General features: G+C 68.5%; 54 protein-coding genes and 2 tRNA genes (2 of these 56 running past the window's edge). 29 read left to right on the top strand and 27 right to left on the bottom strand.

Annotation, left to right across the window (positions count from 1 at the left end; all coding sequences use genetic code 11):
- The 4 genes from LI336_RS03080 to LI336_RS03065 all read left to right on the top strand — a co-directional run.
- On the top strand, positions 1–840 hold the end of the coding sequence (locus LI336_RS03080; RefSeq protein ID WP_368408338.1) for a type II/IV secretion system ATPase subunit. It extends 891 nt beyond the left edge of the window; only the last 840 of its 1731 coding nucleotides appear in the window; its start codon lies off the left edge, out of view; it ends in the stop codon at positions 838–840.
- A gap of 3 nt (positions 841–843) precedes the next feature.
- Entirely contained in the window at positions 844–2967 is a 2124-nt protein-coding gene (locus tag LI336_RS03075) for a type II secretion system F family protein (RefSeq protein WP_227131155.1), read from the top strand.
- A gap of 61 nt (positions 2968–3028) precedes the next feature.
- Positions 3029–3697, top strand: coding sequence for a class I SAM-dependent methyltransferase (locus LI336_RS03070; RefSeq protein ID WP_227131154.1), 669 nt, complete (start codon positions 3029–3031; stop codon positions 3695–3697).
- A 208-nt stretch (positions 3698–3905) separates the two neighbouring features.
- Positions 3906–3976: transfer RNA gene (locus LI336_RS03065), tRNA-Gly, on the top strand.
- 262 nt (positions 3977–4238) lie between these two features.
- Here LI336_RS03065 and LI336_RS03060 read toward each other — a convergent pair.
- The 5 genes from LI336_RS03060 to LI336_RS03040 form a co-directional block, all read right to left on the bottom strand.
- Positions 4239–4598, bottom strand: coding sequence for a hypothetical protein (locus tag LI336_RS03060; protein WP_227131153.1), 360 nt, complete (start codon positions 4596–4598; stop codon positions 4239–4241).
- An 83-nt stretch (positions 4599–4681) separates the two neighbouring features.
- Positions 4682–5494, bottom strand: a complete 813-nt coding sequence (locus LI336_RS03055) for an alpha/beta fold hydrolase (protein ID WP_227131150.1) — start codon at positions 5492–5494, stop codon at positions 4682–4684.
- A 237-nt stretch (positions 5495–5731) separates the two neighbouring features.
- Positions 5732–6481 carry a class I SAM-dependent methyltransferase gene (locus LI336_RS03050; RefSeq protein WP_227131149.1) on the bottom strand — a complete coding sequence of 250 codons (750 nt, stop codon included), beginning with the start codon at positions 6479–6481 and terminating at the stop codon, positions 5732–5734.
- A gap of 243 nt (positions 6482–6724) precedes the next feature.
- Entirely contained in the window at positions 6725–7840 is a 1116-nt protein-coding gene (locus tag LI336_RS03045) for a DNA-methyltransferase (RefSeq protein WP_227131148.1), read from the bottom strand.
- Positions 7841–7931: 91 nt separating this feature from the next.
- Positions 7932–8513, bottom strand: a complete 582-nt coding sequence (locus LI336_RS03040; protein ID WP_227131147.1) for a GNAT family N-acetyltransferase — start codon at positions 8511–8513, stop codon at positions 7932–7934.
- Positions 8514–8622: 109 nt separating this feature from the next.
- Between LI336_RS03040 and LI336_RS03035 the strand changes: the two genes are divergently transcribed.
- The gene (locus tag LI336_RS03035; RefSeq protein WP_227131146.1) at positions 8623–9270 is read left to right on the top strand and encodes a GNAT family N-acetyltransferase; all 648 of its coding nucleotides are present in this window, start codon (positions 8623–8625) and stop codon (positions 9268–9270) included.
- Positions 9271–9304: 34 nt separating this feature from the next.
- Here LI336_RS03035 and LI336_RS03030 read toward each other — a convergent pair whose 3' ends face one another.
- From LI336_RS03030 to LI336_RS03015, 4 genes are all read right to left on the bottom strand, one after another.
- Entirely contained in the window at positions 9305–10816 is a 1512-nt protein-coding gene (locus LI336_RS03030) for an RtcB family protein (protein ID WP_227131145.1), read from the bottom strand.
- A 38-nt stretch (positions 10817–10854) separates the two neighbouring features.
- Positions 10855–11949, bottom strand: coding sequence for a DoxX family membrane protein (locus tag LI336_RS03025; protein WP_227131144.1), 1095 nt, complete (start codon positions 11947–11949; stop codon positions 10855–10857).
- Positions 11950–12011: 62 nt separating this feature from the next.
- Complete coding sequence (locus LI336_RS03020) at positions 12012–12512, bottom strand: archease (protein WP_227131143.1); 501 nt, start codon at positions 12510–12512, stop codon at positions 12012–12014.
- Positions 12509–13807: a DUF502 domain-containing protein gene (locus LI336_RS03015; protein WP_227131142.1), complete on the bottom strand. Its 1299-nt coding sequence runs from the start codon at positions 13805–13807 to the stop codon at positions 12509–12511. The genes LI336_RS03020 and LI336_RS03015 overlap by 4 nt, the downstream gene beginning before the upstream one ends.
- Before the next feature lie 116 nt (positions 13808–13923).
- Between LI336_RS03015 and LI336_RS03010 the strand changes: the two genes are divergently transcribed.
- From LI336_RS03010 to LI336_RS02985, 6 genes are all read left to right on the top strand, one after another.
- A complete protein-coding gene (locus LI336_RS03010) occupies positions 13924–14859 on the top strand; it encodes an ABC transporter ATP-binding protein (protein ID WP_227131141.1) in 936 nt (311 codons plus the stop codon).
- Positions 14859–15677 (top strand): ABC transporter permease, encoded by an 819-nt coding sequence (locus LI336_RS03005; RefSeq protein ID WP_227131140.1) that lies wholly within the window; start codon positions 14859–14861, stop codon positions 15675–15677. Before LI336_RS03010 ends, LI336_RS03005 begins: the two co-directional genes overlap by 1 nt.
- Positions 15678–15753: 76 nt before the next feature.
- Positions 15754–16575, top strand: coding sequence for an ABC transporter permease (locus LI336_RS03000; RefSeq protein ID WP_227131139.1), 822 nt, complete (start codon positions 15754–15756; stop codon positions 16573–16575).
- Between the two features lie 267 nt (positions 16576–16842).
- Positions 16843–17328 (top strand): GNAT family N-acetyltransferase, encoded by a 486-nt coding sequence (locus LI336_RS02995; RefSeq protein WP_227131138.1) that lies wholly within the window; start codon positions 16843–16845, stop codon positions 17326–17328.
- A 55-nt stretch (positions 17329–17383) separates the two neighbouring features.
- Positions 17384–17872 carry a hypothetical protein gene (locus LI336_RS02990; protein WP_227131137.1) on the top strand — a complete coding sequence of 163 codons (489 nt, stop codon included), beginning with the start codon at positions 17384–17386 and terminating at the stop codon, positions 17870–17872.
- Between the two features lie 82 nt (positions 17873–17954).
- On the top strand, positions 17955–19181 hold the full coding sequence (locus LI336_RS02985; protein WP_227131136.1) for an acyl-CoA dehydrogenase family protein: 1227 nt from the start codon (positions 17955–17957) through the stop codon (positions 19179–19181).
- A 46-nt stretch (positions 19182–19227) separates the two neighbouring features.
- Here LI336_RS02985 and LI336_RS02980 read toward each other — a convergent pair whose 3' ends face one another.
- Both LI336_RS02980 and LI336_RS02975 read right to left on the bottom strand, forming a co-directional pair.
- Positions 19228–21105 carry a hybrid sensor histidine kinase/response regulator gene (locus LI336_RS02980; RefSeq protein WP_227131135.1) on the bottom strand — a complete coding sequence of 626 codons (1878 nt, stop codon included), beginning with the start codon at positions 21103–21105 and terminating at the stop codon, positions 19228–19230.
- Between the two features lie 162 nt (positions 21106–21267).
- Positions 21268–23190, bottom strand: a complete 1923-nt coding sequence (locus LI336_RS02975; RefSeq protein WP_227131134.1) for an ABC transporter ATP-binding protein — start codon at positions 23188–23190, stop codon at positions 21268–21270.
- Positions 23191–23361: 171 nt separating this feature from the next.
- Between LI336_RS02975 and LI336_RS02970 the strand changes: the two genes are divergently transcribed.
- The 3 genes from LI336_RS02970 to LI336_RS02960 all read left to right on the top strand — a co-directional run bounded on the left by LI336_RS02970 (position 23362) and on the right by LI336_RS02960 (position 27131).
- Entirely contained in the window at positions 23362–24138 is a 777-nt protein-coding gene (locus LI336_RS02970; RefSeq protein ID WP_227131133.1) for an SDR family NAD(P)-dependent oxidoreductase, read from the top strand.
- A gap of 12 nt (positions 24139–24150) precedes the next feature.
- Entirely contained in the window at positions 24151–25152 is a 1002-nt protein-coding gene (locus tag LI336_RS02965; RefSeq protein ID WP_227131132.1) for a TIGR04024 family LLM class F420-dependent oxidoreductase, read from the top strand.
- A gap of 221 nt (positions 25153–25373) precedes the next feature.
- Entirely contained in the window at positions 25374–27131 is a 1758-nt protein-coding gene (locus tag LI336_RS02960) for a sensor histidine kinase (RefSeq protein ID WP_227131131.1), read from the top strand.
- A gap of 36 nt (positions 27132–27167) precedes the next feature.
- On the opposite strand, the gene LI336_RS02955 is transcribed toward LI336_RS02960, so the two are convergent.
- Positions 27168–27545 (bottom strand): hypothetical protein, encoded by a 378-nt coding sequence (locus LI336_RS02955; protein WP_227131130.1) that lies wholly within the window; start codon positions 27543–27545, stop codon positions 27168–27170.
- A 138-nt stretch (positions 27546–27683) separates the two neighbouring features.
- On the opposite strand from LI336_RS02955, the gene LI336_RS02950 reads away from it, so the two are divergent.
- Positions 27684–29384: a thiamine pyrophosphate-binding protein gene (locus LI336_RS02950; protein WP_227131129.1), complete on the top strand. Its 1701-nt coding sequence runs from the start codon at positions 27684–27686 to the stop codon at positions 29382–29384.
- A 102-nt stretch (positions 29385–29486) separates the two neighbouring features.
- Here LI336_RS02950 and LI336_RS02945 read toward each other — a convergent pair whose 3' ends face one another.
- Together LI336_RS02945 and LI336_RS02940 are read right to left on the bottom strand one after the other, a co-directional pair.
- Positions 29487–30578, bottom strand: a complete 1092-nt coding sequence (locus LI336_RS02945) for a spondin domain-containing protein (protein ID WP_227131128.1) — start codon at positions 30576–30578, stop codon at positions 29487–29489.
- A 346-nt stretch (positions 30579–30924) separates the two neighbouring features.
- Positions 30925–32097 (bottom strand): tubulin/FtsZ family protein, encoded by a 1173-nt coding sequence (locus LI336_RS02940; protein WP_227131127.1) that lies wholly within the window; start codon positions 32095–32097, stop codon positions 30925–30927.
- 291 nt (positions 32098–32388) lie between these two features.
- On the opposite strand from LI336_RS02940, the gene LI336_RS02935 reads away from it, so the two are divergent.
- Positions 32389–32877, top strand: coding sequence for an SHOCT domain-containing protein (locus LI336_RS02935; protein ID WP_227131126.1), 489 nt, complete (start codon positions 32389–32391; stop codon positions 32875–32877).
- A gap of 32 nt (positions 32878–32909) precedes the next feature.
- Here the strand turns inward: LI336_RS02935 and LI336_RS02930 are convergent, their stop codons facing one another.
- The 3 genes from LI336_RS02930 to folP all read right to left on the bottom strand — a co-directional run bounded on the left by LI336_RS02930 (position 32910) and on the right by folP (position 36570).
- The gene (locus LI336_RS02930) at positions 32910–34295 is read right to left on the bottom strand and encodes an FAD-binding oxidoreductase (protein ID WP_227131125.1); all 1386 of its coding nucleotides are present in this window, start codon (positions 34293–34295) and stop codon (positions 32910–32912) included.
- A 208-nt stretch (positions 34296–34503) separates the two neighbouring features.
- Positions 34504–35235, bottom strand: coding sequence for a 6-hydroxymethylpterin diphosphokinase MptE-like protein (locus tag LI336_RS02925; protein WP_227131124.1), 732 nt, complete (start codon positions 35233–35235; stop codon positions 34504–34506).
- A 132-nt stretch (positions 35236–35367) separates the two neighbouring features.
- Positions 35368–36570 carry a dihydropteroate synthase gene (folP, locus tag LI336_RS02920; protein ID WP_227131123.1) on the bottom strand — a complete coding sequence of 401 codons (1203 nt, stop codon included), beginning with the start codon at positions 36568–36570 and terminating at the stop codon, positions 35368–35370.
- 127 nt (positions 36571–36697) lie between these two features.
- Between folP and LI336_RS02915 the strand changes: the two genes are divergently transcribed.
- The 3 genes from LI336_RS02915 (at position 36698) to LI336_RS02905 (ending at position 39998) form a co-directional block, all read left to right on the top strand.
- Entirely contained in the window at positions 36698–37315 is a 618-nt protein-coding gene (locus tag LI336_RS02915) for a DUF8114 family protein (RefSeq protein WP_368408337.1), read from the top strand.
- Position 37316: 1 nt separating this feature from the next.
- Positions 37317–38111 carry an RNA methyltransferase gene (locus LI336_RS02910; protein WP_227131122.1) on the top strand — a complete coding sequence of 265 codons (795 nt, stop codon included), beginning with the start codon at positions 37317–37319 and terminating at the stop codon, positions 38109–38111.
- A gap of 138 nt (positions 38112–38249) precedes the next feature.
- Complete coding sequence (locus tag LI336_RS02905; protein ID WP_227131121.1) at positions 38250–39998, top strand: PAS domain-containing protein; 1749 nt, start codon at positions 38250–38252, stop codon at positions 39996–39998.
- A gap of 34 nt (positions 39999–40032) precedes the next feature.
- Here LI336_RS02905 and gatE read toward each other — a convergent pair whose 3' ends face one another.
- The 4 genes from gatE to LI336_RS02885 all read right to left on the bottom strand — a co-directional run bounded on the left by gatE (position 40033) and on the right by LI336_RS02885 (position 44777).
- Positions 40033–41904 carry a Glu-tRNA(Gln) amidotransferase subunit GatE gene (gene gatE, locus LI336_RS02900; RefSeq protein WP_227131119.1) on the bottom strand — a complete coding sequence of 624 codons (1872 nt, stop codon included), beginning with the start codon at positions 41902–41904 and terminating at the stop codon, positions 40033–40035.
- Between the two features lie 438 nt (positions 41905–42342).
- Complete coding sequence (locus LI336_RS02895) at positions 42343–42576, bottom strand: transcriptional regulator (RefSeq protein WP_227131118.1); 234 nt, start codon at positions 42574–42576, stop codon at positions 42343–42345.
- 161 nt (positions 42577–42737) lie between these two features.
- A complete protein-coding gene (locus LI336_RS02890) occupies positions 42738–44150 on the bottom strand; it encodes a class II fumarate hydratase (RefSeq protein ID WP_227131117.1) in 1413 nt (470 codons plus the stop codon).
- A 138-nt stretch (positions 44151–44288) separates the two neighbouring features.
- Complete coding sequence (locus LI336_RS02885; RefSeq protein WP_227131116.1) at positions 44289–44777, bottom strand: pyridoxamine 5'-phosphate oxidase family protein; 489 nt, start codon at positions 44775–44777, stop codon at positions 44289–44291.
- 163 nt (positions 44778–44940) lie between these two features.
- Between LI336_RS02885 and LI336_RS02880 the strand changes: the two genes are divergently transcribed.
- From LI336_RS02880 to LI336_RS02870, 3 genes are all read left to right on the top strand, one after another.
- On the top strand, positions 44941–45996 hold the full coding sequence (locus LI336_RS02880) for an Mrp/NBP35 family ATP-binding protein (RefSeq protein ID WP_227131115.1): 1056 nt from the start codon (positions 44941–44943) through the stop codon (positions 45994–45996).
- A 3-nt stretch (positions 45997–45999) separates the two neighbouring features.
- Entirely contained in the window at positions 46000–46272 is a 273-nt protein-coding gene (locus LI336_RS02875; RefSeq protein ID WP_227131114.1) for a DUF7976 family protein, read from the top strand.
- A gap of 73 nt (positions 46273–46345) precedes the next feature.
- Positions 46346–46978 carry a uracil-DNA glycosylase gene (locus LI336_RS02870; RefSeq protein WP_227131113.1) on the top strand — a complete coding sequence of 211 codons (633 nt, stop codon included), beginning with the start codon at positions 46346–46348 and terminating at the stop codon, positions 46976–46978.
- A 90-nt stretch (positions 46979–47068) separates the two neighbouring features.
- Here the strand turns inward: LI336_RS02870 and LI336_RS02865 are convergent, their stop codons facing one another.
- Positions 47069–47275, bottom strand: coding sequence for a hypothetical protein (locus LI336_RS02865; protein WP_227131112.1), 207 nt, complete (start codon positions 47273–47275; stop codon positions 47069–47071).
- 68 nt (positions 47276–47343) lie between these two features.
- On the opposite strand from LI336_RS02865, the gene LI336_RS02860 reads away from it, so the two are divergent.
- Positions 47344–48105, top strand: coding sequence for a hypothetical protein (locus LI336_RS02860; RefSeq protein ID WP_227131111.1), 762 nt, complete (start codon positions 47344–47346; stop codon positions 48103–48105).
- Positions 48106–48166: 61 nt separating this feature from the next.
- Here the strand turns inward: LI336_RS02860 and LI336_RS02855 are convergent, their stop codons facing one another.
- On the bottom strand, positions 48167–49276 hold the full coding sequence (locus LI336_RS02855; RefSeq protein ID WP_227131110.1) for an NAD(P)/FAD-dependent oxidoreductase: 1110 nt from the start codon (positions 49274–49276) through the stop codon (positions 48167–48169).
- A 388-nt stretch (positions 49277–49664) separates the two neighbouring features.
- Between LI336_RS02855 and LI336_RS02850 the strand changes: the two genes are divergently transcribed.
- A tRNA-Ser gene (locus LI336_RS02850) sits at positions 49665–49748 on the top strand.
- Positions 49749–50014: 266 nt separating this feature from the next.
- On the opposite strand, the gene LI336_RS02845 is transcribed toward LI336_RS02850, so the two are convergent.
- Complete coding sequence (locus tag LI336_RS02845; protein ID WP_227131109.1) at positions 50015–50422, bottom strand: hypothetical protein; 408 nt, start codon at positions 50420–50422, stop codon at positions 50015–50017.
- Positions 50419–51024 carry a DUF7344 domain-containing protein gene (locus LI336_RS02840; RefSeq protein WP_227131108.1) on the bottom strand — a complete coding sequence of 202 codons (606 nt, stop codon included), beginning with the start codon at positions 51022–51024 and terminating at the stop codon, positions 50419–50421. The genes LI336_RS02845 and LI336_RS02840 overlap by 4 nt, the downstream gene beginning before the upstream one ends.
- A 508-nt stretch (positions 51025–51532) precedes the next feature.
- Here LI336_RS02840 and LI336_RS02835 point away from each other — a divergent pair.
- The 3 genes from LI336_RS02835 to LI336_RS02825 all read left to right on the top strand — a co-directional run bounded on the left by LI336_RS02835 (position 51533) and on the right by LI336_RS02825 (position 54679).
- A complete protein-coding gene (locus LI336_RS02835) occupies positions 51533–52114 on the top strand; it encodes a hypothetical protein (protein ID WP_227131107.1) in 582 nt (193 codons plus the stop codon).
- Between the two features lie 135 nt (positions 52115–52249).
- Positions 52250–53410, top strand: a complete 1161-nt coding sequence (locus LI336_RS02830) for a signal peptidase I (protein ID WP_227131106.1) — start codon at positions 52250–52252, stop codon at positions 53408–53410.
- A gap of 48 nt (positions 53411–53458) precedes the next feature.
- Positions 53459–54679, top strand: a complete 1221-nt coding sequence (locus tag LI336_RS02825) for a DUF5305 domain-containing protein (protein ID WP_227131105.1) — start codon at positions 53459–53461, stop codon at positions 54677–54679.
- Here the strand turns inward: LI336_RS02825 and LI336_RS02820 are convergent, their stop codons facing one another.
- A complete protein-coding gene (locus LI336_RS02820) occupies positions 54680–55321 on the bottom strand; it encodes a ribulose-1-phosphate aldolase (protein WP_227131104.1) in 642 nt (213 codons plus the stop codon). It abuts the gene before it with no gap.
- On the bottom strand, positions 55318–56022 hold the full coding sequence (locus LI336_RS02815) for a ribulose-1,5-bisphosphate 5-phosphatase (RefSeq protein ID WP_227131103.1): 705 nt from the start codon (positions 56020–56022) through the stop codon (positions 55318–55320). Before LI336_RS02815 ends, LI336_RS02820 begins: the two co-directional genes overlap by 4 nt.
- Before the next feature lie 185 nt (positions 56023–56207).
- Between LI336_RS02815 and LI336_RS02810 the strand changes: the two genes are divergently transcribed.
- Together LI336_RS02810 and LI336_RS02805 are read left to right on the top strand one after the other, a co-directional pair.
- Complete coding sequence (locus LI336_RS02810) at positions 56208–56783, top strand: response regulator transcription factor (protein ID WP_227131102.1); 576 nt, start codon at positions 56208–56210, stop codon at positions 56781–56783.
- Between the two features lie 41 nt (positions 56784–56824).
- Positions 56825–56907: the 5' end (the start) of a DUF5788 family protein gene (locus tag LI336_RS02805; RefSeq protein ID WP_227131101.1), read on the top strand. The gene runs 340 nt beyond the window's last position; the window shows 83 of its 423 coding nt (coding positions 1–83); the start codon lies at positions 56825–56827; its stop codon lies beyond the right edge, outside the window.

The following is a 56907-nucleotide window of genomic DNA, read 5'->3' as shown; positions in this document are numbered from 1 at the left end:
GCCATCGAGCACAACAAGAGCCTCATCTTCGCCGGCGGGACCGCGTCCGGGAAGACGACGTCGATGAACGCCATCTCGATGTTCATCCCACCGCGATCGAAGGTCCTCAGCATCGAGGACACGCGCGAACTCTCCTTGTACCACGACAACTGGCTGTCGAGCATCACCAGAGAGCGCCTCCACGAAGGCACGGACGTCACGATGTACGACCTCCTGCGCTCCGCGCTCCGGCATCGCCCCGAGTACATCATCGTCGGCGAGGTCCGCGGGGAGGAAGCCATCACGCTCTTCCAGGCGATGAACACCGGGCACACGACGTACTCGACGATGCACGCCGACTCCGTCCGCACCGTCATCAATCGCCTGGAGAACGAACCGATCAACGTCCCGCGGTCGATGGTCCAATCGCTCGACATCCTCTGCGTGCAGACGCTCACGCGGATGGACGACGAGCGCGTCCGCCGGAACAAGACCATCGCGGAGATAGAAGGCATCGACCAGCGGACGGGCGAGCTCGACTACTCGACGGCGTTCACGTGGTCGCCCGACGACGACCAGTTCTCGTCGTCGGGGAGCTCGCTCCTGGACGAGATCCGCGAGGACCGCGGCTGGAACCAGGAGGAACTCCTCACCGAACTCCGGAACCGCCGGCGGTTCCTCGAGTACCTCTGGGAGCGCGACATCACGGACTACCGGCGGTTCACCGCGCTCATCAACGAGTACTACGCCGACCCCGAGCGCGCGCTCGACCGCATCGAGGACGTCGTCGGGTCGACGGACGCCGCGGACGAGGAGGACAGTGACGACGGACTGGACGTGACCCTCGCCGAGGGCGACTGACGCATGTCGTGGGCGAACTGGCTCCCGCTCGCGCTCGCCATCGCGCTCGCGCTCCCCGTCGCGCTCGCGCCGTACTCGGCGTACGCGAACCGCATCGTCAGTCGCTTCGCGCTCGTCGGGTTCGGGACGTACGTCGAACGCATCGACCGGAAGAAGACCCAGCGCAAGAACACGCTACGCGCCGCGCACCTGTCGACGACGTACCGCATCTACGCCGCGAAGACCATCTTCTACGCGACCGTGATGGCGGTCGTCGGGTCGCTGTCGGGGATGTACTTCATCTGGGGGTCCTTCGCCGTCCTCGCCATCGACCAGGAGACCATCACGAGCACGCTCCCCCGGCAACTGCACGTCCTCGCGGACTTCACGGGCCTGCCGTCGTTGACGATCTACGAACTGTTCGTGTTGATGCTCGTGACGAGCGCGACCGTCGGGATCGTCTTCGGCGGGTTGACGTACTGGCTGCGGTGGTGGTATCCGTCGTACAAGGCCGACGAGCGCGCGCGCCGCATCGAGGCGTCGCTCCCGCGAACCATCGCGTTCGTGTACGCGCTCAGTCGCTCCGGGATGGAGTTCCCGAAGGTGATGCGCATCCTCGCGGACAACAAGGCGGTGTACGGGGACGCGGCCGACGAGGTGAACGTCGCGGTCCGGAACATGGACATGTTCGGACAGGACATGATATCGGCCATCCACACGATGGCACATCGGACGCCGAGCGGCCAGTTCAAGGAGTTCTCGGAGAACCTCGCGAGCGTCCTCCAGTCCGGCCGGTCGTTGTCGTCGTTCCTCCAGCAGCAGTACCAGGATTACCAGGAGGAGGCCGAGAGCCAGCAGGAGAAGTTACTCGACCTGCTCGCGACGCTCGCGGAGGTGTACGTCACCGGCCTGGTCGCAGGACCACTCTTCCTCATCACGATACTGGTCGTCATCGGTATCGCGGTCGGTGACACCCTCGAGCCCCTGCAGGTGCTCGTGTACGTCATCGTCCCGAGCGCGAACCTCCTGTTCATCATCTACCTGTCGTCGGCGACGGACACCATCAGTCAGATACAGCGCATCGACGACATCGACGACCCCATCGAGACGATGACTGACGTGCGGCGCGCGAAGGACACGCGAACCGACGGCGGCGTCGAGGCAGGGCGCGAGCGCGATTCGCAGGCGGGCATGGAACGCTTGCTCCTGTATCGTCGGTTCCGCTGGCTCGGCCGCAAGCTCGGGAATCCCGGCCGAACGGTCATCGAACGACCGACGGCGTTGTTCTGGGCGACCGTCCCCATCGTGCTCGTGGTGACCGCGATCCGGTTCCCGCAGACGCTCGTGGACGGACAGGTCTCGATCCGCGCGTTCGACGACCTGCTCGTGCAGGGGACGCTGTTCGTCGTCGGGACGTTCGCCATCGCGTTCGAGGTGCATCGACGTCGCCTGGAGGCGATCGAGTCCGCGGTCCCGGACCTCATGGATCGCCTGGCGAGCGTGAACGAGGCAGGGATGACCGTCGTGCAGTCCATCGAGCGCGTCCAACGCAGCGAACTCGGGGCGCTCGACCCGGAGATAGAGCGCGTGTGGCGCGACATCGAGTGGGGCGCGGACGTCGAGACCGCGCTGAAGCGCTTCGAGGCGCGCCTCCGCACACAGATAATCTCCCGGGTCGTCACGCTGACGACGAAGGCGATGAACGCGAGCGGCGACCTGTCGACGGTGCTGCGTATCGCGGGGTCGCAAGCGAAGGCGGACCGGCGACTGAAGCAACGCCGGAAGCAGGAGATGTTGACGTACATGGTCGTCGTGTACGTGTCGTTCTTCGTGTTCCTGTTCATCATCGGCGTGCTGTCGACGGTCCTCATCCCGAACCTCCCCGACGGCGGGACGGGCGCGGCGTTGAACGGGACGGGGAGTGGCGCTGGGGCTGGGGGCGCTGGCGTGGGTGCCGTCGGCGGTATCGGTGGTGGCGGCGTGAACACGGAGGCGTACACGCTGCTTTTCTTCCACTCGACGCTCGTCCAGGGACTGCTCTCGGGGCTCATCGCGGGCCAGCTGTCGACGGGCGACATCCGCGGTGGCGCGAAGCACGCGGCGGTCCTGCTCGCCATCGCGTACGGCGTCTTCCTCCTCTTCATCTGACCCGCGGGGGTCGGTCGGCGGAACCGCGGGCGTTATTGGTGTCGTGGCCGGAGCGAGTGACATGGACCGGTCTCGCGAACGAACCCGCGACGTCTACGACCGCATCGCGGCGCACTTCTCGTCGACGCGCGAGTACCCGTGGCCGGAGGTGGAGTCGTTCCTCGCGGACCGCGAGGGCGCTCTCGGCCTGGACGTCGGTTGCGGGAACGGCCGGCACGCGGAGGAACTCGTCGACGCGTGCGACCGCGTCGTGGGCGTGGACGCGAGCCGGGGTCTCCTCGAGACGGCCGAGGAGCGAGCGACCGAGCGGGCGTACGAGGCATCGGTCGCGTTCGTCCAGGGGGATGCCTCTCGACTCCCGGTCTCGACCGACAGCGTGGACCTCGCGGTGTACGTCGCGACGCTACATCACCTGCCGGACCGCGAGCGTCGCGTCCGGAGCCTCGACGAACTCGGGCGCGTCCTCTCACCGGACGGCGCGGCGCTCGTGAGCGCGTGGTCGACGGCACACGACACGTTCGAGGCGGCGAGCGCGGACGACGACGTCGGGTTCGACACGACCGTCGACTGGACGCTCCCCGGCGGCGAAACGGTCCCGCGGTTCTACCACGTCTACTCGCCCGCGGAGTTCGAACGCGACCTCGCGGGGAGCGCACTCACCGTCGAGGAGCCGTTCCAATCCAGCGGAAATTGTTACTCTATCGTCAGGTCCGAACGGAAAACATCTTAAGGCCTCACTACGAAGCACTCTGTGCGCACACCCGTTGGTGTGGGACCTACGCGTCTCGGGGGCCCTCGCGCACGGCTCCCGAGGCACAGCGCACCACGCGCTGTCTCCAATCGTAACCATCAAATGCGAGCGACGGCTCCGTCGAAACGAGTGCCGGCGCGCCGGTCGACGACACCGTCGTCTTCGAACACGGCGAGCCAGGCCACGCGCACCGGTGGTCTAATGGTAAGACCTTGGCCTTCCAAGCCAATGATCCGGGTTCGATTCCCGGCTGGTGCACTTCTCCAGCACACTCCGAGCGAGGAGCGGTAGCGACGAGCGAGGCGTGCTGGAGAAGTGCGGAACGCGGTGAATCGAAGCCTACCAGTCGCGCGCAGCGACCCCAGTGAGCGAGCACGTCTGGTTTCGGTTCGATTCCCGGCTGGTGCACTCCCTTCGGTCGTACACCAGCCGACGTTCACCTCGCGTTGCCCGGTGAACTCCCGGCTGGTGCGCTTCTCGCTGGCCGTGTCGACGAGTCAGAGGCGTGTCGACGCGGTGGTCAGATCGTGCCGGGGACGTACGTCATGATGACGCTCTCGTACGGTTTGCTCGTCGACTTGCTCTGGACGGCTTCGTCGTCCGCGTAGAACGTCGCTTCGAGCGGGACGTTCTGTTGGGGGCCTTTCTTGATGGTGACGCGGAGGTTGCCCGGGAACGGGTGGGACCATTCGATGGTGTCGTCGCCCTGTCCGCCGATCTTCTCGTGGCCCCCGTCGGTGTCGATGGTGCTGCTCCAGGAGTCCTCGGTGTCGATCTCGAGCGTGACTGCGTCGGGGCGCTCGCCTTGGTCGCCGGTACAGCCGGCGATCGCGGCGAGTGCGGGCGTTGCGGTGGCTGCGAGGAGGGTGCGTCGGTGCATCGTTACAGCCCGAAACCTGTGAACGCAAGAACATGAGTGGTTCGGTCGGGCTGCGACGCGGCGAGGGGGGAGCGCGCCCGCGTTCAGTAGACGTCGGCGAGGAACTCGTGGACGGCGTCGTTGACAGGAGCGGGCCGTTCGAGGTTCACGGAGTGGCCGGCGTCCGGTATCGTGACGCGGCGGGCGTCGAGCGCGTCGGCGAGTGGCTCGGAGCGCTCGGGCTCCAGGGCGACGTCCTCTTCGCCGTGGACGACGAGCGCGGGCGCGTCGATGGCCGCGAGTTCCGCGGTGAAGTCCGGGCGATGGAGCCACGACTCGACCTCCTGGTAGACGGCTTCACCCGGATAGGTCAGCCAGCGGTCGACCCAGTCGTCGACGAGTCCGGGACGGTCCTCGTTCGTGGTCGCCCCGAACAGGATGTGCTTGATGACGTCCGCCAGCTGCTCGGGGACCGCGTCGGCCTCGCGTGCCGTCTCGATCATCTCCTCGTACCGCGCGGTCTCCTCGTCGCCGTGCGGCCCGGCTGTCGTCGAAATCAGGACGAGACCGTCGACGCGCTCGGGGTACCGCTCGGCGAACCGGAGCGCCATGAACCCGCCCATCGACATCCCGCCGAGGACGCAGGAGTCGATGCCCTTCGCGTCCATGAGCGCCGCGCAGTCGTCGGCGAGACCGTAGAGGTCGTACGCGTCGGCGTACCGGTCGGTTCGAGCGCGGAGGTCGTACGCGACCACGCGATGGTCGGCGGCGAGCGCGTCGACCTGCGGGTCGAACATCGTCCGGTCCATGAGCGTGCCGTGCGCGAGGACGACGGGCGGGCCGTCGCCGCGGTCGGTCGCGACGGTGTCCGCGCGGGTCCGGTACCGGTCGGTGCCGCGGTCGGCTGGTGGGGTCATGGGCTCGCTTCTCACCGGACCGTCTTATTCCTTGAGTGGAACGTGAGGACAGACCCGGCGAGCGCCCGATTGCGGGCGTTCTGGCGCGAACGTGGAGGGGGTGGCGTCAGCGGAGGGGCCGAGGTGGTCGTGGTCCGTCGGGCGTCAACCGGTGTGTTGCCGAGCGTCGAAGGTCGTCCGGGACCGTGGGCGAGACCGACCGCTGGTCGACGCCGGATTCGGCCGCGCTCACACGTCTCACTCGGCGTCCGACGGTTTCGGGAGCCAGACGATGGGGACGTCCTCCCACGCCCAGCGTTCTTCGGGATAGTCTGCGATCTCCCAGAAGCTCCGCGGCCAGGTGCCGACGGCGTCGTGGATGGCGTCGTAGGTCAGGGTGCTCTCGCCGTCGAGGACGAGTCGCCAGCGCCGTTCGAACTCGGCGCGGTCGAACGCGTCGGGGTCCTTGCCGTGGGCGACGGGGTCGTCGAGGATGCGCTGGAGGTGCCGCCGGTAGCCGTCGTTGACGTACCCGAGGACGAGGTGGCCGCCGGGTTCGACGGCGTCGTAGAGCGCGCGTAGCGCCGCCGCGGAGTCGGCGACGTAGCTCATCGTCCCGTAGCAGAGCACGCACTCGAACTGGCGGTCCGGGTCGAAGTCCGGGAGCGCGGCCTGTTCGAAGGTGGCGTTCCCGACGGCGTCGCGAGCTGCGCGGTCGCGGTTCTCGGCGACGATGGACGCGGCGGCGTCGTACCCGTACACCGTCGTCTCGGGGTGCTCGCGGGCGACGTGGAAGGCGACGACGCCGGGCCCGCACCCGACGTCTGCGAACGACTCGGGGACGCCCTTCGCGTCGAAGAACTGTGCGAGGAGGTCGCGGACGTGGTGCGTGCTCGGGGTGGCGGACTCGCGGTCGGTCTCGTCGGCGTCGCGCCAGAACGCGTTCCAGTCGATAGTCTCGGTGTGGCTGGCGTCGCTACCGGTCGATGGGTCTGATGTTTCTGTCATGTTGGCGTGGCAGTCGCTGGTCGGTCGGTCGTCGTACGAGGCCGTTTTCGGGGGTCGAGGTGGTCCTACGTCGGCTTCAAAGGATAGCTGGCGCTACCGGATAATATTTTTCAATTCCGTTAACAGTACTCTTCACTTACAAATTCGAAGGCAGGGTATTTATACGTTTTGGACGGATTCGACCGCTACCCCAGACGGACAATAGAGGCACTCTAACGCAGGTCTAGAAGCGTCAGTCCGGGGTCACTTCTCGGCTGGCTCGTGGGGCTCGTGGCGAACACGGTACGTACACGTCGCGACGTCACCATCAACCGCAGCTCCAGAACTGGCGTCGAGGGGCGCCTCACCACCGTCAGAACCGACTTCGTCCACACCGACCACGTCGTACAGGCGCAGCTCGCGTTCCTGTCTCGTGCGCACCGGCACGTCGTAGTGCTCGTTCTCGTACCCGAGGTCGTCACCGGCCTCGCGCGTCTCCGCGACGAACTCGCGGTGCGCTTCGAGGCGCGAGGCGTTCACGTCCCGCGACACCGCCGGCGCCTCGTTCGCGCGGTCCGCGAACGCCTCCACGAACCCCGGGTCGCGCTCCACGCCCACCGAGTTCCGACCCGCGGCCATCGCCGCCAGACTCGTCGTCCCCGTCCCCCAGAACGGGTCCAGGACCGTCTCCCCGTACACCGAGTACATACAGACCAGCCGATACGGCAGTTCGAGCGGGAACGCGCCCGAGCGCTCCCGGAGCGAGTCGTCCGCGAGCGTCTGGCGCTCCCCGCCGACGTCGGTCCACACGTCGCTGAACCACCGGTTGCGTTCCTCCCAGAAGTACGCCGACTCGTAGCGCGCGTCGTCCCCCGGCGGGTACGACCGGGACTCGCCGTTCCGGAACACGAGCACGTACTCGTGCTCTAAGGTCACGTACGCGTTCGGCGGCACCATCCCGCTCCCCATGAACTTCGCCGCCGAGTTCACCGGCTTCCGCCAGAGGACGTCCGGGAGCGGGTCGAACCCGAGGTCCGCGAACGCCTCCAGGACGCGAGCGTGATTCTGGTAGACGCGGAACCGGTCGCCGACCGACCGCGTCGCGTCGCCGACGTTCACGCACGCGATGCCGCCCGGCGCGAGCACGCGCTCGACCTCCGCCCACACGTCGCTGAGGACGTCGTGCATCCGTTCGAACGCCGCCTGGCCGTCGCCCGCGTCGAGCGCATCGCCGATAGCGGGGTCGAGCGCGGCGAACACGTCGTCCCACATCTCGATCATCGGGTACGGCGGTGACGTCACGACCAGGTCCACGCTGTCCGCGTCGAGGTCCGACAGGTCACGCGCGTCCCCGACGTGGACGCGATGCGTCGTCTCCATCACTCACCCACTCCCCACGCCACACATATAGGTGGTTCTCCACGACCGCACGCCGACGGCGGACCGCGAACCGGCGACCGCCAGCGTCGAATCACCCGTCTCGCCCACCGTCGCGTCCATAGTCGTCGCGTCCCCAGTCGTCGCGTGCGAGCCCGTAGCAGACCATGTCGCGGTGCTCGCCGTCGACGAACATGTAGTCCCGGCGGACGCCCTCGCGCTCGAACCCGAAGGACTCGAGGAGGGCGCGCGAGGCGTCGTTGCTCGCGAACGCCTCCGCGCCGATCGCGGGAGTCGGGTACTCGCGGAACGTCCAGTCGACGACGAGGCCGACGGCCTCGCGGCCGTATCCCTCGCCGTGGTACTCGCCGGCGAGCCAGTACGCGACGTTCGGCCGCTTGTATGACACCTCGCCGACGTGAACGGTACCGAGGCGTTCGACGGCGTCGCCGTCGACCCCGCCACGACCGGCGTCGTCGCCGTCGAGACACACGAGGAGGTCGTGGCCGTCGTCGTCGTCGTCGCTCGCAGCCATCGTCGTCCGGCTCGTCAACGGGTTCCCGAGCCCGTATCGGATCTCGGGGTTGGCGCGCGACCGCTGGACGAACGCGACGTCCTCCTCCTCGAGCGTCCGCAGCGTCACTCGTTCGCCGGTCGCGACCAGTGCACCAGGCATGCCCGCACCGTCAGGCGTGAGGCGAATAAGCCTTCCTCCGGGATGCCAGCGACGCACGGGTAGCGGCCGCGGCGAAAGGCACACCACGCTGGCCGACGAACGCCGACGCGTGCACTGCGAGGTCATCGGATGGCCCGAGGACGCGCCGACGCTCCGCCTGGACTACCGCGAGTTCGGGTACGCCGGGAAGTTCGCGATGTCCTCGACCGGGAAGGCCGTCTGTCACGACCACCCCGAACCGGTGGCGGACACTCACGACGACCCCGCGGCCGCGTTCGCCGGCCGGGACAGCGACGACTACGCGACCGACGTCCTCGCCGCGGTCGCGTTCAACGAGGACCGCACCGACGACGGCGTCCTCTGGCTGCGCTACGTGACCGTGCGCGCCGACCGCCGCGGCGACGGCCTCGGCCCGCGACTGCTCGCGTTCGTCCGCGACCGGGCGCTCGACCGCGGCTACGAGCGGCTCCGCATCGCCGTCAACAACCCCTACAGCTACGAGGCGCTGTACAAGACCGGGTTCGCGTACACCGGTCGCGAGACCGGCATCGCCGAACTCGTCCTCGAACACCCCGAGAGGGGCGCGCTCGACGCGGCGACCCAAGGCGACGACGTCGGCGGAGCGAGCACGGCCGACGCTGCGGCACGCTACCGCGAAGGCCTGGCGGCGTTCGCCGACCGCGACGACCTCAGCGCGAACGAACGCGAGTTCGTCGCCGAGAAACGCGAGCGCGGTCCGCCCGCGACGACGCGGTGACCTCCCCGCCCGCGTCGCTCCCCCTCGCCGGGTTCTATCCCTTGATGTTGCAGACGGGGAACGTCCGCGCGACCTTGTCGCCGATGCCGAGCGCGTCGCTGACGCGCACGACCTCGTCGACGTCCTTGTAGACGCCCGGGGCCTCCTCCGCGATGGTGGCGCCCGACTGCGCCTTCACGTAGACGTGGTCCTGCTCGCGGAGGTCCGTCTGGACGTCGCCGCCCCAGTAGTCCTGCTTCGCCTGCGTGCGACTCATCGTCCGCCCCGCACCGTGTGCAGTCGACCCGAACGTCTCGGCGAGCGAATTCTCGCCACCCCGCAGCACGTAGCTGCCCGCGCCCATGCTCCCCGGGATGATGACCGGCTGGCCGACGTCCCGATAGGCCGCCGGGAGCTCCGGGCGTCCTGCGGGGAACGCGCGCGTCGCACCCTTCCGATGCACGAACAGCTCCTTCTCCGCCCGCTCGACGGCTTCGGCGTCTCGCACTGGTCGACCCTCCGGCCCGACCCCCACCTCGTGAACCTCCTTCTTCGCGATGTTGTGTGCGACGTCGTACAGGAGCTCCATCTCCATCGCCTCCCAGTCGCGGTCGAACACGTCCTCGAACACCTGGCGCGTCCGATGCATGATGAGCTGGCGGTTCACCCACGCGAAGTTGATGCACGCACACATCGCGCCGTAGTAGTCGTCCGCGAGCTGGCTCCCCGCGGGCGCCGCCGCCAGGTCGCGGTCCGGGAGCTGGTCGACGAACCCCGAGTGGCGCTTCTCGATGTCGCGCACGTAATCCTGGCACGTCTGATGGCCGAGCCCGCGACTCCCGCAGTGGATGAGCACCACGACCTGGTCCTCGACGAGCCCGAACTCCTCGGCGACGTCCTCGCGGAACACGTCCGTCACGCGCTGGACCTCTAGGAAGTGATTCCCAGACCCGAGCGACCCGACCTGTTTCCGGCCGCGCTCCTTGGCCTCCTCGGGGACCTTCGACGGCTCCGCGTCCGGCCGCTTCCCCTCGTCCTCGCAGTGCGCGAGGTCTCCGGGGACCGCCCAGTCCTCCGCGAGCGCCCACTCCACGCCCCCCTGGAGGATGCGGTTCACGTTCGCGACCGACCCCTCGAAGATACCACCCGCGCCCAGCCCCGTCGGGACGTTCTCGAACAGCGCCTCCACGAGCTCCTCCTCGCGGCCCTGGACGTCCTCGTACCGGAGGTTAGTCTTCATCATCCTCACGCCACAATTTATATCGAATCCGACAGCTCCGGGCGAGATACAGCCGTTCTCGGCGTCGGTCGCACCGACGCCGCCGACGGGGAACCCGTACCCCTGATGGGCGTCCGGCATCGCGAGCGCGTACTTCTGGATGCCGGGGAGGTGCGTCGCGTTCTTGAGCTGCTGGAGGCTCATGTCGTCGCTGATCTCGTCGAGGAGCGTCTCGCTCGCGAGGACGCGCGCCGGCGCTCGCATCCCCTCGCTCTCGTCCTGGAGGATCTCCCAGACGTAGTCTCGGACCTTGTGGAGCGTGATGCCGTCGGCGTCGTACGTGGTCATACCCTAGCAGTCGCTCGCACCGGCGGAATAGGTTTCGTCTACGCGGCTGGGTCCTCGGCTGCGCGCTCTTCGCCTCCGGGTGCGTCCGCGTCGTCGTCGCCGAACACGGCGTCGAGCGAGTACGGGCCGGCGCCGGTTATCATGAGTGCGGACGCGAGCCCGAACAGCGAGAGGTGCGCGAGCACCGGGTCGTCGGGGAGCCCGAACAGCGTGAGCGTGAACAGCCCGAGCGAGAGCGCGGCGGTCGCGCGGGTGTAGAGGCCGACGGCGAGGACGACGCCGACCGCGACCTCGGCGAGTGCGGCGCCGACGACCCAGAGTTCGGGCGCGACGGGGACGACCGCGGTGAGGTCGTACTTCGCGACGACGGCGAGCGCGTACCCGGGGTTGAGGAGCTTCTCGACGAGCCCGAGGTAGACGAACGTCACCGCGAGCGAGAGCCTGATGGCGACGGGGACGAGCGGCGTCGCGGGGGCGACTCGTTCGCGGAAGCGCACCGCGCGGTCGTGGATGGGGTCGATGCGGCCGTACGTGCTGTCGTCGTCCGCGGCGAGGCGTTCGAGGACGTCGTCGGCGCTCGGGCGGCCGCCCCCCAGCGCGACGAGTGCGAGGAACCCGCCGACGTACTCGAACTGGAGGAGGAGTGCGGGTTCGACGGCGAGGCCGTACGCGTAGAGTGCAAGGCCGACGGCGGCGACGAAGCGCGTCGCGAGCCCGAACAACAGCAGGAACCCGAGTCCGATGAACAGGAGGCGTGCGTCGCTCTCGACGAGCGGCGTGAAGTAGTACCCGCTGAAGCCGGCGCCGACGAGCGGGATGCCGATGGCGAGCCGGAGGAGCCACGGGAGGAGGTCGCGGTAATCGGTCATCGCGTCGGCGAACAGCGCCCGGTCGCGCTCGAACGGCTGGAAACGCTCGTACGCGAGCACGCCGGCGACGGCGGCGAGCGCGCTCCCGCCGAGGATCGCGGCGTGCTCGGGGACCGCGACCGTGTTCGCGACGAACGAGACGATGGATGCGACGTCCGTGGGGTCGTCGACGACGTACCGGACGTGCGCGCTCGCCGTGCCGGCGAGCGTCGTGACCGCGAAGAGGGCCGCGAAGACTGCGGCGCGGCGCGTGGGACGCTTCATGGGCTACAGTTCGGTCCCGGTACGTAAACGCTCCACGACGGCTCTCGCGTACAGAGGGCGCCTCAGACGTCGAAGACGACGTACGCGTACCACTCGTCGTCGCGTTCCTCGACGACCATCTGCGAGAACGTCACCGCCTTCACTTCACGAGCGTCGACGTCCGCGAGGTCGACGCCGCGAGCGCTCGCTGCGAGGCGGTAGCGGGCCTCCTCGTGCGCCGTGTCGCCCGCGTCCATGCCACCGGGGTCGCTGTCGTCGACTCCGTCCACGTCGGCGTCGCTGTCGTCGACGAGTCGCGTGATGGTGACGTCGTTGTCGACGGGGAGGACGCCACGGACGTCGCGTTCGTAGATGAGGCGTCCGAGGTAGTCGTAGAGCAGTCCGTCGAGGTCCTCGGCCTCCCGCTCCACCGGGAAGCGCGTCCCGCCCGTCGGAGGAACGTCGTCGCACTGCGCGGCCGCGAGCCCGTCCGCGACCGCGGCGAACACCGCCCCCATCGACTCGCCGGTCGCCTCCACCGCCACGTCCGCCGTGTGCTCGCGGAGCGCGAACTCGCCCGTCATCGCCCCTCCGCGTCCGCGTCCGCGTCGGGACGTGTCGCCCCACGCGACCGGTCGCGCTCGCGCTCCACCGAGTCCACGTCCGAGAACGCCTCGTCCTCGTCCACGTCGACGTCCGCCTGTTCGCTCGCCTCGGCGTCGGCTCCGGCGTCCGGATCGCGAGTCTGGTCGCGCCACCGCCCGCTGGGTGCGCCCGCCGGGTCCACGTCCGCGGGCGTGTCGAACTCGCTCCCGAGCGACCCCTCGTTCCGCCCGGCCGCGACGTCCGACGGCGTGGCGTGCTCCTCGCCGAGCGTCCCGTCGAGCGTATCGTCCTCCACCGCATCCGGCGTCGCGTGCTCCCCGCCGAGCGTCTCGTCGGTCCGCGGGCGCTCCACGTCCCCCGGATGCGCGTCGGTCGCCCCGAGCGTCTCCTCCTCTCTATAGGACTCGACCTCGGACGGCACCGCCTCCTCACCCGCCGAATCGGGTTCCGCGTACGACTCGTACGCACCGCGGCGCTCCGCCGCGCTCGCGCCGCGACGCTGCCGTTCGCCGGCGTGCCCGTCCGGCGTCGCCTCCGCACCGACCGCCACCTCGGACGTCGCCGCGAGCTGCTCGAGTTCGTCGGCGGACAGACTCGACCGACCACTGGCGTCGCCCGACCCACCCGTCGCCACGCCGCTCGTCACGACCGTCCGGATGCCCTCGTCGACCGTCATGTCGACGTCCATCACGCGCTCGCTCGGCACGTGCACCAGATGCCCGCCCATCACGGGATTCGGCGCGAGCGGCAGGAACAACGTCACCAGGTCGCGTTCGCCAGCAGCGTCCTTCAGCGACCCCGCGGACTCGGCGGTGAGGAAGCCGAGCGTGTACGCACCCTCGTGGGGGAACTCGACGAGCTTCACGTCCCGGAAACTCTGCTGGTCGCTCTCCATCATCACGTCGCTCATCTCCCGGAAGCTCTCGTATATCGACCCGAACCCCGGGACGCGAGCGAGCGCCGCGTCCACGTAGTCGATGAACGTCTCCCCGTACCGGAACTGCGTGAGGAACCCGACGAGGAACACGATAGCGATCAGCACCCCGACCGCCGCCCCGATAAGGATCGGGCTCGCGCCCTGATTCCCGGTGACGTCCAGCAACGCCGTCATGTAGTTCAGGATGTACTGGACGACCGTCGCGAGCACGAGCACCGTCACGGCGAACGGCACCACGACCGCCAGCCCACCGATGAACGCGTCCCTGACCAGATCGACGACGCTCTGACCAGCCTCCCGCGGTGTCGAGTACTCCTCACCAGGAGACGGACTCATTGTCGCGTTCAACGCGTCGAATCCCGAAATGCGTTGCGGGACCCGTCCGCAGAACACCGGGAACCCGAAACGATACTTTGATTCGTTCAGTGTCGGAACGCCGAGACGTTCCCCCGATGACAGCGATACGTACCTCCAACCTCACCAAGCGGTTCGGCACGCTCACCGCGGTCGACCGCGTCGACCTCGAGATCGAGACCGGCGAGATATTCGGTTTCCTCGGCCACAACGGCGCCGGGAAGTCCACGCTCATCAACATCCTCCTCGACTTCGCTCGCCCGACCAGCGGCTCCGTCGAGGTGTTCGGCGTCGACTGCCAGGAACGCCCCGTCGCCGCCCGCGAACGCATGGGCGTCCTCCCCGAAGGCTACGACGTCTACGAGGACCTCACCGGCCGCGAGCACGTCCAGTTCGCGATGGAGTCGCGTGACGTCACCGGCGACCCGATGGACGTCCTCGAACGCGTCGGTATCGCCAACGACGCCGACCGGGACGCGACCGGGTACTCGAAGGGCATGCAGCAGCGGCTCGTCCTCGGGATGGCGCTCGTCGGCGACCCCGACCTCCTCATCCTCGACGAGCCGACGAGCGGCCTGGACCCGAACGGCGCGAAGGCGATGCGGGAGATAATCAAAGCGGAGAACGAGCGCGGCGCGACCGTGTTCTTCTCCAGTCACATCCTCGAGCAGGTCGAGAAGGTCTGCGACCGCGTCGGCATCATGCACGAGGGCGAACTCGCGGCGGTCGACACCATCGAGAACCTCAAGCAGACCGTCGGCGGCGGCACGAAACTCCTCATCACGACCGACGGTGACGCGGACAGCTGGGTGGAGACCGTCGAAGCGGTCGACGGCGTCGACAGCGCGTGGTGGGACGCCGAGTTCGACGGCGGGGACGCGGACGCGACCCGACTCGTCGTCACGTGCACGAACGACGCGAAGATGGACATCCTCGTCGCGCTCACCGAAGCCGGCGCGGACGTCCTCGACTTCACGACCGAGGAGCCGTCCCTCGAGGACCTGTTCGTCCAGTACACCGGAGGGCAAGCGTGATGACGTGGGCCGTCATCGCACGGAAAGAGTTCGAGGACGTCGTCGACCCGCGCTTCGGGAAGGCGGGGCTCGCCGCCGTCGCGCTCGTGTTCGTCCTCGGCGGGTACATCCTGCCGATGAACGTCCCCGAGCCGACGTCCGCACAGTACGCGAGCTACATGAACGGCGCCGTCTCCCTCGTCGTCCCCCTCTTCGGGCTGCTCATGGGGTACAAGACCATCGTCGCGGACCGCGCCGCCGGCCGCCTCACGCTCCTGTTCACCCTCCCCTACAGCCGCCGGGACGCCGTCCTCGGGAAGTACGTGGCGCGAGCGGGACTGCTCGCCGCCGCCGTCGCGACCGGCGTCCTCGCCGGCAGCTGGCTCGTGTACTATCCGTTCGGGAGCTTCGACGCCGTCGTCGTCCTCGGGTACCTCGCGGTCACGTGCTGTTACGGGCTCGCGTTCCTCGGCATCGGGTTCGCGATATCGACGCTCACCACGTCGAACCGCGTCGCGTCCGGCGCGACCTTCGGCGTATTCGTCCTGTTCGTCGTCCTCTGGGGGCAACTCCGCGGCGCGCTCGCCCTCGCGCTCGAGTACCTCGGGCTCGCCGACGGCTCGCTCCCCGACTGGGCGTTGTTCCTCCACGGCCTCGAACCCAGTCTCCTCTACAGTCGCGTCGTCACCGGGTTCTACGCGGACGTCACCACCGGCTCGTACTTCGGCCCGGACGCCGCCTGGTACCTCGGCGCCTGGCCCGCGCTCGTCGCACTGCTCGCGTGGACCGTCGCACCGCTCGCGCTCGGCTACGCTCGCTTCGAGGCGACCGACCTATGACACGACACCACCACCCCACGCCCCGCCCGAGCACCGCCGTCAGCCACGACCGCGCCCGCGACACCGAGGTGCACCGATGACCGACGCCGGTCGCGCCATTGCACGCACCGACCTCCGGATCGCGAAACGCTCGAAGGGCGTCTGGGCGACCGTCGCGCTGTTCGTCCTCTGCTTCGGCGGGCTCGCGTACGCCCTCACGTCGCTCTCCAGTCCGAGCGTCGACAACTACCTCGACGTCACCGCCACCGTCGCCTCCCTCCTCGCACCACTCGTCGGCATCGTCTTCGGCTACCAAGCCGTCGTCGCCGAACGCGAATCCGGCACCATCGCCCTCGCCCTCTCGCTCCCGCACTCGCGACGCGACATCATCACCGGGAAACTCGCCGCGCGCGCCCTCGTCCTCACGGCCGCGCTCACCACCGGTGCCATCACCGGCCTCGTCGTCCTCGCACTCCGCTACCCCACCATCCCACTCGCACGCTACCTCGGCCTCTACGCCACCACCCTCGCGTACACCATCGCGTTCCTCGCCCTCGGAACCGCGTTCTCCACGAGCATCACCACCTCGCGTCGCGTCATGGGCGCCGCCTTCGGCAGCTACATCACCCTCGTCATGCTCTGGTCCGACCTCGTCGACATCGTCGCCCTCCTCCTCTTCCGCTTCCGCCTCGACCCCAGTAGCTTCCCCCTCTGGGCCGAGACCCTCAAGTTCGCCACTCCCAGACCCCTCTACGCGTACCTCCTCGCCGACACCATCGACGTCGGCCCCGGCACCCCCGGCCTCGTCGTCGACACCCAATGGTTCGCCTCCCCCACGATTGCCGCCGCCATCCTCCTCGCCTGGCTCGCACTCCCCCCGACCCTCGCAGCGCTCCACTTCGACACCCAGGAACTCTGACCAACCACCTCCCCCACCACCACGAACACACCAACCACACCGAAAACACTCCCCAACCCCACCACACGCACAAACGAACCAGAATCGTAACGGCCGCCTGGGGACAGCCTATGCTGGTGCGAGCAGGGGCGAAGAAACGGCCGCCTGGGGGCGGCCGTATGCTCGTGCGAACAGGGGCGAAGAAACGGCCGCCTGGGGGCGGCCGTATGCTCGTGCGAGCCGTGCTGCCGATGGAATTATACCTGTGTGTCTCGGATTGCCATCCTAGTGAGCGTCAACGTCGACACACGCGTCATCGGACCCGGGAACGACGACCTGGTGACCGAGGCGTGGAAACTGAAGGAGGAGATTCGACGGGCCGAAGGCGTGCTCAAGCAGCGCCGGGACTTCTTCACGGACGCCTACCGTCGGTCGACGGTGCAGGCGTTCGTCGCGGACGGCATCGAGACCAAACTCATGGGGTTCGTCGCCGTGCGCCGCGACGGCTACATCCTCTTCCTCGCGGTCGCGCCCGAGCACCGCGGCGAGGACATCGGGAAGAAACTCGTCGCGCGCGTCGCCGACGACCACCGCACCGTCACGTGTCACGCGCGAACGACGAACGAGAACGCCCTCCAGTTCTACGAGCACCTCGGGTTCGAGGTGAAGCGCCGCATCGACAACTACTACGAGGACGGCGGCGACGCGTACTACCTCAAACTCGGCGACGACGGCGGCCTGACGACGCGGCTCCAGGAGATCCTCCGCGGCTGAAGCGACGGTTTGACCCTACGGCACGCTTATCGGGTAGTCCTGACCCCGGTCGTACATGAACGTCGATATCGACCCCGGGGTGCTCCTCCGGGAGAGCGTCCCCATCGCGGTCGTCGTCGCCGTCTGGGTCGCGCTGTCACTGCTCGGCGGGGCGGCCGCCGGGCCCGCGCTCCGGTACGCGGGCGTCGTGATGGCGCTCGGCTACGTGTTCGTCAGGAGTCGCTCGCTCGCCGACCGAACCGAGCGTGCGTCGCTGCCCGTGACGCCCGCTGCGTTGGTCCGCGCGAACGCGACCCCCGTCCTCGCCGCCGCACCGTGGTTCATCGCCGCACGCCTGCTCCCCGTGGTCGGCGATGGCTGGGAGGCACTCGGCCTGCCCGGCGGGTTCACCAGTCCCGCGCCCGCGCTCCAGTTCCTCGCGGCCGCCGTCGGATTCCTCACCGTCGTCCTCTACGTCGCCGTCTTCGCGCGAACGCACACCACAGGCGTCGGCGGGTCCGGCACCCAGCCGAGCGGTACCGACGCCGTCCCCGGCGACGACTGAATCCCCGAACGCGTTCGGAAACCTCGCCTCTTGCGTCACCGGTTGCCATACCGTTTAGAGGGCGGCGTCCATCGATGCGCGCATGGAGTACGACGACCCCGAACACGGCAAGGCGGTCGCTGAGCGAGCGCGCGAGTTCGTGCGCGAGGAAGTGATTCCGGTGGAGCGCGAGTACCTCGGCGAGACGAACGTCCCCGACGACGTCGTCGACGACCTCCGCGAGAAAGCCCGCGAGTACGACGTGTACGGCCCGCAGCTCCCCGAGGAGTACGGTGGGCTCGGGATGGACTTCCGCGCGATGCTCCCGGTGTTCGAGGAGGCGGGACGGAGCCTGCTCGGCGGGACCGCGATGCGGTGCGCGGCGCCCGACGAGGGCAACATGCATACCCTGGAGCACTTCGGGACGGACGAGCAACAGGAGCGCTGGCTGGCGCCGCTCGCGCGCGGCGACGCGAACTCCGGGTTCTGCATGACCGAACCGATGCAGGGCGGCGGGTCGGACCCGAAGATGCTGCAGACGAGTGCACGGAAGGACGAGGACGCCGGCGAGTGGGTCATCTCGGGGCACAAGTGGTGGACGACGGGCGGCGCCGACGCGGACGTGTTCCTCGTGATGGCGCGCTCGAACCCGGACGCGCACCCCTACGAGGGGACGAGCCTCGTCATCGTCCCGCGCGACACCGAGGGCGTGGAGGTCGTCCGGGACGTCCCGCACACGGGCGGGGAGCCCGTCGGGTCGAGTCACGCCGAGGTGAAGTTCCACGATGCCCGGGTCCCCGTGGAGAACACGCTCGGCCCCGAGGACGGCGGGTTCATGGTCGCGCAAGCGCGACTCGGTCCCGCCCGGTTGACTCACTGCATGCGGTTCGCGGGGATGGCCGACCGCGCGCTCGACATCGCCACCGCGTACGCGAGCGAACGCGAAGCGTTCGGCGAACCCCTCAGCGAGAAGCAAGCGCTCCGGCACGAGATCGCCGACCATCGGACGAGCCTGCACGCCGCGCGGACGATGATCCGGCACGCCGCCGACGGCATCGCCGACGGCGACGAGGCCCGCATCGAGGTGGCGATGGCGAAGACGTTCACCGCGAACGTCGCCCAGGACGCCGTCGACACCGCCGTCCAGGTCTGCGGCGGGAACGGCATCGGGAAGGACCTCCCGCTGGCGGACTTCTACGAGAACGTCCGCGCGTTCCGCATCGTCGACGGCGCCGACGAGGTCCACCGCCGCAGTATCGCACGCTGGGCGTTCGACGACCCCGATAACGAGGAGCTCGCGGGCATCACGCGCTACGACGACGAACTGTAGCGCGCACCGGACAGAGCCACGCAACCGCACGGGCCGAGTCCGGTCGTCAGTTGGAGAGCGTAGCGGGCGGCCGCGGCGGCTCGGCCGTCGTGAACTCGAAGCGCGCACCGCCGTCGGCGCTCTCCGCGCACTCCACCGACCAGCCGTGCGCTTGCACTATCTCGCGGACGACCGCGAGCCCGATGCCGGTTCCGTCGCCGTCGCTGACGCCGTACTCGAACAGGTCGTCGCGCGCGTCCACGGGGAGCCCGTCGCCGTCGTCGGCGATAGCGAACCCGTCGTCGGTGACGTCGACGCGGATGCGTGACGTGGAGGCGCCGTGGTCGACGGCGTTCCGGAAGCAGTTCTCGAACACGCGCCGGAGTCGCGACGGGTCCGCGCTCACGACCCCGTCGTCGTCGACCTCGACGGTCACGCGCTCGGGCAGGTCGACCGCGGACTGCGCGGACTCGGCGACGCCCGCGATGGAGACGTCGTGCGCGTCGACGTCGTGGTCGCCCTCTCGGGCGAGCGAGAGCACGTCGTCGATGAGCTCCGTCATCCGGGCGTGCGCCTCCGCGATCTCGTCGAGCCGCGGGTCGTCGAGGTCCGCCGCGAGGAGTTCGCGGTAGCCTTCGGCGACCGACAGCGGCCCGCGGAGGTCGTGGGCGACGACGCTCGCGAACTCGTCGAGCCGGTTCCGTTCCTGCTCGAGCTCGAGCTCGCGTTCCTTGAGTTCGGTGATGTCCGAGCTGATACCGCAGACGCCCTTCGGGTCGCCGTCGTCGTCGAACAGTGGGACCTTCACCGAGTAGTACGTCCGTCGTTCGCCGTCCCGGTACGCGTCCTCCTCGACCTCTATCGCGCGCTCCTCTTCCATCGCACGGCGGTCGTTCGCGCGGACCGCCTTGGCGAACTCGTCGTCCTGTAACTCCCAGTCGGTTCGCCCGACGAGCTCGCCGTCGTCGACGTCGACGACCTCGCGGAACCGTTCGTTCGCGAGCTCGTAGCGGCCCTCCCGGTCCTTGATGTAGACGATCGCGGTGGTGTTGTCGAGGATCGCCTGGAGTTGCTCGGTCGTCCGTTCGTACTCGCGTTCGCGGTCCAGGCGCTCGAACGCTTGCTCGACGTGCGTCGCGAGCAGTTCGGTGAGTTCCAGGTCGGGGGCCGTGAACGCGTTCGGTTCCGCGGCGATGGCCTGGAAGACGACGTCGTCGCCGACGGGGACGGAGACGGCCGACCGGAACGACGTCTGGTCGGGTGCGGCGTCGTCGGTCCGGGCGACGTCGTCGATGTGGAACGACTCCCCGCGCTGGTAGGTCTTCCCGAGGACGCCGTCGTCAAGCGCGGGGAGCGAGTCGGGTTCGTAGCTCGCCGCACCGAGTGGCTCGAAGCGGTCGTCGGTGGCTTCGTAGAGCCCGTAGACGTGGAATTCGAGGATGTCGTCGGCGGCGGAGAGGGCGGCGTCGACGACGGCGTCGCGCGAGGACGCACCCGCGATGTCGGCGGCGTGCTCGTGGAGTTGCGCGGTCTTCTCGCGGGTGCGTTCGAGTTCGCGTTCGGCGCGGGCGGCGTCGACGGCGTTCTCGACGCGGTTCGCGAGGAGCGCGTACTGTTCGCGCCCGCCCTTCTGGAGGTAGTCGGTGACGCCCGCGGAGATGGCGTCGGCGGCGACGGCCTCGCTGCCCTTGCCCGTGAAGAGGACGAACGGCACGTCGGCGTGGTCCTCGCGGACGGTCTTCAGGAACGCGAGGCCGGTCCGACGTTCCAGGTCGTAGTCGCTGACGACGCAGTCGACGTCGGCCTCGGCGAGCACGTCGAGCGCTTCGTCGGCTGTCGTCGCCGTCAGGACGCTGATGCGGTCGCTCTCGCGGTCGAGGAACGTCTCGGTGAGGTCCAGGAGGCTCTGTTGGTCGTCGACGCAGAGCACCTGAACGTCTCGCATATCGTGGGGCGTCGCCCGAGGTATGCAAGAAACGTTCGGTTCGCTACCACGACGCTCGCGCTATCGGCTTGCATACTCATGCCGTCGGCGTGCGACGCCGTGGACTGGCGATCGACGCTCGTCGATGTCGACTGGCCGGAACGGGCCGTCGGCACGGATCGGTCAGTACGCGTCGTCGGGGTCGTCGAGCTCGCCGGTCTGGACGTTCCAGAGCGTCGCGTACCGGCCGTCGGCGGCGAGCAGTTCGTCGTGACTGCCGCGTTCGACGACGGCGCCGTCCTCGAGGACGACGATGCGGTCGGCGTCCTTCACGGTCGAGAGCCGGTGCGCGATGGCGAACGTCGTGCGGTCGGCGGCGAGCTCGTCGAGACTCCGCTGGATGCGCAGTTCGGTCTCCGTGTCGACGTCCGAGGTGGCTTCGTCGAGCACGAGGATGGGTGGGTCCTGGAGGACGACGCGCGCGATGGCGAGCCGCTGGCGTTGCCCGCCCGAGAGCTTCACGCCCCGCTCGCCGACGCGCGTGTCGTAGCCCTCGGGGAGGTCCGCGATGAAGTCGTGCGCTTCCGCGAGCCTGGCGGCGCGCTCGACGGCGTCGCGGTCGGCGTCGAACCGCCCGTAGCGGACGTTCTCCGCGATGGTGCCGTCGAAGAGGAACGAGTCCTGGCCGACGTACCCGACGTGCTCGCGGAGCGACGCGAGCGTGACGTCGCGGACGTCGTGCCCGTCGACCGTGACCGCGCCCCCGTTCACGTCGTCAGATTGCGTCTGACGGGCTGACGGACGTGGTCCGTCAACGTCGTAGAGCCGCATGAGGAGCTTGAGGGTCGTGGACTTCCCGGCGCCCGTCGACCCGACGAGCGCGACGGTCTCGCCGGGGTCGGCGTCGATGGAGACGCCGTCCAGGACGGGTTCGTCCGCGCCGTCGTACGCGAACGTGACGTCGTCGTACCGGACGTGGCCGTCGACGTCCGCGAGCTCGATGGCGTCCTCGCGTTCGGTGACGTGCGGCGGGACGTCCATGAGACCGAACACGCGCTTCCCGCTCGCCTTCGCGTTCTCGTACCAGTCGACGATGTTCGACACCTGCGAGAGCGGCTGGACGAACCGCTGGGTCATGAACACGAAGATGACGAACTCGCCGACCGAGAGCGTCCCCGTCAGTGGCCCGGGCGGCCCCTGGAAGATCCAGAGGCCGCCGACGAGGAAGGTCGCGGCGAACGACAGCCCCGCGAGGAAGCTCATCCCGGGTCGGTAGAAGTACGAGAGCGTCAAGATGGACATGTTCGCGTCGTAGAGTTCGCGCGAGGCACCGCGGACGCGGTCGGTCTCGTGGGCTTCCGTCCCGGTGGTCTTCACGAGCTGGATGCCCGCGAGCCCGTTCTCCAGGCGCGTGTTGAGGTCGCCGACGGCTTCGCGGACGCGAGCGTACCGCGGTTCGGCCTTCCGCATGAACCAGAGCGTGAACGCTCCCATGAGGGGAACGAACACGAGCGTCACCGCGGCGAGCTGGGCGTTGTAGAAGAACAGGATGCCGGCGATACCGAGCACCATCACGACGAGCCGCAGGACCTCCGAGAGCGCGTCGTCGAGGAACGTCTCGAGGTTCGACGCGTCGTTGTTCAGGATGCTCATGACCTCGCCGGTCTCCTTGTCGTCGAAGAACGTCATGTCGAGGTCCTGCATCGCGCTGTAGGTGTCGGTGCGGACGGCGTGCATGACGCCGTGTGCGAACGTGTTCATCGTCACGCCCCACACCCAGCGCGCGGCGGTACCGACGACGAACGCGCCGACGATGAGCCACACGCTGAACCAGAACTGTTCGACCTGCGTGGTCGGAATCATCCCCGCGGGGACGAGCGGGAGGTTGTACCGGCTCGCGCCGTCCGGCGAGAAGACGGCGTCGATGGCGGTCCCGAGGACGACCGGCGGGAGGAGGAGTGCGGCACGGGAGACGAAGTTCGAGAGGATGCCCGCGAGCAGCCACGGCCACCGCGGGACGCCGTACTCGCGGAACAACCTGGCGAGCGGTCGGTCGACGTCCACGCGGTACGCCTCGAAGGGGTTCTCGTCGTCGTCGGAGGCCACGTTGGGAGCATCAATCCGAGCGCGCAGCAAATGACCTTCGATTCGAAACGCTCTCGTCGCGGTCGTCGGCCGACCTCGGGGCCGTCGCGAGGGTCGCGCGCCGTCGACTGGAACCAGTGAACAGACAACCCATTGCAAATTACTTTGGTCCTGGGTTCCATGGCCCTCGGTATGGCCACGGACCAGTTCAGCGTCGACGGCGACGTCGCCATCGTCACGGGCTCGTCGTCTGGAATCGGACAGGTGATCGCGGAGCGATTCGCGGACGACGGCGTGGACGTCGTCGTCTGCAGTCGCGAGATGGAGAACGTCGAACCGGTTGCCGACGGCATCAACGACAGCGACCGCCCGGGGAGCGCGTACGCAGTGGAGTGCGACGTGACCGACCGGGACGCGGTGGAGGCGATGGTGGAGGCGACCGTCGACGAGTTCGGCGGCGTGGACGTCCTCGTGAACAACGCCGGCGCGTCGTTCATGGCGAACTTCGACGACATCAGCCCGAACGGGTGGAAGACCATCGTCGACATCAACCTCACCGGCACGTACCACTGCATCCAGGCCGCCGAGGAGCACCTGAAGGACGCGTCCGGGACAGTCATCAACCTGTCCTCGGTCGCGGGCCAACAGGGGGCGCCGTACATGAGTCACTACGCGGCCGCGAAGGCCGCCGTGGAGAACCTCACGAAGACGCTCGCGTTCGAGTGGGCCGACGACGACGTCCGCGTGAACTGCATCGCGCCCGGGTTCGTCGCGACCCCCGGCGTCGCGAGCCAGATGGGCGTCACCGCCGACGAGGTCGACCGCGAGGAAGTGAAGCGCCGCATCGGCGTGAGCGAGGAGATCGCCGACGTCGCGCAGTTCCTCGCGTCCCCGGCGTCCTCCTACCTCGTCGGGCAGAGCCTCACGGTCGCGGGCGTCCCCGACATCATGGAGAGCCCGGATGTCTGAACGAGGCCGTCGATGACCGACTACCACGTCCACCTGCCGGTCGCCGCCCAGGAGTCCGTGCAGGACTTCGTCGACATGGCGGTGCGCGCGGAGGAACTCGGGTACGAAGGCGTGTGGCTCCCGGAGACGTGGGGCCGCGACGCCGTCACGATCATGACGAGCATCGCGCACGCGACCGACGAGGTCCTCGTCGGCTCGTCGATCATGAACGTGTACTCGCGGTCGCCCGCGCTGCTCGCACAGACCGCGGCGACGCTCGACGAAGTATCGGACGGCCGATTCCGTCTCGGCATCGGGCCGTCGGGGCCCGCCGTCGTCGAGGGCTGGCACGGCATCGACTTCGGGAACCCGCTCCGGCGAACCCGCGAGTATGTCGACATCGTGAAGCAAGTCCTCCGCGGCGAGGAGCTGGAGTACGAGGGCGAGTACTTCGACGTCAGCGGGTTCCGGCTGCGCTGCGAGGCGCCCGACCCGGCGCCGCGCGTCGACGTCGCCGCGATGGGCCCGAAGGCCGTCGAGCTCGCCGGCCGGTTCGCGGACGGCTGGCACGCCATCCTCTTCACGCCAGACGCGATGGCCGACCGGCTTGAGGACTTCGAGCGCGGGACCGACCTCGGCGACAACGACCGGGGCGAGCAGGAGGTCACGCTCTCGCTCACGTGCTGCGCGCTCGAGGACGGCGACCGCGCCCGCCACCTCACCGCACAGCACGCCGCGTTCTACGTCGGCGCGATGGGGACGTACTACCGCGACTCGCTCGCCCGCCAGGGCTACGAGGACGAGGCGCACGACGTCGCCGCGAAGTGGACGAACGGCGACCGCGAGGCCGCGATCGACATCTTCAGCGACGACATGCTCGACGACTTCACGGCCGCCGGGACGCCAGAGCGCGCTCGCGAGGAACTGGCGAAGTTCGCCGACGTCGACGGCGTCGACAACGTCTCCATCGGGTTCCCGCGCGCCGCCAGCCCCGAGGAGATCGACGCGACGCTCGAAGCGTTCGCGCCCGAGTGAGGCGACTCGCGGCCGGACCCGTCGCGGCCGGACCCCGGTAACCGGTCCAGTACCGCCTGCGTCACGTCGCGCCCCCGTCCCGAAGCGTTCGGCTTCCACTCCCGCGACTTAACGAACCGCTCGTTCACGTCCACTATCGCCCGATACCACGCGGTTCGGTACAGATGGCCGGAAGCTTAAGGCCACTCCGTCGGACACGTCGTACCACACAGGCTGGTATCGTGGGTGGGTTCCCGTTCCTCAGTGGCGTGCTCGTGGTCGCCGGCGTAGCGACCGGGTCGCTCGCGTACCTCGGGTACAGGCGACGGGACCGCCCGGGGGCGCGGACGTTCGCGTTCCTCGCCGCGACGATGACGGGGTACGCGTTCCTGTACGCGTTCAGCCTCCCCATCCAGGAGGGCACGCTCCGGTCAGCGCTCGGCGCCGCGCAGTGGTTCGCCATCGCACCGCTCCCCGTCGTCTGGCTGCTGTTCGCGCTCGAGTACTCCGGGCGCCCCGAGTACCTGACGCGACGCGTCGTCGTCTCGCTCTCCGTCGTCCCCGCGCTCGCGGTCGCCGCCGCGGTCGCGCACGCGATGCCCGTCTCGGAGACGCTCCTCGTCGCGCGCTTCGGCGACCTCTTCTACCCGACGACCACCGCGACCGAATGGATGGGACACACGTTCCTCATGCACGGCCAGGGACCACTGTACGTCCTCTTCATCGTCGTCGCGTACGTCTGCTTCATCACGGGCGTCGCCATCCTCTTCGAGTTCGTCGTCCGGTTCGACCGGCTCTACAAGCAGCAGGCCGCGAGCCTCGTCGTCGGCGCGCTCTTCCCGTGGGTCGGGAACGTCGTCGCGGTCCTCGGCTCCGAACCCATCCCCGGCATCGACCTCCTGCCGTTCACGCTCCCGCTCACCGCCCTCTTGTTCGCGAACGCCATCTTCCGGTACGACCTACTGGACTTCGTGCCGGCGACGCGTCGCCGGGGCGCGAGCGCGCTCGTCTCGGACATGCGGGACGCGGTCGTCGTCGTGGACGACGCCGAGCGCGTCGTCGACGTCAACGCGGCGGCCTCGAAACGCTTCGACCTCGACCGCCACCGAGCGCTCGGCGCGTCCCTGTCGTCGGTCGCGGGCGTCACGCTCGCTCCCGAGGAGGACCTGTTCGAGGTCGTGAACGACGGGAGCGTGTACGAGGTGACTGTGTCACCCGTCCACGACCGGTACGGGTCGATCATCGGGCGGACGCTCGTGTTCCGGGACATCACCGAGCACCGGGACGCCCAGCAGCGTCTGGAGGTCCTGAATCGCGTCCTCCGGCACAACCTCCGGACGGAGGTGAACGTCATCTCGGGGTACGCGACGATGGTGGAACGCCAGCTCGACGACGGCGCGGCGTCGATGGCGACCGAGATATCGACCGCCGCGGGCACGCTCGACGAACTCGGGCAGAAGGCACGCGAGGTCGAACGCATCATGTCCCGGGACGACGACGCGAACACGTACGCGCTCGCGGCCCTCCTCGACGGTGCCGTCGAGCGCGTCACCGACGAGCACCCGGACGCGACCGTGGACGTCTACACGCCGTCCCGGGCCGTGCAGTTGGACGTGGACGCGGTCGTGTTCGAGGCGGTCGTCGCGGACCTCGTGGACGCGCTCGCGCACTACGGCGACGACGTCATCTCGGTGCGCGCGTTCACGTTCGAGGGCGACCTGACGATCCGTGCGAGCGACGACGGGTCGGGCATCCCGGCGTCGGAGTACGAGGTCGTTCGGCGCGGCGAGGAGACGCCCCTCGAGCACGCGAGCGGGCTGTCGCTCTGGCTCGTGAAGTGGGGCGTCCGGTCGCTCGGAGGCGGGGTCGAGTTCGACGACGACGGCGACGCCGTCCTCGACATCGCCGAGTGCGTCGCAGACGTGGGACCGAGCGCCGCGTCGAGCGGACGGGCGGACGGCGTGGCGGCCGCTGACGGCGGCGACGACCGGGAGTCGTGACTGGGGACTCGACGACAGCGAGAAGGAGGCCGGCGTTCACCGGCCGTGTCTGACTTTCGGTGCGAGGGGGCCGCGGTCGTCGCGCGGCGCGGTGAGTGCGAGCATCGCGCCGAGCGAGAACCCGACGATTGCGCCGGCGAGCGCGCCGCCGAGCGGGTCGAGGTCGACGCTCCACGCGGCGACGGCGCCGACGCCGGTACCCACGAGGAGGCCGGCGAGCGTGCCGAGCGCGAGCCGGTTCTCGTGGGTTGCGACCGCGACGACGGCGGCGGCGACGATGATGCCGGTGCTCGCGCCGTACGCGGTGCCGAGCGCGATGTCGAAGTCGAGCATGAACGCGGCGAGGAGGCCGAGTGCTGCACCGAAGACGATACCGATACCGACGGTGTAGGAGTTTCGGGTAGTTGGGCTCATACGCGTCTAGACGCGCGCAGCGAGCATATAGCGAGGGCGTGGTTCTTCGAGCGTGAGAACGCGACCCGTGGTCGCGGCGGTCGACAGTGACGTGCGCTCGGCCAAACCGCTTAGAGGGAGGGCTACGTGGCGTGTGGCATGACCGAGTACACGGGCGCTGACCTGTTCGTCGACACGCTCGAGACGTACGGTATCGAGCACGTCTTCGGGAACCCGGGGACGACGGAACTGCCGGTGACGCGAGCGCTCGCGGACAGCGACGTCGCGTACGCGCTCGGCCTGCACGAGGACGTCGCGGTCGGCGCCGCGGCGGGGTACGCATCGACGCGGCTCGCGTACGCCGACGAGCTCGACGGGCTCCCGGCGGGCGTGGTGAACCTCCACGTGGCACCGGGGACCGCGCACGGGCTCGGGAACCTCTACGACGCGAGCGTCACGGGTGCGCCACTCGTCGTCACGGCGGGCGCGCACGGTCGCGGGTTCCGCCACGAGGAACCCATCCTCGACGGCGACATGGTCGCGATGACCGACCAGTTCACGAAGTGGAGCGCGGAGGTCCTCGACGTCGAAGCGCTCCCGACGATGCTCCGGCGCGCGTTCCGCGTCGCGTGCACGCCCCCGACCGGTCCCGTGTTCCTCGCGCTCCCGCTCGACGTCATGCGCGCGGAGACCGACGCCAGTCCGGAACCCATCGGTGGCCGCGTCCAGAACGCGGGCCGGGGCGACCCCGCCGCGCTCGAGGAGGCCGCCGAGCGCCTCGCGGCCGCGAACGACCCGGTGCTCGTCGTCGGCGACCACGTCCCGCGCCACGCCGCCTCGTCGCCCGTCGACCCCGTTCAGGCCGCCGTCGACCTCGCGGAGGCCGCGGGGATGCGCGTGCACGGCGAGATACTGTCGAGCGAGGCGTCGTTCCCGACCGACCACGACCAGTGGGTGAGTCACATCCCGCCGAGCGAGGAGTTCGCGCAAGCGCTCCTGAACACGGACACGCTCGTGTTCGCGGGCGTGTCCACGAACACGACGCTCTGGGACCACGATGACCCTCTCGTTCCGGGTGACCCGACCTGCATCCACCTCGCGACCGATACCTGGGAGGTCGCGAAGAACCAGCCAGGGACGGGCGTCACGGGCGACCTCGGCCTCCTCATGACGGACCTCGCGGAGCGCGTCCGCGAGCGCGTCGACGGCGAGGAACGCCAGAAGCGCCTGGACGGCGTCGCCGCGATGAAGACGTTCGCCGAGCGGAAGGTCGCGGACCTCGCGGAATCGGACGTTGAGGACCCGCGGCCGTCGAAGGCCGACCTCGTGGACGCCCTGAACGCGGTCGTTCCCGAGGCGTACGTCGTCGACGAGGGCGTCACCGCGAAGTACGCGCTCCTCTCGCGCTGGGACTTCGAACCCGGTGACCTCGCGTCGAACAAGGGCGGCGGCCTCGGGTACGGCCTCCCCGCGAGCGTCGGCGCGGCGCTCGCCGAGTCGATGCGACCCGCGGACGAGCGCCGGGACGTCGTCGGGTTCGTCGGCGACGGCTCGTACCTGTACTATCCCCAGAGCGTCCAGCTCGCCGCCTCGCTCGACGTGGACCTGACGGTCGTCGTCGTCGACAACCGGAACTACCGCATCCTCAAGGACAACCAGCGCGCGATGTTCGGCGACGACGAGACCGCCGACGACTTCGTCGGCATGGACTTCGACCCGCCGGTCGACATCGCGGCGAGCGCGAGCGCGAACGGCGTCGACGGCCGCCTCGTGGACGCCGACGCGGACCTGGAAGCGGCGCTCTCGGACGCGGTCTCGACGACCGGCCCGGTCGTTTTCGACGTCCCCGTCCACGACTGACGGCGCCGGGGAGCGACCCCCGGCTACTCGCGCCGCCCTCGTCTCCGACGCCCAGCCCCTACGCGCCGTCGATCGCGTCCAGACGCTCGTGCTCGTCTCGGTCTACCTCACAGTCCCGGTCTCAGTCTCGGTCTCCTCCTCCGTCTCTGTCTCAGTCTCGGTCTCCTCCTCCGTCTCTGTCTCAGTCTCGGTCTCCTCCTCCGTCTCTGTCTCAGTCTCGGTATCCTCCTCGGTCTCCGTCTCGGTATCCTCCTCGGTCTCCGTCTCGGTCCCGGTCTCCTCCTCGGTCCCGGTCTCCTCCTCGGTTTCCGTCTCGGTCTCTTCCTCGGTCTCCGTCTCCGTCTCGGTCCCTGTCTCGGTCTCGGTGGCGGTGCCCGTGGTCGTCGTCGGTTCGGTGGCCGTGGGCGCGATGCGTTCGACCTGGACGAGTGCGGCGGGCTCGCGCCAGTCGTACAATTCCGGCGGCAGGTCCCCGACGCCCTGGATGCCGGGATGGGGTTGGATGACGCCGTCGGTCGCCAGCTCCGAGTCCGTCTCGGTGGTGCCTTCGGGTTCGCCGCCGAGGATGAGCGTCTTCGCGGGCGGCACCAGGTCCTCGAACCGTTCCGTGTTCTCCTCGGTGCCGACGTCGTAGCCGTTCGCGTAGTACGTCACCGACTCGTTCAGGTCCTCGGGGAGTTCGACGGTGTCGAGGCCGACGATACCGTCGTTCGTCGCGATGAGCATGCTCGCGAACGTCAGGTGGGTCGCGCTCGCGTCCGCCGACAACCGCAGCGTCGCGTAGTACGGCAGGCCGGTGTCGGCCGGGTCGTCTTCGGGGACGAGCGGCGACCCGCCGGCGGCTGCGGCCCTGATCTCGGGCGTGCTCTCGATGAGGTCCAGGAGCGGGACGAGGTTCCCGTTCTCCGCGAGCTCCTGGGTCGGCGCGTTCGCGGCGTCGCCGACCGAGAACACCTCGACGGACGGCTGGTGGAGCGCGACCGCTGGTGGCGTGAACGGCTGCCCTCGCGTGAGGTTCGCGACGGTGACGCGGTAGACGCGGCCCTGCTGGCCGCCGCCGTCACCGCCGTCACCGCCGTCGCCTCCCTGCTGCCCTAGCGCACTCGCGCCGAGCGCTCCCGCGGCGAGCGCGCCCGCACCGAGCGTGAGCGTCTGCCGGCGGCTGACCGCCGGGTCCCTCGCGTCGTCGGTCACGCGTCACCACCTCCGTCCCGCGCGACGCGTCCCGGTGCTGCTCGTGTCGTCCGTGGATTCCGTGGTGTCCGCGCTGTCCGAGTCGTGCGTGCTGTTCGTGCTGTCGGTGCCCGACGGCTCGGGCTCGTTGGGTGTGTCGTCCTCATCTGTGGCGACCGCTCCAGCGGGAGCGGACGTCTCGAACAGGGGAACTCGCCGTCTTTGTTATTAGTTCACAAGATGTATGCGGGCCGGACAAACGCCGCCTTTCTCGGCGTCGACTCCGCGACGAACGAGCAACGAACCGGGTCGGCGACCGCACGCCGGCGACCGCTAAGCCGTCGTTTCCACGCCCCGGCCGGCGACGTCAGATCGGGTCGAGCTCCCCGCCCTCGTCCGTAATGAGGTCCTCGATCGCGTCCTCCCGTGCCTCCTCCTGGGCCTCCATGTTCCCCTTCGCGTCCACCGCCCGCCCCTGGAGCTGGTCGACGCGCTCCACGTCCGTCGGGTTCGACAACACCACCACCGCCGAGAGGCCCTCGGCCGACGGCTGCGGGCTGTCGCCCGCGAGCACGTCCATGCTATCGGTCTGCTGCTCGACCCACTGGCGCGCACGCTCCAAGCCCTTCCGCGAGAACTCCTCGGACGGCCCAGCGACGACGATCAACGACCGCTCGACCGACGACACGTCCGCCGGACACGTCAACCGCGACTGGATCGCCTGCCGCACCAGCCCACTCACCTTCTGGGCCGAATCCACGTTCTCGGTGGCTCCGTTCCGCTTGAACCGCGACAGCAGCCCCTTCGACTCGACGGTCCCGGGAGACAGCCCCGTCTCGGCGTACGCGATCGTGGACACGCCACCGGTCGCGAGCGTCCGCCGGATGTCGCTCGCGTCCATCGCGTTCTCCGCGACCTCCTCGCCGACGTTCCCCGCCGCGAACAGCGTCCCGAGCCGGGTCGCGATCTCGCGGTTCGTTCGCTCGTAGCCCGCGCCGACGGTGTCCTCGTTCCCCCGCCAGGCGTCGTTGTCGAACAGGAGGACGTTGTCCGCGCCCTCGACGAACGACTGGAAGGACCGCGCGGCGTTGAACGCCGCGCGCCCGCCCTCTTCGTCGCTCGGGAGGACGCCGAGTCCGTACACTGGTTCGTCGAACTTCGCTCGCAGCCCGGACGCGAGCACGGGCGCGCCGCCGCTCCCGGTGCCGCCGCCCAGGCCGGCGGCGACGAGGAACGCGTCCACGTCGTACAGCGGGATCTCGTCGAGCGCTCGCTCGACCTCGTGGAGGTCCTGTCGCGTCACCTCCGCACCGAGCTCGGGGTCCGCGCCGACGCCCTGGCCCTTCACGCGCTCGTGGGTCTGCCCGATGAGCAGCTGCTGCTCCGGCGGGACGTAGTCGAGCTTCGCGAGGTCCGTGCGCGCCGAGTTGATGGCCAGCGCCGCCCGGACGTAGTCCAGGTCCTGCTCGTGCTCGTGGTACAGCAACTCGTCGACGATCTTGCTGCCGGCGTTCCCGAACCCGATGAGCGCCAGTTTCATGCCGTAATACACCGGCCAGGTCCGGGTTAGTTACAAGCGTCTTATCGGCCGCGGGCATCGGTCGACGCGCGCTCGTCCCCCGTCGTGTCACGTGCTTGGCGCGACCGCGACGTTCCGGTGGCCGGCTCCGTCGGACGACCGGTTCGAGCCCGGTACGATGCCGTTATCGGCTCGCCACTCCTCGCCGGGGTCTCGATAACCCGGGCCTAGTCGCGTCGACGAGCGACGTCGACGCGCGGGAACCCGCTCGGAAGGAGTACAAATTTGACGCCGGCGCGACTACTCGCGTCCATGAGCGACCCCGAACCCGGAGCCGTCGCCGACGACGGCGACCGCGACGCGCAGGCGGTCGGCCACGAGATCCTGGAGTCCCTGGCCGGCGTCATCGCCGTCGGCACGCTCGGCCTCGGCGTCACCAGCGCGGTCGTCGGCTACGGCGGTCTGACCGCGCCGATATTCGTCGTCGGCTGGTTGCTCCTCCTGCCCCTCGCCGGCGTGCTCTCGGAGAACTCGGCGGCCCAGTCGTTCGTCGGACGGTTGTTCGGTGGGGCGAGACGGACACCCGAGACGCAGTCCGACGACGAGGCGGCGCTGGAGGAACTGAAGGGCCGGTACGCGCGCGGCGAGATCGACGAGGCCGAGTTCGAGCGCCGGACCGCGACCCTGCTGGAGAACGAGTCGGTCGAGGACGTCCGCGACCGCGTCGACCGCGAGGGCGTTCGCGCGACCGACCGCGCAGCCCGTAGCGACCGCGAGCGAGCACGCGAGTACGAGACCTGATCGGGCGTCGCTCGGACGTGACTGCGCTGCGCTCAGTCCTCGGGGAGTACCTTCCCGGGGTTGAGGATGCCGTCGGGGTCGAGCGCGCGCTTGACGCGCCGCATGGCGTCGACGGCGCCGGGGCCGCGTTCGCGTTCGAGGTACTGGCGTTTTCCGCGCCCGATGCCGTGTTCGCCCGTCGACGTTCCGCCAAGGTCGATCGCTTTCTCGACGATGCGTCGATAGACGTCCTCGCCGACCGCGACTGCCTCGGGGTCGTCCTCGTCGACGAGGACCGAGTAGTGGACGTTCCCGTCGCCGGCGTGCCCGAAGCACGGGACGACGACGTCGTGCTCGGCGGCGAGGCGCTTGGCGTACCGGACGATGGTGCCGTACTCGCTGATGGGGACCGTGACGTCGCCGGGATGCAGCGGCGTCAACTCGGGGTCGTAGCTCCGGATGGCGAACGCGAGGTCCCTGCGCGCCTGCCAGAGGTCGCTCATGCCCTCGCCGTCGGCCGCCAGCTCGAACCGTAGCGGGTCGTGCGCGTCGAATACCTCCCGACAGTACCGGACCTCCTCGTCGACGCCGTGGTCGGCGTGGAACTCGACGAACACCGTCGGCGCGTCCGGGAGGTCGGTGCCCGCGTACGCGTTCGCCATCCGCGCACTCGTCTCGTCGACGAGCTCGAGCTTCGCGACGTCGACCCCGGACTGGACGGCGTCCGTGACCGCCGCCGCAGCGTCGTCCAGGTCCGCGAAGACCGCGCGGCCGCCGCGAACCTGTCGCGGCCGCCCGTCGAGTTCGAGCGTCACCTCGGTGACCACCCCCAGGGTGCCTTCGCTCCCGACGACGAGCTCCGTGAGGTTGTAGCCGGCGCTCGACTTCACCGCGCGCGTCCCCGTCTCCACTATCGTCCCGTCCGCGAGCACGACCTCCAGGCGAACGAGCCAATCGGCCACCTCGCCGTACTTCACGGTCCCCATGCCGCCCGCGTCGGTCGCGACCATCCCACCGGTGGTGGAGATGTCGCCCGAGGACGGGAGCGGCGGGAACCACAATCCGTCCTCGCCCGCGCGGTCGTCGACCGCGGAACCCATGACGCCCGGCTGGACGTCCATCTGGAAGTCGCCCGGGCGCACGTCGAGGATGGCGTCCATCCGCGAGAGGTCCATGCTGATGCCCGCGTCGACGGGGACGGCGTTCCCCTCCAGGCCCGTACCGGCGGCGTACGGCGTCACCGGGACGCCGCGCTCGCTCGCGGCCGAAAGCACCCGCGAGACGTCGCTGGTCGACCCGGGATAGACGACGGCGTCCGGCGTGACGCCGTCGCCGTCGGCCGTCCCCCAGTCCGCGGCGTGCGATTCGCGCGTCCCCGCCGACGTCGACGTCTCGCCGTCGACCTCGAGGTCCTCGAGGAACGACACGTCGTGACTCATGGTCTCGACCCACGCACGCCGAACCCGTATCGTTTGCCCTGGACCAGACCCCGTACGCTCGCTCACCCGCTCGACCAGACCTCGCACGCTCGCTCACCCGCTCGACCACGCAGCCCAGGCGGGCGCTCCGGGACGCCGAGGCATCGAAGGTTTACATGATACGTAAACCCCGCGTGGGCGTGACCGCTCGGCGGACGAGCGACCGAACTCACCGCTCGACGAAGGAGAGGTCGACGTCGTCCCGGTGGCCGTCGAGCACCGCGAACCGCTCGTCGGTCCCGAGGCGGACGCTACGGTCGCGTTCGAGCCAGGCGAGGAGGCGGCGCGCCCACGCGAGCTTCTTCGCCTTCATCGGACCGACGGCGTCGTCGTCGAGGTCCCAGCCGGGGAACGACAGCGAGCGCGCGCCGACGTGGTCCGCGAGGAACGCGGCGCGGTCGCCGTCCGTGAACCCGCCGACGTTGACGACGCCGGCGTCCGGACGGGGCGCGGCCTGCGTGGTCCCGAGGACGTGCTCGCGGTCGCACTCGGGCATCAGGTCGCGGACCACGGGGACGTTGTCGCCGTGCGCGTGCACGGCCGACGGCACGCCCTCAGCCGTCAGCACCGGCGCGAGCTCGGGGTCCGCGTCCAGGTCCGTGACGTACGCGTCCACCGCGACATCGTGCTCGCGGAGGACTGGCGCCGCCGAGGACACCGCGAGCACCGCACCCTCGGTGTCATCCGCGGCCGCCGCAACCGCGTCGAGGTCGGCCGCGAGCGACGGTCCCGGTGCCACCACCGCCACGTCGCGGCCGCCCAGGACGGCCTCGAACGCGGCGAGCACCCCGCGCGGCGCCAGGTCGGCGAGGACGTCCCGCGCGTGCTCGTCGCTCGCCCGGTCGAACCCGAAGTCAGCGAGCACCGCCTCGTACGCCGGCTCGAACGTCTCGAAGTCCATAGCTGTCGCTAACGAGCTAGCGTCAAGATAATCCGTTGGTGTGGGCCGGCCGAGCCTCCACGTGTACCCCTACCCGTGAGGCCCTACCGGCTTCCACTCACCCATTTCTACCCCTCCGGCATAAGTTTTCTCTTAGTAGCCGGATTGTTGTAGACGGCCCAGGACGGCCGCGTACGGCCCTTCAGAACCCTCGGAATCGGCGCAGAGCCGGTCGAACGCTGCGATAGTGCCCGCGAGCACGCAGCCGTCGCCGGTCGGGGCGTACGCCACACCGGCGTCCTCCGCCGCGGCGGCCAACCGGTCGGCAGTCGAGTCGTCCACGCCAGCGACCTCGAACACGCGCGCGACGCTCTCACCGGCGATGCCGGCGTCGACGTCCAGTCGCTCGGCGTGCCGGTGAGCCTCTCCGGTCGTCGTCACGTCGAGTTCCTCCACGTGCGGGTCCGCGGCCCCGCCGTCGCCGTCGCGAACGCGGTCGCGCGCGAACTCGTGGCCGACCGCGACCGCGTCCACGGTCTCCCGGACGTCGTGCGTTCGGACGACGTGCGCGCCGCGCTCGACCGCCATCGACGTCGCCGCGAGCGACGACGCGAGCGCGTCCTCCGTGGACCGCCCGGTCAGCGACCGCAGGAAGTTCTTCCGGTTGATCGAGACCAGCATCGGCTTCCCGAGCCCGCGGAACTCGCGGAGTCGCCGGAACGCCTCGCGGTCCTGCTCGATGGTCTGGGCCTCCGACCACCCGCCGAACGCCGGGTCGACGATGGTCTTGTCCGTCAAGCCGTTCTGCTTGAGGGCCTCGTACACCATGTCGACGTAGTCCGCCGCGTCCGCCCACACCGCGCCCTTGCGCTCGGCCCACGGCGTCTCCTCGACCGCGCCCGGTCGCGTCAGGTCCGGCGGACTCGCCATCTTCGCCACCGCGACGTCGTACTCCTCGCAGACCGCCGGGAGGTCGGGGTCCGCGAACCCCGCGATGTCGTTCACCATGTCGAACCCCGCGTCGAGCGCCGCCTCGGCGACCTCGGCGTACCGCGTCTCGATGGACCAGATTGCGTCCCCGGACGTCGACTCCAGGGTCTCCACGGCCGTGTCCAGGCGGTCGAGTTCCCCCTCGGCGCTCAGCACGTCGAACTTCTTGTTCGCGGACTCCAGCCCGACGTCCACGATGTCCGCGCCCTCCCCGATGAGGGCCTCGTCCACGTACGCCGCCGCCTCGCCGGGGTCGTCGAACACGCTCGGGTCGTACGGCGACTCCTTGCTCACGTTCAGTACGCCCATCACGCGCGGCGGGTGGTCGTCTCCGATACCGAGACCCGCGGCGTCGACGTTGTCCATACCTCTAGGCGAGTGTGGCCCGACCAAAAACGGACCGTTCGGGGAAGCCCGCCGCGAGCGCCACACTCGCCGCTGGCGGCGCAGCCGAGACGCGGCCCTTTTGACCGTTCGCGCGCTACGACGCGACATGAGCAAGGTGAGCATCGGGCTGCGAGGGTGGCGCTTCGACGAGGACGAGGTGTTCACCGAGGACGGCGACGTCCGCCCGTTCGACGAGATGCGCGAGGACACCCGGCGGCGACTCGTCCGCGTGGGCGTCCTCTACGGGTCGCCGTGTGACGCGTGCTGGCTGATCCACGGCGACGAGAACCTCGAGGCGTGCAACGAAGCGACCGTGGTGTACGGCGAAGCGCTCTCCGAGGTCACCCTCTGCGACGAGCACGAACCCGACTTCATGTACTGGTTCCGCGAAGCCGGCGGTATCGAGCACGCCGAGACCGAGCGGTTCGAGGACGCGTTCCACGAGTGGTTCGCCAGCGGCGAGCGCGCGCCCGACGGCTACGGTGGCGTCGAGCACGTCGACACCGACCCGCGCGCACTCCCGGAGACCGAGATGCCCGACCCCGACGACGAGGACCTCGGGACGCGCGAGGTCGTCGAACGACGCATCGACCTCCGCACCGGCGAGATAGAGGAGGCACCCGATCCGCGACCCGATGCCGACGGAGCTGACGCGGACGACGCGGACGACGAGGACGACCTCGACCTCGACGACCTCGACCTGGACGCGGACTATCCCTCCTGACATGAGGAACGACGACGCACCCGCTGGCGACGAGCGGGACGACGCTCCCCCGCTCCACGGCGAGGACGCGCCCGCGGTCGCGGTCGTCGGCGCGCAGACCCCGGGGAACGTCGGGACCATCGCGCGAGCGATGAAGAACTTCGGGATGCGCGACCTCCTGCTCGTCGACCCGCCCGAGGACGTCTGGGACCCCGACGGCGTCGCGTACGGCTACGCCGGGCACGCCCGCGAGGACGTCATGCCCGGTGCGACCGAGGTCGACCTCGACGACCTCGTCGAGAGCTACTACACGGTGGGCTGTACCGCGACGACGAACGAGGACTGCCGGAGTCACGTCCGCTACCCGTTCTTCACGCCCGCGGAGCTCCCGGCACACCTCGCGGGCGTCGACGCGGACGTCTGCCTCGTGTTCGGCCGCGAGGACCGCGGGCTCGACAACGACGAACTCGAGCGCCTGGACGCCATCTCCTCCATCCCCGCGAGCGCGGACTACCCCGTCCTGAACCTCGGGCAGGCCGCGACCGTCACGCTCTACGAGATGCGCGAAGCGACCGTCCGCGAGACCCAGCACCCCGACCGGGAGCGCGAACGCGCCAGTGAGCGGGAGATAGAACGTCTCTACACGGAGTTCGAGGGCGTGCTCGACGCCATCAATCACCCGGAGGCGAAACGCCAGAAGACCACGCGGATGATACGACGGCTCCTCTCGCGCACCCATCCGACCGAGCGCGAGGTGTCGACGCTCACCGGCATCTTCCGGCGGGCGAGCGAGCACCCCGAGCGCGACGACGACTGACGCGGATTCGACACCAGGGCGGCCCGTCGTCGCGCCCGCACGTGGGCTCGCGACGCTCGTCTTCGGCCCCACCGGTGCTCGCCACGACGCTCGTCTTCGGCCCTGTCGTTTAACCTTACACGGGGCGCAACTCTTGCCATGACCGAGACAGCGGCGCGAACGCTCGCCGAGCACGTCGGCCTGGCCGCGGCCGTCCTCGACGCCGACGGTCACATCGCGTACGCCAACCCGGCGTTCGAGGAGCACTTCCCCGCGACAGCTGGCGCGGACGTCAGGACCGTGTTCGGCGACGCTGTCGGGCAGACCGCCGGCGTGGACCGCGTCGGCGACGCGGTCGAGCAGGTCGTCGACGACGGCGTCGACCAGGCGGACGCGGAACTGACCGTGACGGGCGACGCCCCAAGCGTGTACCACTTGCAGGTCACCGCGGTCGACGCAGCGGACGCCGCAGCGATCATCGAAGCGTGCAACGTCACGGAACGACTCGAGAACACGCCGCGCGTCGGCACCATCCTCGGTCGTATCAGCGAGTCGTTCTACGCGGTCGACGACGAGTGGCGCGTCACGTACTGGAACGAGCAGATGGCGTCACGGACGGGCGTTCCGGCGGCGGACATCGTCGGACAGAGCGTGTGGGACGTGTTCGACACCGACGCCATCACGGAACTCCGAGCGCGGTACGAGGCGGCGATGGACGCTGGCGAATCGACGACGTTCACCACCTACCTCCCCGACCCGCTCGACTACTGGGTCGAAGTCCGGTTGTATCCCGACGAGCACGGCATGAGCGTGTTCTCGCGGGACGTCACGACGGACGTCGAGCGCGAGCGCGAACTCGAGCGATACGAGACCATCGTCGAGAACGCGAACGACGCGGTGATGATCAAGGACTGCGAGGGCCGGTATCGGCTCGCGAACGACGCCGTCGCGGACTACACCGGACGCGACACCGAGGCCGTCTTCGGGAAGACCGACCAGGAACTGTTCGGTCCCGAGGTCGGCGACCGCGTCCGCGAGCGCGAACGGATCGCGCTCGAGGAGGAACGCCGAGTCACGTACGAGGAACGCATCCCGACGGACGACGGCGAGGTCGTGTTCGAGACGACGCGCATCCCGTTCTACGAGGGCGGGGAACTTGCGGGCACCATCGGTATCTGTCGGGACGTCACCGATCAGGTCGCCTACGAGGCCCGGCTCGAAGCGCGCTCGGAGCAACTCGAACTCCTGAACCGCATCCTCCGTCACGACATCCGGAACGACATGACGGTCGTCCTCGCCGTCCTCGACCTGCTCTCGGAGCACGTCGCCGACGACGAAGGCGCGGACCTCGTCGAGGAGGTCGGCGAACGCGCCCAGCACGTCGTCGACCTCACCGCGACGCTCCGGGACCTCATGACGGTCGTCCTCGACGAGACCGAGCACCTCCAACCCGTGCCGGTCGCGGGCGTCCTCGAGGACGAACTCGCGGACGTCGACGCCGCGTTCCCGCGAGCGATCACGCGCATCGACGGCGACCTCCCCGACGTCGCGGTGCGCGCGAACGAGATGCTGCACTCGGTGTTCCGGAACCTCCTGAAGAACGCCGTCCAGCACAACGACCAGGACCTCCCCGAGGTCGTCGTGAGTGCGACCGCGACGGACGACACCGTGACCGTTCGCGTCGCCGACAACGGCCCGGGCATCCCCGACGACCGCAAGACGAAGGTGTTCGGTCGAGACGAGAAGGGCCTGGAATCCTCGGGAACCGGAGTCGGTCTCTTCCTCGTCGACCGCCTCGTCGACGAGTTCGACGGGAGCGTGCACGTCGAGGACAACGACCCGAGCGGCGCGATATTCGTCGTCGAACTCCCGCGGTGGACCGCCGACCTGGCGTTCGACCCGATGTAACTCGGTGCGACCCGGACGCCTGGCGTGCCTCGACTCAGGCTCGCGCCTGGATCTCCTCGCGCAGCACCTCGCTGACGAGGTCGCCGTCGGCCTTCCCGCGGAGCGCACCCATGCACTCGCCCATGAGCGCCGAGAACGCGCCCATGCCCTGCTCGTCTACCTGGTCGCCGTTCCGTTCGACGACCTCGACGACCGCCTCGCGGACCTCGTCCTCGGCGACGCCACCGAGGTCCTCCTCCTCGACCGCTTGCTCGGCCGACCACCCGGGGTTGCGCGCGAGCGCCGTCAGGAGGTCCTCCAGGCCCTCGTTCGGGACGTCGCCCGCGTCGACGAGCGCGATGGCGTCCCGCAGGTGCGCGTCGGTGAGTTCGTCGGTCGGGACGTCGTCGCGTCGGAGCGCCGTGAGCGTCGACTCGAGCGTCGTCGCCGCGAGCGTCGCGTCCACGCCGTCGTCGTCGACGAGCGACTCGAACAACGGCATGTACGCGCCGTACGCCACCTGTTCGGCGACGCCAGCGTCCAGGCCGTACTCGTCCTGGTAGCGGCCGACCTTCGCCGTCAACAGCTCGGGTTCGTCGACGTCGCTCGGGTCCAGGTGCACGGGCGGGACGTCCGTCTCCGGATACATGCGTGCCGCACCCGGGAGCGGCCGCAGGTACCGCGTCGTCCCGTCGTCGTTCGCCCCACGCGTCTCCTCCGGGACGCCCTCGAGCGCGACCGTGGCGCGGTCCGCGGCCGCCTCGACCGCGGCCTCGGCGACGTCCACGTCCGCGGCGACCATCGCCACCGCGTCGCCCTCGCCAGCGTCCACGGCCTCGCGGAGCGCCACGACCTCCTCCTCGGTGACGCCGTACGCCGGCAGCTCGTCCGTATGGAAGATTCCGCCCGCGCCGTGGCGTTTCGCGTGGTCGGACAGCTCCGTGCCGAGTCGCCGGTCGGGCTGTATCTCCTCGCCGACGATCCCGTCGAAGCCCTCGAGTCGGACCGCCCAGACCTCGCCACCGGAATCGAGCGCGCCACGGACCACGCCGCTGTCGGTGTCCGCGAACGTCTCGGTCACGTCCACGGGCTCGCCGACGGTCGCATCGCGCTCGCCGAGCCGGTCCTTGACGTCGAGCAACGCGACCTGCCGGCCGACCTCGTTCCGCACGATGTCGTCGATGTCGTCCAGACTCTGGACGCCCTTCACCTCGACGCGCGCACCCTCGGCGATGGAGATGTTCACGTCCTGCCGGATCGTCCCCAGTCCGCGCTTGACGTGCCCCGTCGACCGAAGGAGCATCCCGATGCGCTCCGCGGCCTCCCGCGCCTGCTCGGGCGAGGAGATATCGGGCTTCGTCCCGATCTCCACGAGTGGAATCCCGAGGCGGTCCAGCGAGTACGTCACGCCGTCCTCGCGCTCCTCGACGCGCTGCGCGGACTCCTCCTCGAGCATCAGGTCCGCGACCCGGACCGCGCCCTCGCTCGTCTCGATCTCGCCGTCGGTCGCGATCTCCATCGACCGCTGGAACCCGCTCGTGTTCGACCCGTCGACGACGAGCTTGCGCATCACGTGCGCGACGTCCACCGGCGTCATGTCCATCAGCTGTGCGATCTCCAGGACCACCGACAGCGCCTCCGCGTCCACGCGCGCCGGTGGTTCGTCGTCCTCCTCGACGAGACACGTCGAATCGTACGCGAGGTACTCGAACACGCGCTCGACCTGACTCTCCTCCAGGGCCGCCTCGTCTATCTCCCCGAGTTCGCTCTTCGTCGGATGCAGGTACCGTTCGAACGAACGAACCGATTCCTCGGGCTCGCGCAGCTCCGTCGGACACGAACAGAACAGCTTCGTCGCCGTGTCCAGCTGCTGGTGTATCTCCAGGCCGGCGACGAGTCCGAGCTCGTCGTAATCGTACTCGGTCATTACGAGACGGTCCGCGGCCGAGGGGTAAAAAACCGTCCAGTTCCGGCCAGCATCGCGACCCCCGGACGATCCCAGCGTCGTCGCGGACGAACGACCGACCCGCTATGCGCGCGGGTCGACGAGCGGCGATGCCATCACCGCCGGTGAGGACTCCCACGGGCAGGGACGGTCGTCGGTCGGGCCCGCGGCCCGCAGGACCGACGAAGAAGGGTGGGATGCTTCCTCGTGACTACGAGAGAAGCGCTGAGCGTCGTGTCGTGACTGCGTCCTGGTCGCGTCGCCGACCCGTTGAACCGTCGGTGGCGTCACCGAGGCGTGGCCTCGGAGCATCGCGAATAACGGGCCGTTCGCGGCCGTTCGCGACCCGTTACCGTACGGTGAACGAAGGCCGTCGGCCTCGGCTAACACGGACGCGTCGCTGGTCGTACGTTCGTCGGCCTACTGGGTCGCGGCGCGGATGTCCTCGATGCGTTTTATCTGGTCGCCCATGCCCTGTCCCTCGCAGTCCTCGGTCGGGCAGGTATAGTGCCAGCCGTCTCGCGTCGCCGCGGACTCCCCGAATCGCTTCCCGCATACCTCACAGAACAGGTCCGCTCGGTCGCATTTGTCTCGGTGAAGTTCGAGCGCGAGTTCTGTGGCGAAGCTCTCGTTGCAGTCACGACAGGTGTGCATGGCTGGATTATCTCACTCGCACGTAATAACACCCGTGGATTGTTCGGGTCCACGGCGGCGTTCGGTTACGAATCGTAAGTCGACGCCGTCTTGCGGGTTCGAGCCACCGCGGCGCGACGATACTGAAATATAAAGCTTTCTACGGGCGCGAATCCCGCCGGTCAGTCGTCGCCGAGGATGACGCGCTCGGTCATCGCGACCGGGTCCAGGACGTCGTCGGCCTCGTCCTCGCTCAGGTACCCCTTCTCGAGGACGACCTCCTTCACCGTCTTGTCCTCCTTCAGCGCGGTCTTCGCGACCTCGCTCGCCTTGTCGTACCCGATAGCCGGATTCAGGGCGGTCGCGAGCGCCATCGACTGCTCGACCTGCTCCGCGCAATGCTCCTCGTTCGCTTCGAGTTTCGCGACGAACCGGCGCGCGAACACCTCGCTCGCGTTCGACAGCAGCTCCGCGGACTGCAGGAAGTTGTGCGCGAGCACGGGCTTGTAGAGGTTCAGGTCGATCTGCCCCTCCGCCGCGCCCGCCGACACCGCCGCGTCGTTCCCGACGACCTGCTTGTGGACCTGGTTGACGGCCTCGGCGACCACCGGGTTGATCTTCCCGGGCATGATCGACGACCCCGGCTGGTTCTCGGGTTGCTCGAGCTCGCCGAGGCCGTTGCGGGGCCCGGAGGCGAGCAGGCGGAGGTCGTTCGCGATCTTGTTCAGCGAGCCGGCGACGGTCCGGAGCGCGCCGTGGGCCTCGCTCATCGCGTCGTGCGCGGCCTGCGCCTCGAAGTGCGAGTCCGCTTCGCGGAACTGGACGCCCGTCTCCTTCGTGATGTACTCCGCGGCGAGCCCCGGGAAGTCCGGGTGCGTGTTCAGGCCCGTCCCCACGGCGGTCCCGCCGAGCGCGAGCTCCGCGAGGTGCTCGCGGACGTTGTCGACGCGCACGAGGCCCTTCTCGACCTGCGTGCGATAGCCGTCGAACTCCTGGCCGAGGCGGATGGGCGTCGCGTCCTGGAGGTGCGTGCGCCCGGTCTTGACGACGTCGTCGAACTCGTCGGCCTTCTCGTCGAGGGACTCGCGGAGCGTATCGAGTGCGGGGATGAGGTCCTTCTCGACGGCTTCGAGGCTCGCGACGTGCATCGCGGTCGGGATGACGTCGTTACTCGACTGGCCGTAGTTCACGTGGTCGTTCGGGTGGACGACGCGGTCACCGATCTCCGCGCCTTTGAGTTCCGCGGCGCGGTTCGCGATGACCTCGTTCGCGTTCATGTTCGAGGACGTCCCCGACCCCGTCTGGAAGACGTCCACGGGGAACTGGTCGTCGTGCTCGCCCGCGATGACCTCGTCGGCCGCCTCCACGATGACATCGGCGGTCTCCTCGTCGAGGAGCCCGAGGTCGCGGTTCGCTTGCGCCGACGCCTTCTTCACGACGCCGAGCGCGCGCACGAACCGTCGCCCGAACGAGATGCCGGAGATGGGGAAGTTCTCGACCGCGCGCTGAGTCTGGGCGCCCCAGTACGCGTCCGCCGGTACCTGCATCTCGCCGAGACTGTCCCGTTCCGTCCGGTAGTCCTCGTCGTCTGCCATACGCGAAGCGTCGACTCGCCCGGCGTAAAAGCCATCGGTCCGCGGCAGCGAGGGGCTATCGATATCGAGCGGACGGAAGCCATCGGTCCGAGACGGGCGCGTCGTCGCGGCAACCCGTGGGTGGTGGCGAGCGACCGGTCACTTGCTGCCGTCTTCGACGTTCCCTGCCGGCGTCCGCTTGCGCTTCGATTCCCCTTCGACGATACCGCTCATGCGGGTGGGTTGGACGCGGACGATACGGAACTGGACGTCGGTCGCCGGGCGTTCGTGGACCTGATAGTACGGGATGTCCAGTCCCTGCATCGCTTCGACGATGGCGGCGTCGAGCGAATCGGTCCCGAGGGTCTCCGCGGTCCCTTCGACGACGACGCTCTTCCAGCCGTCGTCGGTGTCGGCGTACACGACGAACGACAGGTGGTCGGTGTCGTCGAGGTACTTTCGTTTCTGGCTCCCAGGCGCGAACCCCATCCGGAAGTAGATCGCTTCGTCGTCCTCGTCGAACGTGTACGAGACGGGGATGGCGTACGCGTCGCTGTCCTTCGCGAGCGCGAGGACGCCCGTGCCGTGGTCGTCGAGGAACGATGCGATGTCGAGCGCGTCCATTGAGGTGGCTTGCTTTCCGGACATACGTGCTATTTGGTACCGTGGCACAATAACGGTGCCTCGTCGTTCCCGGTCGCTGGGAGACGTCGACCGGCCCGGCGCTCGCGTCGCGCGACCGCGAACCGTCGCCGTCGACGCAAGTCCGCGTAACACAACCCTTTTCGCTCTTTCGCCCCGACGAACGCGCATGGACGAAGACGCCATCCGCGACGCGCTCCGGGACGTCACGGACCCGGACCTCGGCGACGACATCGTCACCCTCGGCCTCGTCAACAGCATCGAGGTGGACGACGACACCATCCACGTCGACCTGGCGCTCGGCGCCCCGTACTCGCCCACCGAGACCGGTATCGCGGACGCCGTCCGCGACGCCATCGGGAACGTCGACCGCGACGTGAACCTGACCGCGAACGTCGACACCGGCCTCGCAGCGGACGACGACGTCCTCGCGAACGTCGAGAACGTCATCGCCGTCGCCTCCGGCAAAGGCGGCGTCGGCAAGTCCACGATGGCCGTCAACATCGCCGCCGGCCTCTCGAAGATGGGCGCCCGCGTCGGCCTCTTCGACGCGGACGTCTACGGCCCGAACGTCCCACGGATGGTCGACGCCGACGAGCCGCCGGGCGCGACGCGCGACGAGACGCTCGTCCCACCCGAGAAGTACGGGATGAAGCTCATGTCGATGGCGTTCCTCGTCGGCGAGGACGACCCCGTCATCTGGCGCGGCCCCATGGTCCACAAGGTCCTCACGCAACTCTGGGAGGACGTCGAATGGGGCCACCTCGACTACATGATCGTCGACCTCCCCCCGGGAACCGGCGACACGCAACTCACGCTCCTCCAGACCGTCCCCGTCACGGGCGCCGTCATCGTCACCACCCCGCAGGACGTCGCGCTCGACGACGCCCGCAAAGGCCTGGAGATGTTCGGCAAACACGACACGAACGTCCTCGGCATCGCCGAGAACATGGGCACCTTCGTCTGCCCGGACTGCGGCGGCGAACACGCCATCTTCGGCGAAGGCGGCGGCCAGCAGTTCGCGGACGTCCACGACATGCCGTTCCTCGGGAGCGTCCCCCTCGACCCCGCGGTCCGCACCGGCGGCGACGAAGGCGCCCCCATCGTCCTCGACGACGACTCCGCGACCGGCGAGGCGTTCCGCGAGATCGCGCGGAACGTCGCGAACAACACCGGCATCGTCCGCCGTCGCGAACACACCACGCGAACCGTCGCCGACCGGTAACCCATGCCCGAGGACGACGCTCCCGGCCGCGACCCCGACGTCGACGCTCCTGACAGCGGCGACGACGCGTTCGATGCCGACCCCGAGCGCGCCGCACTCCTCCGCGAGATAGCCGACGACGTCCGCGGCGACACCAGCGAGTCAGAGCAGCTCGCGAACGTCCTCTACCGCACGAGCGACATCTACGACCCCGACGAGGACACCACGCCCGAGGAGGTCATGCAGAACGTCAAGTTCATCCTCGAGGTCAAGGAACGCGGCGGGCTCGGGCGCTGACGCCGAGCGAGCGCCGTCCAGGTCGCGACTCGAACCCCCACGACTTATCGCCCCGAGCGCCCACGAACCGAGCGTGGACGCGAACCAGCTGGAGACCTCGAACCCGTTCGGGATGGACGACGACTGCCGGAACTGTCCCGCGCTCTGCGAGACGCGAACGACCGTCGTGCACGGCTACGGCGACGTCGGCGCGGACTTCCTGTTCGTCGTCGACGCTCCGGGCGCGGGCGCCGACGAGTCCGGCATCCCGGCGTTCCACGACGCCGGCGGCGACCGGTTCCGACGGATACTCGAACGCTGCATGCTCTGCGCGAGCGCCAGCCCCGAAGCCGAACCCGACCTCTCGAACGCGTACGTCACGTCGATCGCGCGCTGTCATCACCCCGAGCGCGACCCGACCGACGAGGAGGTCGGGAACTGCGAGCCGTACCTGAACGCCGAGCTCCGCATGATCAACCCCGAGATACTCGTCCCCGTCGGCGAGCGCGCACTCGCGGAGATCGCCGAGGAGTACACGACGACGCCAGCGAGTGAACTCAGCGTCGACGAGCACCACGCGACGAGCGTCCGCGGCCGGGGCTTCGAGCTCGCACCGATGAAGGCGCCCGACACGATGACCGACGACGACGAGCAAGCGTTCGTCGAGTTCTTCGCGGAACTCATGGCGTCGGACTACCGGCAGACGAAGGGACGGCGCGAGCGCTAAGCCGGACGGTCCCGGAAGCGAGAGGGTCCCGGAAGCGAAGGAGTCTCGGAAGCGAAAGAAGTGGGCGAGTGGGAGGCGACCGCGAGTCGTCTACCAGTACCTCGTCTTCCGCGTTCGCGCGCCGGCGCTTCCGAGGACGACGACGCCGACGGCGAGCAGTGCGACGAGCGCGAAGACGGCGCCCGTGGAGACGGGACGGAAGTCGCCCACGCGCAGGCCGAACGCGGCCAGCGACCCCACGCCACCGAGGGCGACGAGGAGCGACCCGAGGAGTCCGAGGAGTCGAAGTCGATTCACGCCAAGGAGTTCCATCAGCGCGGACATAAAACGGCGGGTTGAAGGACGGCGCGACCCGACCGTGTGCTATGACTCTCGTCGCCGTGCTCGCGGACCCGCCACGCCCCGGACTCGTCCTGGACTCGCTCGTCGACGACGGCCCCCTCGACGCGACCGAGGCCGCCGACCTCTACGAGGCCAGTCTCCAGGACACGCTCGCCGCCGTCGACGCCTCCGGCGGCGAGACGCTCGTGAACCACCGCGGCGACGACACCCTCCCCGACGAGCACGTCACGGACACGCCCGCCGAAGCCGAGGTACGCGCGCTCGCCAGCAGCGTCCTCGACTTCGACGCGGACGACGTCCGGTTCGAGGTCCAGGTCGGGTCGACGTTCGACGCACGCGTCGGGAACACCGTCACGCACCTGCTCCGCGAGGACCCCGAGGTCTCCTCGGTGCTCGCCCTCGACGGCACCGCGCCGCTGTTCGGCCGGAAGGACGTCGACTCCACGAGCATGAAGCTCCGCCGGTCCGACGTCGTCCTCGGCCCGAGCACCGACGGCGCCGTCTGGGGCGCCGCGTTCGGCGAACCCGTCGACTTCGACGACGCATACACCACGCCCGCCGTCGAGACGCTCGCCCAGCGCGGCGTCGACGCCGGCGTCGACGTCGGGTTCGCCCCCACGTACCCTCGGATCGACAGCGTCCCCGGGCTCCGCGCGACCGTCGCCCAGATACGCGCCCGCCAGCACGCCGACCGCGTCGTCCCCGAGCGGACCGCCGCGGTCCTCGACGACCTCGCGCTCGCCGTCCGCGAGACCGGCGACGGCCCCGAACTCGTTCGCGAATGACGACGACCGCTCCGAGACGACGGCCGGATGGACCGACGCCAGCTACGCTCGAGCGCTCCAGTCAGTCGTCCGCGGCGGTCGTGCTCTCGGAGTCGGCGTCCCCGGTCGGCGCACGCGCACCACCGGCGTGGCCGTGATGGGCGACCGCGGTCTCCAACAGCGACGCCGACAGCGCAGGCACGTCCTCGGCCTCGACCGGGCCGTCGGCCCGCACGTCCTCGAGTGACCGCGGATACGTCCGGAGGTCCTTGTGGAGCGCGATACCGGCGTTCGCGCCCTCGCCCATCGCCACCGGAATCTGGTTGTGGCCAGGCGTGAGGTCCCCGACAGCGTAGACGCCGTCGACGCTGGTCTCGCCGTGCTCGTCGACCGCGACGGTCCCGTCGTCGTTCCGTGCGACGTCGAGCGACTCGGCGAGTTCGGCGTGGTAGTTCGACCCCAGCATCGGGAACCCGCCGCGGTACGCTCGAACCGTCGTTTCGCCCTCGCCGTCGCGAGTCGGGACCGGCTCCGCGAACTCGAAGGCCTCCAACCAGCCGTCGTCGTTCGTCTCCTTGCCGACGAGCTCGGCGTCGAGCACGTCGACGGGGTGTGCGTCGAGGAGTTCCGCGGTCTCGTCGGACCACTCGGGCGTCTCGCCCCGCGTCAGGAGGTCGACGCGGTCGGTGTAGTTCAGCATGATCATCGCCACGTACGCCGCGGAATCGCCGGTGCCCATCACGAACACTGGTTCGTCGACGAACATGTAGGCGTCGCAGTGTAGACACCAGTGCAAGCCCTTCCCAGTACGAGGGAGCGGCGGGTCCGGTCGCTCGTCGGCGAACCCCGTCGCCAACACCACGCGCTTCGCCAGGAACGTCCCGTCGTCGGTGACGACCTCGAACCCGTCGGCGTCTGGCAGCGACCGGACGTCCTCGACGAAGCCGCGCCGGTAGTCCGCGCCGTAGGACTCCACCTGTTCGCGCGCCGTCGCGAGGAACTCGTTCCCGGAGACGTCCTCGGTCACGCCGATGACGTTATGCGTATCCGTCATCATCGCCGCACGACCGCCGCCGCGGTTGACGACGACCGTGTCCAGCCCCAGTCGCGTCGCGTACAGCGCACTCGTCAGCCCCGCCGGGCCACCACCCGCGACGGCTACGTCGAAGTCGAATCGCTCGCTCGTATGCATCGAGTGATAGTACGTCCTCCAAACCTAAAACCACAACAACGCTCCGAACCAAGCCGTTCACCGGAGACGACGACCGTCCTTCGAGAAGCGCAATCCGGGACCCGACCGTTCGGCGGCCGACGCTTCCCGTGCCGGACCGTCGGACGGACGCGGCGACGAACCGCATTCCACGAAGGAGGTCTCCGACTGCCAACAGGAGCCGTACAGCCCCAACCACTCCGCGAACGCCACGTGCATCGCGACGACCAGGCTCGGTGTCCTGGCGTTCCTCTCGCTCCCGATAGCCTACAACACCGGCGCACGCTCGAGGGTCCTTCGACGACCCGAAACGCGCCGCCGGACGCGGGACCGACAGGCCTTAGGTCGTTCTCGCAGAATACCCGACCGAGGTGGGATGGCAGAGCGGCCTATTGCGCCTGCCTTGAAAGCAGGTATCCTCACGGATTCCTGGGTTCGAATCCCAGTCCCACCGTCGTTCCTTCGAACATCACGCACCGAAAGACAGCGAGGGGCGGATGAGGAGGGACAGCGAGGCGCGGGTGAGGAGGGACGACAAGACGACTGGATTCGAAGCAGGGAGCACGCAGCGCCGAGCGAAGCGAGGGGTCGTGCGACCGTGGTTCGAATCCCAGTTCCACCGGATCTCGTCGAACGGAACCGTGGAGCGACGGCGGCGGATCCGACGGTAGGTGCGGGAGACCTGCCTCGCGAGCCCGGTCCGCTGGTTGGACGTCGGCGTTACTCGCAGGTGATCTCGCGTTCGAACTCGACGTTGACACCGTCACCGCGTGCCTGGATGACGACGGTCTCACCGCAGGTGACGTTCTCGACGGTACCGGTTCCGGATTCCCCGCTAGCGAGGGTCGTGGTGCCGGGCGTCAGCGAGACGATATCGTCGTCCGACGTCGCGGTGACGGTGGTCAGCGTGGTGCCGTCCGAGAACTGGTTTCTGACCGTGATGGTGGCGGTCGTGTTGTTCCCCGTGGCGTTCGCTGTGATTGCGACGCCGAGGTACGCGCTGTCGTCGTCGACCACGGCGACCTGAATCCCTCGCTCCGCGTTGACCGCGGAGAACGCGCCCGTCCCCGTCGTCGTGGCAAGCACGACGACCGCGGCCCCGAGGACCAGCCACCCACGGCGACTCACGGATCCCCGACCTCCGCGGGTTTCTCGCGTGCGCCGAGACGCATCCGATAGTAGTTATCGTAACAGTGCCCGACGGACGACACCAGGAGCGCCACCGTAAGGAACACCCCGCACGCGCTCGGCGACACCCACGAGAACGGCGGGACGCCCATCGACGTTCCGGTGACGGCGACGAGTGCGACCGCCGAGAACCCGAGGTAGTACACGCCCCACGGGATGTCGCCGCCGGTGAGCGAGTCCACGTAGAAGTTCGCGCGCTCGGCCTCCTCCGAGAGCGACACGGTACCGCGTCGAGCGTCGAAGTCGATGAACCCGTACTCCGCCATCTTCGACAGATGGAACTGCCGGAGCGCGTTCCGCACGCGCTTTCGCTCCCGGTGATCGAGCTGCTCGACGGGCTTGTCGTACTCCCAGCTCGCGACCCGCTCCGCGAGATCGCTCACCGACATCGGGCCGTCCGCCCGCTTGAGCGCGTGAATCACGAACCGCCGACGCTGATTGCTCAGCATCTCCAGCACCGCATCCCGCGAGAACACGGCGTCCGCAGGGTCGTCCCCGTCCGCTGGCCCCCCGGCAGCGGACGGTGCCTGGGCTTCGCTCATCGCCCTCTATCCCAACCCAGCGTGGTTCCCCCTCGATACGACGAATCAAACGACGGCTGCTGCCCCCTCATAGCAGCAAAAGCCACGCAAGGCGTGCAATTTGTTATAAACGAAATATCGTAGCCTGCGGTTCGTTCCAGTGATGTTACCACGAACGGACGCCTGCGATGACTCCCATTGCGACTGCTCCCTGTCGGTCACTCCCAGTCGTCTCCTGGTTACCCGGAACTATCCGAAGAGCATCCAAGCCGTTCACGCGTCGATGCAACTCGAGTGCCGTCGGTAACGTCATTGTATAGCTGCTCCAAAGGATGTTCGCCAGTTCGCTGTCCCTCTTTGCCCGTTCGGGAAACAGCGATTGTCTCCTCTCGTGTCACTCTCCGAGAACCCCGCGTCCTGTCTATTCCAATAGTGTTCCCCGTTCACATGCAAGATACGCGCCCCCCGGTGAACCCCAGCGTCACGGAAGCGAGTGAACCGGGAGCGCGCAACACGAGAACATTGAACGATGGACCGCAGAAAATTCATGCTCGGACTCGGATCGCTCGCCGCCGGCGGGGCGGCTGCAATCGGCACTGGCGCGTTCGCCAGTGTCGAAGCAACGCGTACGGTCACCGTCGATGTCGTCGGTGATCAGTCGGCATACCTCGGATTGAATGAAGACTCACCGTACGCAGCGAACGTTGGTAAGCAACTACAGCTGAACTTTGGACCCAACAACAATGGTGGTCAAGGGGTCAATGCGGATGCTGTGACTACCTTTGATGGCGTCTTCCGGATGACGAATAACGGGCCGAACGACCTCGACATCACGATCGACAAGTCCGGTCTGGCGTATCCCAACCGTTGGCACTTCGTCCCGAAGGAAGTCTACGAAGAGTACAGTGGCACCTACCCTGAGGACAGTTTCTACCCGAGCTGGGACGACTTTGGCGGGTACGATACGACCAATGCGAGCGGCGGCGGGCTTGATTCGGGGAACTCCACGCTAGTCGGTGTCGCAATCGACACGAGAGACAAGGCTAGTCTGCCGGGCGGTGAGATACGGTTCGCTGTCACCGACGTAGACGGCCCGTACGGGAGCGGATAGACCACTTCGTCCGACACCTCGGCGGTAACCTACCCCACCCCCGCTTTCGGCGACGACCTGTCCTGTTTCTGAGCCACCGAATCTCGCTGAAACCGATGTATAACAATATCTTGTAGGTTCATCGGTGCTCTTGCCATGGGCTTGAGGAAGACGGGGGTAGTATTCCTGCAGGTTGCGGGCCTCTGCGTCGTCCTGTCCCTCCTCGCCGGAGCGGCCCTCGGTCAGCCCGTGTTACTGAGCTACGTCGAGACGGACAGTATGTCCCCGACGCTGGAACCGGGTGACGGGTTCGTCGCAGTACCGATACAAGTCGATTCCGCTGTGAGAGAAGGGGACGTTATCGTGTTTCGTGCGGAGGAACTCCACGGTGGCGGACTCACCACTCATCGCGTCGTGGAGGAGACGGATCGAGGGTTCGTCACGAAAGGGGATGCGAACCCGTTCACCGACCTCGAAAGCGGGGAACCGCCCGTCAAGCGTGCGCAAATCGTTGCGACGGCACTCCAAGTGGATGGGCACGTGGTCGTGGTTCCAGCCCTCGGTACCGCCATCGAAGGAACGCAGTCCCTGTTATCGATGGCTCAGCGTCGGCTTTCTGCTGCGTTGGGGATGCCTTCGTTGCTCGGGCCCAGCGGATTCGCGTACCTGGTCTTCGCAGCCACCCTGCTCTGGTATGTACTGGGAGAGTGGCGTGCTGGGAACGAGAGCAACCGCGAACGAGTGACATCGCGGAGGACGGGTGTCGATAGCCGGGTCATGATAGGAGCCTTGGCGGCGGTCCTCGTCGTCGGCGCGACCGCAGCGATGGTCGTTCCCGCCGGCACGCAGGAGTATGGGGTCGTGAGCGCAGAGTTCGACTCCGAAAGGCCGACCGTCATCCCCATGGGCGAATCGAACAACGTGGCGTATCCGGTCGCCAACGGTGGGTTCGTCCCAGTTGTCGTCTTCCTTGAGTCAGCCAGCGACGGTGTCGACGTTCGACCACGAGAGTCGACGGTTCGTGGTCGGCGCGTGCTGAATGCAACCGTCACCTTGCATGCACCACCGCAGACGGGTCACTACAGACGCTACGTCACGGAGTTCCGCTATCTCGCAGTACTCCCGCACTCGGTGATCCGTGGACTCCACGCGTTCCATCCGTGGGCCCCGATAGTGGCCATCGACGCGCTTGTCGCGATACCGTTCTACCTCCTCGGCGTTCGTGTCGCCGGTCAGGGCAACCTGAAGAACCGGTCACGGGAATCACAGCTATCGGTCATTACGCGAATCCGGGCCGTTCTAACCCGGTTCTACTGATTCAAAGCGGTGTGATAACTAAACGGTCGTCTTGCGAACTCAGAATTCATGACCGATCAGGCGCTTCGGCTCCGTGCGCTCTTGGACGAGCAGTTCCTGGTCCTGGTCCTCCTTTTGGCGCTCGTCACCGTGACCGGCGGGTGGCTGGTCTACACCACGCATGTCGACCCCGGAGAAGAGCGCTTCGAGCGGCAGGCGCCGTCGTGGAGCGTCCAGAGCGAATTCGATCACAGGGCCGTCGTCACACAACAGAACCCGCTGTACTCGGTGGGTTCCAATCTCTCGAACCGGTCGGTGTACTTCGCGACGGTGTCCCCTCGGTTCGAGGGTGCGTACCGGTTCTCGTATCGGGCCCGTGAGAGCGGTGAGTTGAACAGTCGCGTCACGTTGGCGGTCGTGAAACGAGGACTGGTGACTGAACCGAACTCCGAGAACACGACCGTCGTCTGGCAGCGGACGCGTACCATCGGTTCGATCGACGGAACGACGTTGCGCCCGGACGACTCGATTCGCGTGCCCTTCTCGACGAACGCTACAGCACTCGGTAACGAGGTGACAACAATCGAGGAGCGCCTTGGAAAGCCGTCGGACCGGACGCAATTATACCTGCGAGCAACTGTCATCGTGTCCGGATTGGTGAACGGAAGAGAGGTCGATAGGAAGACCACGCACCGACTCTCGCTCCGCTTCGATGAGGGAACGTATCGCGTTTCGAATGCCGGCCCGAACGTCGAGTCGTTCGAACGGACGGAGATGGTTACACGCGAACGTTCGTTCGAGCCTCTCCGGGAGTTCATCAGTCCGATACTCTTCTTCATCGGGTGCGGTGGTCTCGGCGTGCTGGTGGTCGTGCAGCGTCGTGGATCGCTTCCGTTGACCGAGCAGGAACATGCCCGGCTGGAGTATCTCGACGACCGGAACCAGTTCGACGAGTGGATCTCGGAGATTCGACTCCCAGAGGAAGCCCTCGAGTTGCCGGAGGCGGAGGCGTCGTCGCTCGGGAGTCTGGTGGATTTCGCTATCGATACGGAGAATGGAGTCATCGAGGCGCCGGGCGAGGAGGTGTTCTACGTGGTGCACGACGGCTACCTGTACACGTATCGACCGCCGGTGCTCGACGAGGCTCGCGAGCCGGCGGCCGGGGCGGAGGAACCGACGGGCGACGCTGACGATGGACTCGATTCGTTCGACTTCTCGTTCTTGGACAGGGACGAGCGGTCGGAGGACGATCTGCCATCCAGTGCCGCGAGTCACGGCGACGAAAATTAGTCAGTCGTCGCTCTGGCCGTAGGATTCGAACTTCTGGAGGACGACGTCGAGTTGGTCGTCGGTGAGTTCGTGGGGGGTGCCGCCGATGGCTTTGGCGCGGAGGTAGAGTTCGCAGAGGGATTCGACGTGGACGGTGTTCTCGATGGCGGTGGGGAGGTCGGGGCCGGTGACGACGAGGCCGTGGTTCTCGATGATGGTTGCAGTCGATTGGGCCTCGCGCATGGCGTCGACGGCGTTCTTCGCGAGGGCTTCGGTGCCGTAGGGCGCGTACTCGGTGACGGGGACGCGTTTGCCGACGGCGACGATCATGTAATGGATGGGGGGGAGTTCCTCGTGGAGGGTGGCGAGCGTGGTGGCGTACGGCGAGTGCGTGTGGACGATGGCGCCGGGTTCGTCGAACCGGTAGATGTGGCGGTGCATGGGGACCTCGCTGCTTGGGTCCATGGCGCCGTCGAGGTGTTCGCCGTCGAGGGAGACGAGCGGGACGTCCGGGGTGTCGAAGCTGTCGTAGGGGACGCCCGTGGGGGTGATGGCGAACGCGTCGCCGTCGCGCACGGAGAGGTTCCCGGTGCGGCCGGGGGTGAGTGCGGCGAGTTCGGGGGCGTGTTCGACGACGGCGTCGCGGATGGCTTCGTTCGTCATAACAGCACCTCGGTTACGGCCGCGAAGTCGTGAACCTGATGGTCTGGCTGCATGCGGCCGCGGAGGTCTTCGTGCTCGTGGCGCGGGTCGAAGAGGACGGTCTCGAGGCCGACGGCGTTCCCACCTTCGATGTCCGCGGTCGGGTTGTCGCCGACGAACGCGGCGTCGCTCGGGCGCGTGTCGAACTGGGCGAGCGGGTCGGTGAACATCACGCTACTGGGTTTCTCGCGCCCGGTCTCCTCGCTCGTGAGGAGGAGGTCGACGTACGGCTCGATGCCGAGGTGGTGTATCTTCTTCAGCTGGATGCGCGTCGTGAGGTTCGTGACGATACCGACGTGGACGTCGGCGGCCTGGAGTTCGCGGAACACGCGCTCGACGTGGTCGTGTATCTCCATCTCGTGGACGTACGCCTCCCAGTACGCTTCGCCGAGTTCGAGTGCGTGCTCGGACTTGTGGGTGCCGGTGTGGATCTGGATGGCGCGCTTGAAGTAGAGGAAGCGTTCGTGTGCGCTCGCGGTGCCGGCGAGTTCCCGTTTGGTCTCGCGGCGGCCTTCCTGGTAGAGCGTCTCGAAGGCGTCGCGGTCGAGGTCGTACCCGAGCTCGAGCGCGGTCCGCCACGCTTCGCGTTTCCCTGCGTCGTTACAGGGAGCGTACGGGTAGAGGGTGTCGTCGAGGTCGAAGAACACGGCTTCCGGGGGCATACCTCCGGCGTTGGCCGAGCGAACGATTAGGTTCTTCGGACCGTGGCGACCGCGTGCACCCGATGCTGCGGTTTTGCCGGTCGGACGGCGCTCGTTTCAATCCGAGGTGGTTCGAGATTGATGTAATCGCGACGGTGAACGTGGTAACGACCAGTTACTTGTTTAATGACGCGTTACCCGTTGACATGGTTTCCGGGGGTGTTTCGGGCGGTGGTCGCGTCGTGGTGGTGGACGACGAGGAGCGCGTCGCGGACGTGTACGCAACGTTCCTCGCGGACGACCACGACGTCGAGGTGGCGTACGGTGGCGAGGAAGCGCTCGACGTCGTCGACGCGACGGTCGACGTCGTCCTCCTCGACCGTCGGATGCCGGGACTGCACGGTGACGAGGTCCTGGAGCGACTCCGCGACCGCGGCTACGACGGGCGCGTCGTGATGGTGACCGCGCTCGACCCCGGATACGACATCATCGACATGGACTTCGAGCAGTACGTCTGCAAACCGATCGATCGCGACGAGCTCAGAACGATCGTTCGACGCGAGTTACTGCGCTCGAACTACGACGACGCGCTCCAGGAGTACCTCCGCTTGCAGTCGAAGGTGACGACGATCTCGGAGGACCACCCGGACCCGGCGGCGAGCGACGACGAGCGCGTGCGGGCGCTCCGCGACCGTCTCGACGACCTCCGCGACGGCTTGCTGGACACGCTCGTCGAGCACGCGGAACTCGCGTACGAATCCGAGGACGGCGGGACCGCCTGACGCGGGGAAGACACTTGCTCGTTCCGCCCCAATCACCGGGTATGGCGTGCAACTCGCTCGACGACGCGGAGCGTCACGCGCTCCTTCGCCGGGTCGACCGCGGAACCGCGACCGTCGGCTCGCG

The sequence above is a fragment of the Halorubellus salinus genome (genome assembly GCF_020567525.1).
Taxonomy (GTDB): domain Archaea; phylum Halobacteriota; class Halobacteria; order Halobacteriales; family Natrialbaceae; genus Halorubellus; species Halorubellus salinus.
This window is presented reverse-complemented; position numbering and strand designations above follow the sequence as displayed.

Coding starts and splice junctions, on each gene's coding strand:
- gatE (WP_227131119.1), bottom strand. CDS start 41,904: ATGACCGAGTACGATTACGACGAGCTCGGACTCGTCGCCGGCCTGGAG.
- LI336_RS02955 (WP_227131130.1), bottom strand. CDS start 27,545: ATGAGCCCAACTACCCGAAACTCCTACACCGTCGGTATCGGTATCGTC.
- LI336_RS02940 (WP_227131127.1), bottom strand. CDS start 32,097: ATGAAACTGGCGCTCATCGGGTTCGGGAACGCCGGCAGCAAGATCGTC.
- LI336_RS03025 (WP_227131144.1), bottom strand. CDS start 11,949: ATGAAGCGTCCCACGCGCCGCGCCGCAGTCTTCGCGGCCCTCTTCGCG.
- LI336_RS02985 (WP_227131136.1), top strand. CDS start 17,955: ATGGAGTACGACGACCCCGAACACGGCAAGGCGGTCGCTGAGCGAGCG.
- LI336_RS03075 (WP_227131155.1), top strand. CDS start 844: ATGTCGTGGGCGAACTGGCTCCCGCTCGCGCTCGCCATCGCGCTCGCG.
- folP (WP_227131123.1), bottom strand. CDS start 36,570: ATGGACAACGTCGACGCCGCGGGTCTCGGTATCGGAGACGACCACCCG.
- LI336_RS02885 (WP_227131116.1), bottom strand. CDS start 44,777: ATGTCCGGAAAGCAAGCCACCTCAATGGACGCGCTCGACATCGCATCG.
- LI336_RS02895 (WP_227131118.1), bottom strand. CDS start 42,576: ATGCACACCTGTCGTGACTGCAACGAGAGCTTCGCCACAGAACTCGCG.
- LI336_RS02910 (WP_227131122.1), top strand. CDS start 37,317: ATGAGGAACGACGACGCACCCGCTGGCGACGAGCGGGACGACGCTCCC.
- LI336_RS02950 (WP_227131129.1), top strand. CDS start 27,684: ATGACCGAGTACACGGGCGCTGACCTGTTCGTCGACACGCTCGAGACG.
- LI336_RS03015 (WP_227131142.1), bottom strand. CDS start 13,807: ATGAGTCCGTCTCCTGGTGAGGAGTACTCGACACCGCGGGAGGCTGGT.
- LI336_RS02965 (WP_227131132.1), top strand. CDS start 24,151: ATGACCGACTACCACGTCCACCTGCCGGTCGCCGCCCAGGAGTCCGTG.
- LI336_RS02890 (WP_227131117.1), bottom strand. CDS start 44,150: ATGGCAGACGACGAGGACTACCGGACGGAACGGGACAGTCTCGGCGAG.
- LI336_RS02840 (WP_227131108.1), bottom strand. CDS start 51,024: ATGAGCGAAGCCCAGGCACCGTCCGCTGCCGGGGGGCCAGCGGACGGG.
- LI336_RS03020 (WP_227131143.1), bottom strand. CDS start 12,512: ATGACGGGCGAGTTCGCGCTCCGCGAGCACACGGCGGACGTGGCGGTG.
- LI336_RS03040 (WP_227131147.1), bottom strand. CDS start 8,513: ATGCCTGGTGCACTGGTCGCGACCGGCGAACGAGTGACGCTGCGGACG.
- LI336_RS02935 (WP_227131126.1), top strand. CDS start 32,389: ATGAGCGACCCCGAACCCGGAGCCGTCGCCGACGACGGCGACCGCGAC.
- LI336_RS02880 (WP_227131115.1), top strand. CDS start 44,941: ATGGACGAAGACGCCATCCGCGACGCGCTCCGGGACGTCACGGACCCG.
- LI336_RS02810 (WP_227131102.1), top strand. CDS start 56,208: ATGGTTTCCGGGGGTGTTTCGGGCGGTGGTCGCGTCGTGGTGGTGGAC.
- LI336_RS02825 (WP_227131105.1), top strand. CDS start 53,459: ATGACCGATCAGGCGCTTCGGCTCCGTGCGCTCTTGGACGAGCAGTTC.
- LI336_RS03045 (WP_227131148.1), bottom strand. CDS start 7,840: ATGGAGACGACGCATCGCGTCCACGTCGGGGACGCGCGTGACCTGTCG.
- LI336_RS03010 (WP_227131141.1), top strand. CDS start 13,924: ATGACAGCGATACGTACCTCCAACCTCACCAAGCGGTTCGGCACGCTC.
- LI336_RS02915 (WP_368408337.1), top strand. CDS start 36,698: ATGAGCAAGGTGAGCATCGGGCTGCGAGGGTGGCGCTTCGACGAGGAC.
- LI336_RS03060 (WP_227131153.1), bottom strand. CDS start 4,598: ATGCACCGACGCACCCTCCTCGCAGCCACCGCAACGCCCGCACTCGCC.
- LI336_RS03055 (WP_227131150.1), bottom strand. CDS start 5,494: ATGACCCCACCAGCCGACCGCGGCACCGACCGGTACCGGACCCGCGCG.
- LI336_RS02980 (WP_227131135.1), bottom strand. CDS start 21,105: ATGCGAGACGTTCAGGTGCTCTGCGTCGACGACCAACAGAGCCTCCTG.
- LI336_RS02855 (WP_227131110.1), bottom strand. CDS start 49,276: ATGCATACGAGCGAGCGATTCGACTTCGACGTAGCCGTCGCGGGTGGT.
- LI336_RS03000 (WP_227131139.1), top strand. CDS start 15,754: ATGACCGACGCCGGTCGCGCCATTGCACGCACCGACCTCCGGATCGCG.
- LI336_RS02830 (WP_227131106.1), top strand. CDS start 52,250: ATGGGCTTGAGGAAGACGGGGGTAGTATTCCTGCAGGTTGCGGGCCTC.
- LI336_RS03050 (WP_227131149.1), bottom strand. CDS start 6,481: ATGACAGAAACATCAGACCCATCGACCGGTAGCGACGCCAGCCACACC.
- LI336_RS03070 (WP_227131154.1), top strand. CDS start 3,029: ATGGACCGGTCTCGCGAACGAACCCGCGACGTCTACGACCGCATCGCG.
- LI336_RS02860 (WP_227131111.1), top strand. CDS start 47,344: ATGACTCTCGTCGCCGTGCTCGCGGACCCGCCACGCCCCGGACTCGTC.
- LI336_RS03005 (WP_227131140.1), top strand. CDS start 14,859: ATGACGTGGGCCGTCATCGCACGGAAAGAGTTCGAGGACGTCGTCGAC.
- LI336_RS02930 (WP_227131125.1), bottom strand. CDS start 34,295: ATGAGTCACGACGTGTCGTTCCTCGAGGACCTCGAGGTCGACGGCGAG.
- LI336_RS02815 (WP_227131103.1), bottom strand. CDS start 56,022: ATGCCCCCGGAAGCCGTGTTCTTCGACCTCGACGACACCCTCTACCCG.
- LI336_RS02835 (WP_227131107.1), top strand. CDS start 51,533: ATGGACCGCAGAAAATTCATGCTCGGACTCGGATCGCTCGCCGCCGGC.
- LI336_RS02970 (WP_227131133.1), top strand. CDS start 23,362: ATGGCCACGGACCAGTTCAGCGTCGACGGCGACGTCGCCATCGTCACG.
- LI336_RS02875 (WP_227131114.1), top strand. CDS start 46,000: ATGCCCGAGGACGACGCTCCCGGCCGCGACCCCGACGTCGACGCTCCT.
- LI336_RS02925 (WP_227131124.1), bottom strand. CDS start 35,235: ATGGACTTCGAGACGTTCGAGCCGGCGTACGAGGCGGTGCTCGCTGAC.
- LI336_RS03030 (WP_227131145.1), bottom strand. CDS start 10,816: ATGACCACGTACGACGCCGACGGCATCACGCTCCACAAGGTCCGAGAC.
- LI336_RS02905 (WP_227131121.1), top strand. CDS start 38,250: ATGACCGAGACAGCGGCGCGAACGCTCGCCGAGCACGTCGGCCTGGCC.
- LI336_RS02820 (WP_227131104.1), bottom strand. CDS start 55,321: ATGACGAACGAAGCCATCCGCGACGCCGTCGTCGAACACGCCCCCGAA.
- LI336_RS02990 (WP_227131137.1), top strand. CDS start 17,384: ATGAACGTCGATATCGACCCCGGGGTGCTCCTCCGGGAGAGCGTCCCC.